Origin of the sequence: Candidatus Agathobaculum pullicola (assembly GCF_052117205.1) — a bacterium.
Taxonomy (GTDB): Bacteria; Bacillota; Clostridia; order Oscillospirales; family Butyricicoccaceae; genus Agathobaculum; species Agathobaculum pullicola.
Genome location: NZ_JBQKJP010000015.1, coordinates 1 through 56,239 on the forward strand (window position 1 = coordinate 1; position 56,239 = coordinate 56,239).

General features: G+C 57.0%; 52 protein-coding genes. 3 read left to right on the top strand and 49 right to left on the bottom strand.

The genetic code is table 11. The features are described 5' to 3' along the window. Positions 1 to 283 precede the first annotated feature (283 nt). The 12 genes from ACTQ3V_RS07075 to purB all read right to left on the bottom strand — a co-directional run bounded on the left by ACTQ3V_RS07075 (position 284) and on the right by purB (position 15,121). Entirely contained in the window at positions 284 to 955 is a 672-nt protein-coding gene (locus ACTQ3V_RS07075) for an HAD family hydrolase (RefSeq protein ID WP_441466896.1), read from the bottom strand. A gap of 26 nt (positions 956 to 981) precedes the next feature. Continuing rightward, the gene (locus ACTQ3V_RS07080; protein ID WP_441466897.1) at positions 982 to 1,668 is read right to left on the bottom strand and encodes a transaldolase family protein; all 687 of its coding nucleotides are present in this window, start codon (positions 1,666 to 1,668) and stop codon (positions 982 to 984) included. Positions 1,669 to 1,700: 32 nt separating this feature from the next. Beyond that, complete coding sequence (locus ACTQ3V_RS07085; protein WP_441466898.1) at positions 1,701 to 2,351, bottom strand: PTS sugar transporter subunit IIA; 651 nt, start codon at positions 2,349 to 2,351, stop codon at positions 1,701 to 1,703. Positions 2,352 to 3,645: 1,294 nt separating this feature from the next. Then, on the bottom strand, positions 3,646 to 4,287 hold the full coding sequence (locus tag ACTQ3V_RS07090; RefSeq protein WP_441466899.1) for a recombinase family protein: 642 nt from the start codon (positions 4,285 to 4,287) through the stop codon (positions 3,646 to 3,648). Between the two features lie 2 nt (positions 4,288 to 4,289). After that, positions 4,290 to 5,519 carry a TniQ family protein gene (locus ACTQ3V_RS07095; RefSeq protein WP_441466900.1) on the bottom strand — a complete coding sequence of 410 codons (1,230 nt, stop codon included), beginning with the start codon at positions 5,517 to 5,519 and terminating at the stop codon, positions 4,290 to 4,292. Next, a complete protein-coding gene (locus tag ACTQ3V_RS07100; RefSeq protein WP_441466901.1) occupies positions 5,516 to 6,805 on the bottom strand; it encodes an ATP-binding protein in 1,290 nt (429 codons plus the stop codon). Before ACTQ3V_RS07100 ends, ACTQ3V_RS07095 begins: the two co-directional genes overlap by 4 nt. Positions 6,806 to 6,820: 15 nt before the next feature. After that, positions 6,821 to 8,542 carry a TnsB C-terminal domain-containing protein gene (locus ACTQ3V_RS07105; RefSeq protein WP_441466902.1) on the bottom strand — a complete coding sequence of 574 codons (1,722 nt, stop codon included), beginning with the start codon at positions 8,540 to 8,542 and terminating at the stop codon, positions 6,821 to 6,823. 2 nt (positions 8,543 to 8,544) lie between these two features. Continuing rightward, positions 8,545 to 8,928, bottom strand: a complete 384-nt coding sequence (locus ACTQ3V_RS07110) for a PDDEXK family nuclease (protein WP_441466903.1) — start codon at positions 8,926 to 8,928, stop codon at positions 8,545 to 8,547. A 728-nt stretch (positions 8,929 to 9,656) separates the two neighbouring features. Beyond that, on the bottom strand, positions 9,657 to 10,112 hold the full coding sequence (nrdR, locus tag ACTQ3V_RS07115; protein WP_302665863.1) for a transcriptional regulator NrdR: 456 nt from the start codon (positions 10,110 to 10,112) through the stop codon (positions 9,657 to 9,659). A 112-nt stretch (positions 10,113 to 10,224) separates the two neighbouring features. Beyond that, on the bottom strand, positions 10,225 to 11,016 hold the full coding sequence (locus ACTQ3V_RS07120; RefSeq protein ID WP_441466904.1) for a sugar phosphate isomerase/epimerase family protein: 792 nt from the start codon (positions 11,014 to 11,016) through the stop codon (positions 10,225 to 10,227). Between the two features lie 133 nt (positions 11,017 to 11,149). Next, positions 11,150 to 13,609 (bottom strand): protein translocase subunit SecD, encoded by a 2,460-nt coding sequence (gene secD, locus ACTQ3V_RS07125; protein ID WP_441466905.1) that lies wholly within the window; start codon positions 13,607 to 13,609, stop codon positions 11,150 to 11,152. 81 nt (positions 13,610 to 13,690) lie between these two features. Next, the gene (gene purB / locus ACTQ3V_RS07130; protein ID WP_441466906.1) at positions 13,691 to 15,121 is read right to left on the bottom strand and encodes an adenylosuccinate lyase; all 1,431 of its coding nucleotides are present in this window, start codon (positions 15,119 to 15,121) and stop codon (positions 13,691 to 13,693) included. 256 nt (positions 15,122 to 15,377) lie between these two features. Here purB and ACTQ3V_RS07135 point away from each other — a divergent pair, with 256 nt between their 5' ends. Further along, positions 15,378 to 16,019 (top strand): GNAT family N-acetyltransferase, encoded by a 642-nt coding sequence (locus ACTQ3V_RS07135; protein WP_441466907.1) that lies wholly within the window; start codon positions 15,378 to 15,380, stop codon positions 16,017 to 16,019. A gap of 49 nt (positions 16,020 to 16,068) precedes the next feature. On the opposite strand, the gene ACTQ3V_RS07140 is transcribed toward ACTQ3V_RS07135, so the two are convergent. The 26 genes from ACTQ3V_RS07140 to ACTQ3V_RS07265 all read right to left on the bottom strand — a co-directional run bounded on the left by ACTQ3V_RS07140 (position 16,069) and on the right by ACTQ3V_RS07265 (position 40,899). Further along, positions 16,069 to 17,262, bottom strand: coding sequence for a pyridoxal phosphate-dependent aminotransferase (locus ACTQ3V_RS07140; RefSeq protein ID WP_441466945.1), 1,194 nt, complete (start codon positions 17,260 to 17,262; stop codon positions 16,069 to 16,071). A 143-nt stretch (positions 17,263 to 17,405) separates the two neighbouring features. Continuing rightward, positions 17,406 to 18,068, bottom strand: a complete 663-nt coding sequence (locus ACTQ3V_RS07145; RefSeq protein WP_441466908.1) for a thiamine diphosphokinase — start codon at positions 18,066 to 18,068, stop codon at positions 17,406 to 17,408. Beyond that, complete coding sequence (rsgA, locus tag ACTQ3V_RS07150; protein WP_441466909.1) at positions 18,038 to 18,937, bottom strand: ribosome small subunit-dependent GTPase A; 900 nt, start codon at positions 18,935 to 18,937, stop codon at positions 18,038 to 18,040. The genes ACTQ3V_RS07145 and rsgA overlap by 31 nt, the downstream gene beginning before the upstream one ends. A 16-nt stretch (positions 18,938 to 18,953) precedes the next feature. Then, on the bottom strand, positions 18,954 to 21,038 hold the full coding sequence (gene pknB, locus ACTQ3V_RS07155) for a Stk1 family PASTA domain-containing Ser/Thr kinase (RefSeq protein WP_441466910.1): 2,085 nt from the start codon (positions 21,036 to 21,038) through the stop codon (positions 18,954 to 18,956). Positions 21,039 to 21,044: 6 nt separating this feature from the next. Beyond that, a complete protein-coding gene (locus tag ACTQ3V_RS07160) occupies positions 21,045 to 21,797 on the bottom strand; it encodes a Stp1/IreP family PP2C-type Ser/Thr phosphatase (RefSeq protein WP_441466911.1) in 753 nt (250 codons plus the stop codon). Positions 21,798 to 21,866: 69 nt separating this feature from the next. After that, positions 21,867 to 22,901 carry a dual-specificity RNA methyltransferase RlmN gene (gene rlmN, locus ACTQ3V_RS07165; protein WP_441466912.1) on the bottom strand — a complete coding sequence of 345 codons (1,035 nt, stop codon included), beginning with the start codon at positions 22,899 to 22,901 and terminating at the stop codon, positions 21,867 to 21,869. Beyond that, a complete protein-coding gene (gene rsmB / locus ACTQ3V_RS07170; protein ID WP_441466913.1) occupies positions 22,898 to 24,250 on the bottom strand; it encodes a 16S rRNA (cytosine(967)-C(5))-methyltransferase RsmB in 1,353 nt (450 codons plus the stop codon). Before rsmB ends, rlmN begins: the two co-directional genes overlap by 4 nt. Next, complete coding sequence (locus ACTQ3V_RS07175; RefSeq protein WP_441466914.1) at positions 24,243 to 24,950, bottom strand: zinc metallopeptidase; 708 nt, start codon at positions 24,948 to 24,950, stop codon at positions 24,243 to 24,245. Before ACTQ3V_RS07175 ends, rsmB begins: the two co-directional genes overlap by 8 nt. A 3-nt stretch (positions 24,951 to 24,953) precedes the next feature. Beyond that, a complete protein-coding gene (gene fmt, locus ACTQ3V_RS07180) occupies positions 24,954 to 25,886 on the bottom strand; it encodes a methionyl-tRNA formyltransferase (protein WP_441466915.1) in 933 nt (310 codons plus the stop codon). Next, the gene (gene def / locus ACTQ3V_RS07185) at positions 25,883 to 26,383 is read right to left on the bottom strand and encodes a peptide deformylase (protein WP_441466916.1); all 501 of its coding nucleotides are present in this window, start codon (positions 26,381 to 26,383) and stop codon (positions 25,883 to 25,885) included. The genes fmt and def overlap by 4 nt, the downstream gene beginning before the upstream one ends. 1 nt (position 26,384) lies before the next feature. Further along, positions 26,385 to 26,993: a GNAT family N-acetyltransferase gene (locus ACTQ3V_RS07190; RefSeq protein WP_441466917.1), complete on the bottom strand. Its 609-nt coding sequence runs from the start codon at positions 26,991 to 26,993 to the stop codon at positions 26,385 to 26,387. A gap of 14 nt (positions 26,994 to 27,007) precedes the next feature. Continuing rightward, on the bottom strand, positions 27,008 to 29,461 hold the full coding sequence (gene priA / locus ACTQ3V_RS07195) for a replication restart helicase PriA (RefSeq protein ID WP_441466918.1): 2,454 nt from the start codon (positions 29,459 to 29,461) through the stop codon (positions 27,008 to 27,010). Between the two features lie 26 nt (positions 29,462 to 29,487). Continuing rightward, on the bottom strand, positions 29,488 to 30,687 hold the full coding sequence (gene coaBC / locus ACTQ3V_RS07200) for a bifunctional phosphopantothenoylcysteine decarboxylase/phosphopantothenate--cysteine ligase CoaBC (protein ID WP_441466919.1): 1,200 nt from the start codon (positions 30,685 to 30,687) through the stop codon (positions 29,488 to 29,490). A gap of 3 nt (positions 30,688 to 30,690) precedes the next feature. Next, the gene (gene rpoZ / locus ACTQ3V_RS07205) at positions 30,691 to 31,086 is read right to left on the bottom strand and encodes a DNA-directed RNA polymerase subunit omega (RefSeq protein ID WP_441466920.1); all 396 of its coding nucleotides are present in this window, start codon (positions 31,084 to 31,086) and stop codon (positions 30,691 to 30,693) included. A 56-nt stretch (positions 31,087 to 31,142) separates the two neighbouring features. Further along, the gene (gene gmk, locus ACTQ3V_RS07210; protein ID WP_441466921.1) at positions 31,143 to 31,703 is read right to left on the bottom strand and encodes a guanylate kinase; all 561 of its coding nucleotides are present in this window, start codon (positions 31,701 to 31,703) and stop codon (positions 31,143 to 31,145) included. Next, the gene (gene remA / locus ACTQ3V_RS07215) at positions 31,696 to 31,959 is read right to left on the bottom strand and encodes an extracellular matrix/biofilm regulator RemA (RefSeq protein WP_441466922.1); all 264 of its coding nucleotides are present in this window, start codon (positions 31,957 to 31,959) and stop codon (positions 31,696 to 31,698) included. The genes gmk and remA overlap by 8 nt, the downstream gene beginning before the upstream one ends. 99 nt (positions 31,960 to 32,058) lie before the next feature. Continuing rightward, positions 32,059 to 32,934 carry a YicC/YloC family endoribonuclease gene (locus ACTQ3V_RS07220; RefSeq protein WP_441466923.1) on the bottom strand — a complete coding sequence of 292 codons (876 nt, stop codon included), beginning with the start codon at positions 32,932 to 32,934 and terminating at the stop codon, positions 32,059 to 32,061. An 18-nt stretch (positions 32,935 to 32,952) separates the two neighbouring features. Further along, complete coding sequence (locus ACTQ3V_RS07225; RefSeq protein ID WP_441466924.1) at positions 32,953 to 33,459, bottom strand: hypothetical protein; 507 nt, start codon at positions 33,457 to 33,459, stop codon at positions 32,953 to 32,955. Between the two features lies 1 nt (position 33,460). Further along, positions 33,461 to 34,084: a J domain-containing protein gene (locus ACTQ3V_RS07230; protein WP_441466925.1), complete on the bottom strand. Its 624-nt coding sequence runs from the start codon at positions 34,082 to 34,084 to the stop codon at positions 33,461 to 33,463. Next, positions 34,071 to 34,955 carry a DUF5685 family protein gene (locus ACTQ3V_RS07235; protein WP_441466926.1) on the bottom strand — a complete coding sequence of 295 codons (885 nt, stop codon included), beginning with the start codon at positions 34,953 to 34,955 and terminating at the stop codon, positions 34,071 to 34,073. The genes ACTQ3V_RS07230 and ACTQ3V_RS07235 overlap by 14 nt, the downstream gene beginning before the upstream one ends. 118 nt (positions 34,956 to 35,073) lie before the next feature. After that, the gene (locus ACTQ3V_RS07240; RefSeq protein ID WP_441466927.1) at positions 35,074 to 35,487 is read right to left on the bottom strand and encodes a SoxR reducing system RseC family protein; all 414 of its coding nucleotides are present in this window, start codon (positions 35,485 to 35,487) and stop codon (positions 35,074 to 35,076) included. An 84-nt stretch (positions 35,488 to 35,571) separates the two neighbouring features. Continuing rightward, entirely contained in the window at positions 35,572 to 37,158 is a 1,587-nt protein-coding gene (locus ACTQ3V_RS07245) for an NAD(P)/FAD-dependent oxidoreductase (RefSeq protein WP_441466928.1), read from the bottom strand. After that, complete coding sequence (locus ACTQ3V_RS07250; RefSeq protein WP_441466929.1) at positions 37,155 to 38,540, bottom strand: CdaR family protein; 1,386 nt, start codon at positions 38,538 to 38,540, stop codon at positions 37,155 to 37,157. Before ACTQ3V_RS07250 ends, ACTQ3V_RS07245 begins: the two co-directional genes overlap by 4 nt. Beyond that, the gene (gene cdaA, locus ACTQ3V_RS07255) at positions 38,537 to 39,436 is read right to left on the bottom strand and encodes a diadenylate cyclase CdaA (protein ID WP_441466930.1); all 900 of its coding nucleotides are present in this window, start codon (positions 39,434 to 39,436) and stop codon (positions 38,537 to 38,539) included. The genes ACTQ3V_RS07250 and cdaA overlap by 4 nt, the downstream gene beginning before the upstream one ends. A 99-nt stretch (positions 39,437 to 39,535) precedes the next feature. Further along, positions 39,536 to 40,663 (bottom strand): aminotransferase class V-fold PLP-dependent enzyme, encoded by a 1,128-nt coding sequence (locus tag ACTQ3V_RS07260; protein ID WP_441466931.1) that lies wholly within the window; start codon positions 40,661 to 40,663, stop codon positions 39,536 to 39,538. Further along, positions 40,660 to 40,899, bottom strand: coding sequence for a putative Se/S carrier protein (locus tag ACTQ3V_RS07265; protein WP_441466932.1), 240 nt, complete (start codon positions 40,897 to 40,899; stop codon positions 40,660 to 40,662). Before ACTQ3V_RS07265 ends, ACTQ3V_RS07260 begins: the two co-directional genes overlap by 4 nt. A 107-nt stretch (positions 40,900 to 41,006) precedes the next feature. On the opposite strand from ACTQ3V_RS07265, the gene ACTQ3V_RS07270 reads away from it, so the two are divergent. Next, positions 41,007 to 42,212 (top strand): ATP-binding protein, encoded by a 1,206-nt coding sequence (locus ACTQ3V_RS07270; protein WP_441466933.1) that lies wholly within the window; start codon positions 41,007 to 41,009, stop codon positions 42,210 to 42,212. 278 nt (positions 42,213 to 42,490) lie between these two features. Here the strand turns inward: ACTQ3V_RS07270 and ACTQ3V_RS07275 are convergent, their stop codons facing one another. The 3 genes from ACTQ3V_RS07275 to ACTQ3V_RS07285 all read right to left on the bottom strand — a co-directional run bounded on the left by ACTQ3V_RS07275 (position 42,491) and on the right by ACTQ3V_RS07285 (position 46,348). Continuing rightward, positions 42,491 to 44,053, bottom strand: coding sequence for a S1C family serine protease (locus ACTQ3V_RS07275; protein WP_441466934.1), 1,563 nt, complete (start codon positions 44,051 to 44,053; stop codon positions 42,491 to 42,493). 147 nt (positions 44,054 to 44,200) lie between these two features. Then, the gene (locus tag ACTQ3V_RS07280; RefSeq protein WP_441466935.1) at positions 44,201 to 45,664 is read right to left on the bottom strand and encodes a sensor histidine kinase; all 1,464 of its coding nucleotides are present in this window, start codon (positions 45,662 to 45,664) and stop codon (positions 44,201 to 44,203) included. A gap of 3 nt (positions 45,665 to 45,667) precedes the next feature. After that, entirely contained in the window at positions 45,668 to 46,348 is a 681-nt protein-coding gene (locus ACTQ3V_RS07285; RefSeq protein WP_297274467.1) for a response regulator transcription factor, read from the bottom strand. A gap of 146 nt (positions 46,349 to 46,494) precedes the next feature. Here ACTQ3V_RS07285 and tsaA point away from each other — a divergent pair, with 146 nt between their 5' ends. Further along, entirely contained in the window at positions 46,495 to 47,184 is a 690-nt protein-coding gene (tsaA, locus tag ACTQ3V_RS07290) for a tRNA (N6-threonylcarbamoyladenosine(37)-N6)-methyltransferase TrmO (protein WP_441466936.1), read from the top strand. Between the two features lie 54 nt (positions 47,185 to 47,238). Here tsaA and ACTQ3V_RS07295 read toward each other — a convergent pair whose 3' ends face one another. From ACTQ3V_RS07295 to ACTQ3V_RS07330, 8 genes are all read right to left on the bottom strand, one after another. Next, positions 47,239 to 49,113, bottom strand: coding sequence for a DUF4914 family protein (locus ACTQ3V_RS07295; protein WP_441466937.1), 1,875 nt, complete (start codon positions 49,111 to 49,113; stop codon positions 47,239 to 47,241). Positions 49,114 to 49,361: 248 nt separating this feature from the next. Then, entirely contained in the window at positions 49,362 to 50,543 is a 1,182-nt protein-coding gene (locus ACTQ3V_RS07300; RefSeq protein WP_441466938.1) for a metallophosphoesterase, read from the bottom strand. 36 nt (positions 50,544 to 50,579) lie between these two features. After that, positions 50,580 to 51,365, bottom strand: coding sequence for a TIGR00282 family metallophosphoesterase (locus tag ACTQ3V_RS07305; RefSeq protein ID WP_441466939.1), 786 nt, complete (start codon positions 51,363 to 51,365; stop codon positions 50,580 to 50,582). 114 nt (positions 51,366 to 51,479) lie between these two features. After that, on the bottom strand, positions 51,480 to 52,439 hold the full coding sequence (locus ACTQ3V_RS07310) for a ribose-phosphate pyrophosphokinase (protein WP_441466940.1): 960 nt from the start codon (positions 52,437 to 52,439) through the stop codon (positions 51,480 to 51,482). Positions 52,440 to 52,486: 47 nt separating this feature from the next. Then, positions 52,487 to 53,740, bottom strand: a complete 1,254-nt coding sequence (locus ACTQ3V_RS07315; protein WP_441466941.1) for a DapH/DapD/GlmU-related protein — start codon at positions 53,738 to 53,740, stop codon at positions 52,487 to 52,489. 211 nt (positions 53,741 to 53,951) lie between these two features. Continuing rightward, entirely contained in the window at positions 53,952 to 54,671 is a 720-nt protein-coding gene (locus tag ACTQ3V_RS07320) for a YczE/YyaS/YitT family protein (RefSeq protein ID WP_441466942.1), read from the bottom strand. A gap of 97 nt (positions 54,672 to 54,768) precedes the next feature. Then, on the bottom strand, positions 54,769 to 55,212 hold the full coding sequence (locus ACTQ3V_RS07325) for a NifB/NifX family molybdenum-iron cluster-binding protein (RefSeq protein ID WP_441466943.1): 444 nt from the start codon (positions 55,210 to 55,212) through the stop codon (positions 54,769 to 54,771). Continuing rightward, complete coding sequence (locus tag ACTQ3V_RS07330) at positions 55,209 to 56,027, bottom strand: P-loop NTPase (protein ID WP_441466944.1); 819 nt, start codon at positions 56,025 to 56,027, stop codon at positions 55,209 to 55,211. Before ACTQ3V_RS07330 ends, ACTQ3V_RS07325 begins: the two co-directional genes overlap by 4 nt. Positions 56,028 to 56,239: the final 212 nt, after the last annotated feature.

Here is a 56,239-nt window from a genome sequence, read left to right on the forward strand (position 1 = left end):
GCCAAGCAGCTCGCTATCCATAATCGCCACTCCAACAACTTTCCCATGAGGCCTCTAGGTTGGTTTTCTCCCTTAGAGTTCTCTGTCCAATATGTTTGACAAACCTACAAAGGCAGCATCTCTACTGCCGTACCAATGCCAGATGTATTCGCCCGGTTTGTATTCTCCACGCGTACATATCCTGCATCAGCACAAAGCCCCTGCCATGGCGTAATGCCAACACCACAGCAGGGGCTCCGCCGGAATAAGGGGAAGTTCATTCCGGCAAACACTTTGTTGCTTTTTATGACAGGCTATTTTGTGCTTTGAGCCACGGAATAACATCTGCCAGCGTCTCGCACACCGCATCTGTTTTTGCAAGGATCTCCTGCCGTGGTATGTCCAGATCCGGAACCCAAATTGCACACATACCTGCACGATACGCAGCCTCCAGTCCTCTGCCGGAGTCCTCCAAAACCAGACATTCCGGGGCCGAAACCGTCAGACGCTCGGCAGCCAGCAGAAAACTTTCCGGAGACGGCTTGGGCTGACGGAAATCCCCTCCACCGACTATTACCGGAAAATACTCACCCAAATCCGCTATCTCAATATATTTCTGCACCACATGACGCGCCGAACCGGATGCCACGGCAGTTTTTATGCCACGGTCGGACAAAAAGTCCAGCAGTTCCCGCAGACCGGGTTTACAGGGGATTCCTTGCTCTGCAAACAGTTTTTCCATTTCTTTTCTGACACCTGACCAGCAGACATCATATGTATACGCGGGATCGATCGCACCGAAAGCGTCTGCAAATATTTGTGCACTCACGGCAAAATCAGCCCCGCACATCTGTCGCTTCATATCAATGGTAAACTGCAAGCCTCGCTTGGCACAGGCCGTTTGAAGCATTTGAAAGGCCACCCGCTCGGTTTCGAACATAAGGCCGTCCATATCGAAAATCACCGCACGAATCACACGTTTTCTCCTTTTATCCGGGAGAATTACTTCGGCAGCAGATCGCTCACCTGTTTGTCCCCGAACGTCTCGCTCCACACCTTGTCAAAGCCCTTTACCGATTCCGTCGTTGCAGGATGCGCAATCAGCGCATCAAACAGAGCCGGTGCAATAGTCACTGCCTGACAGCCGCAAACAGCCAGATTTTTGATCTGATCCACGGTGCGGAAGCTCGCTCCAATCACCTTGCACGGATATCCGCCGTTTCGGAAAGCCGTCACCATTTCCGCTACACAACTAACCCCATCAGCGCCCATATTATCGATATGGCTGACATAAGGCGCCACATAGTCCGCGCCTGCCTTTGCTGCCACCAGCGCCTGCATCATCGAGTGCACCACGGTAACCGCGACAGGGATTCCGGCCTGCTTGCACAGGCGGACTGCCTGATATCCCTCTTTTACCGCCGGAATTTTGACAACGAACTGCGCGCCGAAATAGCTTTGCAGCATTTTAGCCTGCTCAAACATTTCTGCCGCCGTGGAGCCGGTTACCTGCACAAAAACTTTCGCCCCAGTTTCATCAGCATACTTTTTGTATTCAGCCATCAGCACCGGAACAGGCTGCTTGGCCTGCGTAAATATTTTAGGATTGGTCGTAAAACCATCAATTGGGAAATATTGCGCAATCGCTTTGATTACATCAATATCTGCGATATCCACATAAAGCTCCATTTGGTTCTCCTTTCGATTTACAGTTTATCATATTACTGAAATTCTTCCAGAAGCGACAGCGCCTGCGCCTGATTTTGTGCAAGGCATAGCGCATTGCGCAGCTTTTCATTACGGCTGAGCGCCATAATATTCTCCAGAATGTGCAAGTGCTTTTTCTGATCCGGGGAGGACAGCACAAATAAAAAACGGATCCCTTTCCGTTCCATAACGGTCAACCCTTCACGATAGATGGTCAGGCGCAGTCCCAGCGTCATAACACCATCCTGCGGTCGGGCATGCGCGATTGCGATATCCTCGCTGATGACAAAATAGGGGCCGTGCGCCTCGCCCAGCGCAATCATTTTATCCACGTAGCTTTGCTGAATACAACCGCAATCGAGCAAGGGCGCCGCGGTTTTGCGAATCTCGTCTTTCCAGTCTCCCTCCGCATGGTCTGCCAATCCAATGCCGTAGGTGCACAGCATACCATGCAGACTTGCCAGAGCGGGCTTGGGCAGGTTGACCAGCGGGCCTTCCGCATTCAAATAATGATTCAGTTCCTCCCGAATCCGAATATAAGTCGAATCATCCACATTTTGGCGCACAATACGCAGCAGCATTCGCAACTGCATACTATCCGGGCTGGATTGGATATCCAGCAGTGCCATCAGGGTGGCGATATTCGCCTTAAGGTATTGCATCATGCGCTGATCACACAGTACGGAACCAATCGACAGAGCAAGATGTACGCATTGCTGCTTTGAGCTTGTGCGCGTTTTCTCTGCATCAACAGTAGCTGAGTGATCAGCTGTCTTCCTCGGAATAGAGATTCCCGATAATCAACTTTGACGCAACTCCATCAACGAGGTAGATCGTCTGCCGCTAAGACAGCACACATTAAGCGTAAGCCCGAGTTGATTGCTCAGGAGCATGATTTCAATATTCGGTTGACGTAACAGCCGTTGGAGCTTTTACCAATGTCCAGAGAGACTTTACGCTTAACCGAGTTGACTGCTTAAATAACTTCCCCATTGTGATTCGCTCCCACGTATGGTAAGAGAGTCAGTACACAATATCCTTGATCTCCTCACATAGCTGAGGATAATGAGTTTCATCTCCACTGGGAGTATCTCTATACTGAAGGACTCCTGTGATCGTGTTATTCATTCGTGATGCTTTCGCATAACCGATTCCTCTGATGCATTGTTGCCCATTGCATAAAATCTGTCGCATCTTTATTCGTTCCGCAGAATCATGAGGTAACTCCTCCCATAAAAGAGTGCTCCGTCTCCAGTACCTCGTTCAAAGCGACACCTTATGAACGAGTAATCGGTATCTAAGACTGCACCCAGTGAAGTAGGAACCGTAGCGAGTTTTTCCTTACAGGCGAGTAGCGAAGCTACGTCACCTGAATAGAGAAGAAAATAGAGTACTGAATTGATCTATAACATCCAATAGCTTAGAAGCTATTGAATGTTATTAGCGAGCGCCGGGGCCCAAAAACCACCATATATAGTGCTTTTTCGGGTGGTGTTTCCTCATTTTCATAGAGTTTCATCCGTTTTTCAAAGTATATCCCCCCATTTAATATTGGGGGCTCCCCCAAAACAATAGTTTTTTCTGCATTATTGATAGGTTTTAAATCAATTTTAATTTATACCTACTTTTCCTATGTGGTTTATATCATTTTCTTCTCCGCACAGTATTCCTTTGTATATCAAAACAGTATACTTATCGCATGAACACATGTTTTACGAACACAAAAAAAGACAGAACTACCCTACGGTAATTCTGTCTTTATTCGGAATCATATTCAATTTTGCAATCGCATTACACGATTACTGATATCTTATAGCTTGCTTTCATTATATGCCATGGGCAAGGGTACTGTCAACAAAAACCGTATCAAAAAACGCAAGTTTTTCACACACCGCTGATTTAAGAATTTCAAACTGCATTTTTCCACTGCATTTTCTCTCACAGCGTCCACAATCACGCCTATTCTTCTATATGAGACGCCTGACTTGAAGGCTTAGGCCGTTTCTCCCGTTTCTCCATCAGCTGCAAATATCGGTACGCAGTCATCCGGCTTACCCCAGCCAAACGAGCCAGTTCCGTCACAGACAATCCCTGTGCTTGGTACAGCGCATAGTACCGCAGGAACCGATCGGGGATGCGTTCAAAGGTGAGCTTCGGTCTTCCTAACTGAACCCCTTTTGCAGCGGCATTTCGCATCCCACTCTTGACCCGGGCGGAAATGATATTGCGTTCCAGCTCTGCAAACACACCTGCGATCTGGAGGAAGGCTTTGGTCATCGGGTCCATCTCCCCGCCGGTACAGTCTATCGTCAGCGAACCCTTGATGACCAACCGAAGCTTATGCTGCTCGGTAAAGGCAATCAAATCACAAAGCTGGCGGGTCGATCGGGTCAGTCGGCTGACCTCGGTCGTGGCGATCTCATCCCCTGCCTGCACCACAGAAAGCAGTCGATTCAACTGCGCACGATCGGCTTTCATGCCGGACTCATATTCCAGAAAGATGTTCTCCTCTGCGATGCCCATCTGCACCAACTCACGCACCTGTCGTCCAATATCCTGCCGCTCCTCATTGGTCGAGCATCGAACATATCCGTATTTCATACTCATCCCTTCTCTTCCATCTTTAGTCCCTGCATCATAAATTGCCGCAGTACATGACTGTAGGCAGAAAAATGATGCTGCTGCATATAACCGTCCAGTTTCGATTTCTCATTTTCACTCAAGTGGATCGTGACTGTGTACTCCTTCCGTGCATCTGCTGTCACCGGACTGCCGCTCTGCACCCAAAACGGTGCGATGCCGAAACGAGCCGCATAGGAGGAAACCTGCCCCACCTGAATGCCAAGCTGTTCTGCGATGCCCTGCTTGCTGTATTGCCGATCCTGCCGCGCGAGTGCTTGCATCTGCTCCTGTAAGTGCAGCGGGATGCTCTTGTCCGAAAACAGGCTTTCCGCATCCAGACCCAGCATGGTACAGAGCAACGCATACTCCTCGGTGTGGGCGATCTCGAGCTTGCGAAGCCGTCTCAAATGTGCCGTCGTCAAGTGCAACCCGAATACCTCCTGCACAGTCTGCTGTCCGAATGTCTCGACCAAGCGTGCATAGGTCTTTTCCTTATCCCATGCCAAGCGGTTGACGTTTCCATCCCCCAACAGGCCCGCATTCTCCGCCGCACGGTCGAGATTGTCACTATTCCGGTTTGCCTGCTCTTCCAACGGGAACTGGTACCACTGATGCAGCAGTTCGGTCAAGGCCAGTTCGGTCTCGGTTGCCTGATGGTTTTGTTTGATTTCCTCCGGCGGAATGGTCACCAGCTGACGGCTCAGCACCATGCTCGGTTTCTGCTCCGCTTCCACCAAACGACAGTGATGCTTGGGACAGAGCGGCAGCAAATGGATCTGATGCTCCGTGTGCCAGTACGCTTCTCCGTACTGTTCTCTGTCCTCCTGCGCGCAAAGCGGACAAAACCGAAGCGAATGCTCATGCAGTTTCTTTCGGACGGATAATAAAGCCGGTGCAATGTTCTGTCCTTCACAAAACCCATTCAGTAAGTCTTGTTTCCGCTCATGGGGCAAAAACAACAACCGGAACCGGAACAAAGAATGGTACAATGCCAGCTCCCGTAAATCCAGCGTCCCCTCGGGCAACACGTGCTGTAATTGCTGCATCGTTGTATTGGGCAGCAGCTCCCCCACTTTGGGATAGGTCCGGCAATCCGGGAACAACAGCTGCAACGTGTCAGACCAGTAGGCGATCCCGGCGTGCAGATGGTAGCGCATGATCACGCTGTACCATAATTCATCCGGATATAGCTGCGGAAAGAAGCCGATCATGGTAATCCCCTCTCTATCAATCCCAAGTTCTCCATACCCTGTACGATTTTCTCTGTCTCCTGCTTGCGCTTCCACAGTTCAATTAAATCCAGATTGTTTCTGCTCACGGCTTTGCGACCACGAGGATTGGCGTACAAACGAGGCACTTCCTGCGGCTCCTTCTGAACCGGCTGCTCCGGAAGTGCGGCAGGCTCGCTCACAACCTCGGACACCGTAAAATCCGAAAGCGATATCCCAGAAGGGAACTTCTTAGGCACACTCAGGTTGAGCAGCTCTATGCCCTGTTTGAGCAGCTTTTCATCCATCTGCTCCCGCCCGGCCTGAATGCTCTGTGCCTGCCCCTGCTGGAAAATCTGCATGATGTAAGACGGAATCCCGCCGGAGTGGTCATAAATCAGATTAGCCACACGGTCGGTGAGCGGCATGTATGTTTCCGTGATCTGAAACTGCCAGATCTGTTCGAGAAACTGACGATATCCTGCATCCGGACGCAACGGGAGCAACCGAAGTCCACGGGTACGGCGCTGCAAATGCTCCTGCTGGCAAAACAGCTGTTCTGCTTCCGAGGTACCGATAAAGTAAATGCTGGTGCAGGTTTCGTTGACCAGCTCCACCAGAAACTTGATGAGCGGCCTTACCTGCTTATTATGCACCGCTGTCTGAATGGCGTTCTGGATCTCATCAACCACGATCACACCAACCGCATGGTTCAGGCAGATGATTTTCACCTGCGTCACGAGCGCACTGGCAGACAACCGGCTCTGTTTGGCAGCAAACCGAAAATACTCCGAACCAATCGCACGGTCCACCGCTGCAATGATACTGTATGCCAGTGTTTTCACCGAGCAGTCGGATGGGCACTCAACAAACAGATGCAGAATCTGCTTTTTGTAGAATGGCTTACCGTTGTATTCGCTGTGGGTCACGCACTGAGGAATGAGGGACAAGCACCGCCGGACCGTCGAGCTTTTTCCGACACCGGCCACACCCAAAATCGAACCGCTTTCTGCCTCTGTTGCGAAGCTGGCAACGCTCTCCTGCCGCAGCCCCTGTATCTGGCGTATCGTGTCCAGCATGGTGATGGTCAGATAGGTGGTGCGGATTGCGCGAAGCAGCAGGTCATAAACCATATACATATAATCCATCGGCACAAACAGCTCACCCAGTTTGGCGATGCGGTTGGTCATTGGCACACCTGCAAAATCGGGTGTACTTTTGATTTGCTGTACGAAGTCCGATTTGCTCAGTTCTTCGGGTACGCTGTCCAGATAGGGATTGTCCGACATGGTGCTTTCCTCCTTTTATCGTTTTGTTGTGATGGTCTGGATGTCCCGCATCAGATCAACCCGGGCCTGCGTTTCGGCGGCACTGCACTGCTGTTTAGCGTCCTGCTCTGCGGCACGGTATTGCTGCGCTTCGGCATAGGACTGGCTGCGGTATCTGCTGCACGCTTTGGTCAGCGGCAATCTCACATACTCATCATCCTGCACCAGATACAAAAGATCGGTGCGTTCCGGGTCGTATGCCACCGTTACCTTGCTGTTCCTCAGTTTTTCCAGCAGACTACGAAATGCCGGTGCGCCATAGTGGAAGCCACGAAAACGCACGCCATGCCGATCTACAGTAGCTTCTCCCTGCGATAATGCCAGCAGTTCGTATTCCTGCGGGTCGAGTTCCAGCAAGCTGCTCCGTCCCATCTCAGCAAACCAGTGCCACAATCCGGAGGCCGTTGGTGTCACATGGTCGCGCAGCATCTCGTCCGTAAGAGGATAGTTTTTCAGCACCCTTGCGCTGTTGAGATAGACGATCGTGTGAATCAGCAGCTTGACATAATCATTCAAGGTAAGTGACGCCTGCTTGCGATAATCGGTTGCCCAGCGTTCCTGTGCGTCCGGCTCGATCATACCCTTACCACGAAGGGCTGCGGTGTAATGATTCTGAATCAAACTGAAACTCTTTTCCACCAGCCCCTTCTGATCCGGACGAAACGGGGGCAGGCTTTCGCGTTCAATGCCATACCGTTTACAGAGGGCGTCAATTCGAGACCCACAAAACTCCCGGCCACGGTCTGTAACGATCTCCCCCGGCAGTCCTGCGTTCGGCCATTGGTCTGCGGTGATCGTGATGCCGTACTTGGCACAAAACTTTACCTTGTCCTGCGCAGCGTTGGCTATACAGTACAACACCGCCTGCTCCCCGGTCTCCATGCCTGCGTAAAATCCAGCGATCAGTCCGGTAACCGTATCGACCGCCAGATACAAATTGGGTCTGCCGATCACGGTGTTTGGGTCAAGGCTGGACACCAGATAGAGGTCTCCCTGTGTGGCATCCATCTGATAACATCCGATCTGGCTTTTCCAATTCTGCGCGTTGCCAAACAGCATCCGATGATTACGCTGATAGTTGGTCAGGCCCTCCCTGCTGATCTGCTTCTGGCTGCCCTTGTGCAAGCCATGAGAGTAGTAATACTGCCGGAAGCTGCTCCATGTAGGGTGACCCTCCAACAGCTTCCCGTTATCATCCGTAAAGTGCTCAAGCAGCATACAATCGTACACCGACCGCAAGGACGGACGCTTGGCTGAGTAGTACAGCGTTTCGATGGCTTGCTGGAAAGTACGCTGGATATTGATTTGCTTACCCAAATGGCTTTCTCGCGGTTTGGGCATTAGACTGTCCTGCGCCAGATACAGCAGGTATAGCTGGTAGATCCGTCTCGGCGTGGTATGGTACTTTTCTGCAATCTGCTCAGATAATTCCTTTCGCCGTTTGAAATCTGAAACGCAGTACAGATCATCGATCATTGGTTGCAACATGGCAGTCTTTTTCGTTTCTGCTTTGCTGGGTTTTCGTTTCGCATCTGTACTTTTCAGATACCGTTTGGGAGCAGGCACACGTTGACAGACCTCCATCTGTGCAGCAGACAGAAACTGCGGTCGTTGCGGGTTCTCGAACCGGATCACCCAGCAGCCGTCTGTTTCTTGCCGCAGCACATGGTAGATCTCCTCCAGCACCTTGATAAACATGCTCATTCCTCCATTACCAGTTTCCAATCCTCGATGCCCTGTGCTTTCCAGTACCGACGAGACAGCTCCAGCTTTTCCACATAGGCGCGCTCATGTAACTTCCGTTTCAGGATCATCTCCCGGATACCGATATGTCCGTCTGTGAAAAACAGCTTGAAATCGCTTGTCCAGTCCGTAGTCAGGTACGAGCCGCGAATATCCACGCGATCGATCCGACTGAGAAAGGCAGTGTCCCAATCAATATTGGCTTCGTAGCCGCGCACATCCTCGCGTTCCTCCAACCATTTGGTGTAGTCCCGCGCACCGGCCGAGTGAACACTGCACATCGCTTGGTTCTTTTGGCTGTAAAAGCGGATTTCCCTTGTCCGTTTAGCCAGCTTTTCCATAACGCACCCTCCCTTGATCACAAAATCTTAGAATAATTCCTGAATTATGCTGAGCTTTTTGCGGTTTTTCCGTAAAATCTCAGGATAAATGCTTTATTTAAGCAAAATTATTTTTGCAACTTAACTCCCTTAAACCATGCATTATTCTTAATTATTAGTCATAATCCGAAACAAATTTTCGCAATCCATCTTAGCACCGCGAAAATCTGGTCTTCAAAATCTCATGCTAATTGCAATTACCCTTAAACTCCCTGTTATTATCCCTGCAAAAACAAACAATTTTTCCGTAAAAAACGCACTATTTTGGCCGTTTGCGCCGGATTTGCCACACAAACTCCGTCCATTATCTGTAAGGAACTGTAAACTCCGAATAATTATGTGATGCAGGATTCAGAACTTTTCTATGCTAAATGCGCCTCATTTGTCCCATTCTCTTCCATTCTCTATCCATTCTCATCCCATTCCGTTCGATCTGCTCCAATTCCTCCCTTTTCCATTCCGTCTCACCTGAAACAGGCCGAAAATCTCTCTAAAATCGACATTTTTTCTTTTTGCCCGTTTTTCATTTTCCCTCTTTTTGCAACTTTTCTTCCCCTTCCATCCCCCTTTTACCCAATAAAAAAAGACCCAAAGCACTTTCCATGCCTTGAGTCCTCGCTCTTATTTTCCCGGTTTATGCGCTTTTTTCCCGGACATTATGCCGGTTTTGTGAGGGATGTTAACAAAAATCATTTATCCTTCAGCAGGGTGTTCAGTTCCTCCATAAAGGTGTTGATATCCTTGAACTGTCGGTAAACAGATGCAAAGCGCACATAAGCCACTTCATCGACCTTGCGCAGCTGCTCCATCACCAATTCCCCAATCACTTTACTGGATACCTCGGTTTCCAGCGAGCCGAACACCCGCTGCTCGACATTATCCACGATTTGCTCGAGCTGAATGAGCGACACCGGTCGTTTTTCACACGCCTTCATCAGTCCACCCAACAGCTTCTGCCGGTCATAGGCCTGCCGCGTGCCGTCACGCTTGACCAGCATCAGCGGCATCCGCTCCACAGTTTCATAGGTGGTGAAACGCTTGAGACATTTGAGACATTCCCTACGACGGCGAATACTTGTTCCCTCATCAGTCGGACGGGAATCAACTACCTTACTGTCATCAAACCCGCAAAACGGACACTTCATTGCGTTTCCCCCTTACAAACCGGTATACAATCCTGTATTTTCCCTTATTATACCACCGCTTGTGGTATAAAGTCAATCAACACACCTTAATCTGCGGCTCTCTTTTGCTGCTTCACACCGACGCAAATCTGCTCAGCGTGTGCACTGCTCGTCCCAACTCCTCCGGCGCGTCGAAGTTGGTCCGGTAAACCTCAATGATGGTATGACCCTGATACCCTTTTGTACGCAGCCGTGAGAAAAAATCGGCATAATCCATCGTGCCTTCTCCGGGCATCAGACAGCTCTGCTCAGCGGCAAAGTCGTTGATATGCACATTGACCAGCCGTTCCCCCATCACGTCCATGAACGTCTTCCAGCTCTGTCCGGCGCGATACGCCTGTTTGATATCCAGCGTATAGCGCAGCGCGGGCACATCGCGATACAGCGCATGGATAAACGCTGGGTCGCTCGACCGACACCATGCAACATTCTCCTGCGCAAGCGTCACACCGCAGGCCGCACCGATTTCACACAGCCGCTGGTAAACCGCGCACTTGCGCTCCCATCGCGCCGGGCTATCCTGCTGTCCCATATGGCGCTCCCCGTGAAAGGTCAAAAACCGCGCACCCAGCGCCGCCGCACACTCAAAATACCGCTGATACTGCACCAGACCGTCCTCTGTGCGGCGCGTATAATCCGAAAACAGCAACATTCCTTCCATCAATGAGGTGTACGGATGCACGGATATGACATCCAGTCCCAAACTGCGCGTCTGCGCACCCAGCGCCTCATAAAAGCGCGGCTGAAATTCACTTTCCGTATTAAAGAATATTTCAATTGCGCGCACGCCCAGCTCCGCGATAATCGGCAGGGCCTCTTCCAGCGGCTGCGGATAAAAACACGCGGTTGACATGCCGATCCGCATGACTTTCCTCCCTTCTTCTGCTTTGATAGACAAACAAGCCTTGATACTGCCTCGCCTGTCTGTTTCATTTTCCCTATATCGAGCAAGTAAATCGCGAAAGGCCGGGCGCTTTGCCCGGCCTTTTTTCATCCTATTAGACGCGCTTTTTGCGGAACTTCTTGCGGAAAAAGCTCCACAAGCCAGAGGACAGCATGATGGACGACCAAGCGCCCGCCAGAATACCGACAATCAGCGGCAGCGTAAACTGCTTGAGCGACGGCACACCCAGAATATAAATCATGCCAACTGTGAACAGCGTGGTCAGCGAAGTATTGATCGTACGGCCCATGGTCTGCCATACGCTGCGCTCCGCCACCTCCTCAAACGGCTCCTTGCGCGCGGTGCGCAAATTCTCACGCACGCGGTCGAATACGATGATGGACGCGTTGATCGAATAACCAAAGATGGTCAGCGCCGCGGCGATAAAGTTGGTGTCCAGCGGAATTTGCAGCCAGACATAGACCGACAGCATGATCAGCAAGTCATGCACCAGACAAACAATCGCCGCCAGACCGCTGGTCAGTTCAAAGCGGATAGTAATGTAAATCAGCATCAGTACAATCGCCACAATCGCACACAGGAATGCGGCGCGCTGCAAATCGGAACCAACCGACGCGGAAACGTCGTTATTGTTGTAGATATCGCCCTCGGTCAGACCGTAGGTCTCAGTCATCTTTGCAATGACCGCTTCGCGCTTCTGCGAGTCAATCGAGGTCGAGCGAATCAGCACGTTCTCATTGTTGTCACCCGAAGAGGTAACGGAAGATGCCTCTATACCGGTCACTTCCGCAAACAGGCCGCCAATCTCACTCTGGAGATTCTGGTCGACCGTCTGGTGCATTGCGAACTCCATCTCCGTGCCGCCCGCAAAGTCAATGCTCAGATTGAAGAAGTTCTGGCCGAACGGCAGCAGAATGAGCGAAACCAGACCGGTCAAAACCAGCAGAATCGAAATGCCGCCAAAGATCTTGAAGTTCTTCAGAACCGCAAAACGCGGACGCAGGGCGTGGTCGTTCAGGCCGTACGCCTTGGGGCTGCGAATATGGAAGTTCACCATGCAGCGCAGCAGGAAGTGGGTCACGGTCAGCGCCGTGAACATGGAAACGATAACGCCGATGCCCAGCGTGGTCGCAAAGCCGACAATCGTACCGGTGCCGAGGAAGAACAGAACCGCCGCTGCAATGAGCGTGGTAACGTTGGAGTCCAGAATTGCGGTAAACGCACGCTTGAAGCCCGACTCAATCGCGCTCTTGACCGTCTTGCCCGCGCGCAGTTCTTCCTTTATGCGCTCAAAGATAACGACGTTGGCGTCCACCGCCATACCGATGGACAAAATGATACCCGCGATGCCCGGCAGGGAGAGGTTGACGCGAATGAGGCTGAAAATCAGCGCTTCAATTACGATGTAGAAGCCCAGCGCCAGGCAGGCAACCAGACCGGGAACGCGGTAAACGATCAGCATGAACAGGCATACCAGCAGCACACCGATTGCGCCCGCGATCAGCGAGGTGCGCATCGCGTCCGCGCCCAGCTGCGGGCCGACCGAACGCAGCTCGACCTGCGTCAGCGAGAACGGAATCTGACCGGCGTTAATCAAGTCAGCCAGCTCCTGCGCACCCTCGCGCGTAAAGGCGCCGGAGATAACACAGGAATCGTTGTCGATCTTTTCGCTGACCGAGGGGTAGGAAATGATCTGATCGTCCATGACGATATACAACTGATTCATACCGTCGCCGCCGTTTTCCGTCGAACGGGCTGCCACCGACTCGGTTGCCTCAGCAAACTTCTGACGGCCCTCATTGGTAAACTGCACCTGAACATAATGGATATCGGCGACTTCGCTGCCGGTTGGACGGCCATAGCCGTAAGAAGCCTTGGCGATGTCCTCGCCGGTCAGCCATTCCTTGCCGTCCGCATCCGCAAAGATGAGCTGTGCGGTCGTGCCGAGCGTCTGCACCGCCTCTTCCGGATTGGTGATCTGCGGAATCTCAACCGTCACGCGGTTGTCGTCCGTCAGCGTAACGGTCGCTTCGGTAAAGCCCTTATCGGTCAGACGCTGACGGATAACCTTCTGCACCGAGTTCATGTCGTTGGCCAGATTGGACATATCATAGCCTTCCGGAATCTGCGCTTCATACACAATGCGCGAGCCACCGACCAGATCCAGGCCCAGACGGATACCGTTCTCGGTATCCAGCACGCTCGGAATGATCGCCTTGAGAGCCGTCGCGGTGTTCTCATTTAACGTATCTGCAGCCGTATCATCCACGGTATCCACTGCAGCATCATCCGCGGCAGTATCCGTAGCTGCGGTGTCGTCCGCAGTCTGGTCTTCTGTTGTATCCGCGGCTTGGTTTGCCGTATCGTCCGCGGTGTTGTCTGCCGCCGCATCCGTATCCCCGGTGGTATCTGCGGTGTCAACGGTATCCGACGCTGCCGTATTCCGGAACGGCATGGTCCATCCCCCCGGAATATACACACCTGTCACTGCGGTCACGCCCAGGAAAATAATCACAAGCATGACTGCAATGAAGGAAATCACACTTTTCTTCAATGTTTCTGCCTCCTTCGTTTTCTTACACAGCTAAAGTAGTATACTGCGAAACCACTTAAAAGTCAACCACGGCGCCGACGCTTACAGGTTGATCTCCACTGTAACCTCTTCTCCCTCCAGATAGGGTGCAATCGCCGGACGGACGCACTCGCTTAAAAACTCATCGACCTGCGACTGGCAGCGGCCGGTGTAGGCTGCCGGATCGAGGTGCTCGAGAATCTGCTCGCGCGTCATACCGAACATCGGATCGGCCGCAATGCGGTCAATCAGATCGTTGTCCAGCCCCTCTTCCTTAATGCGCTTGCCTGCCGCCATGGAATGTTCACGGATGCGCTCATGCAGTTCCTGTCGATTGCCGCCGCGCTTGACCGCATCCATCATGATGTTCTCGGTCGCCATGAAGGGCAGCTCGTTCATCACGTGTGTATGGATGACCTTGGGATAAACCACCAGACCGGAAACCACGTTAATCATAATGTTGAGAATCGCATCCACTGCAAGGAACGCCTCCGGAACGGAAATACGCTTGTTCGCCGAATCGTCAAGCGTGCGCTCAAACCACTGGGTCGCGGAGGTGAACGCCGGGTTTAAGCTGTCGCAGATGACATAGCGTGCCAGCGCGCAGATGCGCTCGGAACGCATCGGATTCCGCTTATACGGCATCGCGGATGAGCCAATCTGATGCTTTTCAAACGGCTCCTCAATCTCCTTGAGGTGCTGGAGCAGCCGCAGATCGGTGGCGAACTTGGACGCGGACTCGGCAATGCCGGCAAGCGTCGCAAGCGTCTGCGCGTCAATTTTGCGCGAATAGGTCTGACCGGACACCGGAACCACGCCCGCAAACCCGAAATCGTCCGCGATGCGCTTTTCCAGCTCCTTGACCTTGGCCTCATCCCCGTCAAATAATTCCATGAAGGATGCCTGTGTGCCGGTTGTGCCCTTCGAGCCAAGCATACGCAGATTTTCGATACGGTACTCGACCTCGTTCAAATCCATCAGCAGCTCGTTCATCCAGAGCGTCGCACGCTTACCGACGGTTGTCAACTGGGCGGGCTGGAAATGCGTAAAGCCAAGCGTCGGCTGCGCCTTGTGCGCATCGGCAAAGCGCGCGAGCTTGTCCAGCACGACCGCAAGCTTTTTGCGCACCAGCAGCAGGCCCTCTCGGATCTGAATAATATCGGTGTTGTCGCCGACATAGGCGCTCGTCGCACCCAGATGGATGATACCGGCCGCCCCCGGCGCGGCCTTGCCGAAGGTGTACACATGCGCCATCACGTCATGGCGCACCTCCTTCTCGCGTGCACGCGCGGTATCGTAATCGATGTCGGTCAGATGCGCTTCCATCTCGTCGACCTGCTCCTGCGTGATGGGCAGACCAAGCGCCATCTCCGCCTTCGCCAGCGACACCCACAGGCGGCGCCAGGTGGAGAACTTCATATCCGCAGAGAATGCGTACAGCATCTCCTCGGAGGCGTAGCGCGAGGACAGCGGGCTTTCATACACGTTATTCATGTCAGTCGTCCTTTCAACTCTGTCTTTTTCTGATTGCAACAGCAAATGGGCAGACAATTATACAGCCTATTTATTTTAACACCGCACACGGCGTATTTCAAGCCAAATCGCCCTGTTTCGCGCATATATTGTAACAATAAACAAAGAATTTTTCACCTTGCCCCATGTATTTGACACGCCTACACGCCCTGTCGCTTGACGGACGCAGACACACATGCTATCATCAGGGCAGCAAGGAATACAGGAGGTGCGCAGCATGCGAAAAGCCCGGCAGGAGGACCGCGCGGCACTGGCCGCGCTGATGTTTGACCAGTTTTACGAAAAGCAGGAATTGCAGCAGCAGTTTTCCGGCATCGATCCGGAAACCGCGCGCGCAATCGGCCCGACCGTGCTCGGTCTCGGGCAAGGCTACATTTTCTCGCGCGGCGATGTTTTTGTGTGCGATGCGCCGGACGGCGTACTGGCGGGCGCACTGGTGGGCGCTGATCCGCGCCGCCTGTCCCACTTCGGCCCGATTGGGCAGTTTTTCTACGCCCTGCGTCACAGCCGCGCGCTGCGTGACATCCCCAATTCTCTGCTTGCGCAAATCATGCGCAACAGCCGTCCGGTTTTGGCGGTGCACAGCGCGAACTGGTACAAACGCTATTGCGGTCGGCCGTATTACATCGCACAGTTCGCAGTGGCAAAGCCCTACCGCGGTACAGGCGTTGCGCGCGAGCTGCTCGAAGGTACCATTGAGCACGCTGCCGCACAGGGCTATCCCGCAGTTGCACTCGAAACACTCTCCCGCGAAAACGTGCCGATGTACCTACACTTTGGCTTCAAGCTCAAGCAGGTACACACTTGCGGAGACTTCACCGAATACCGTCTGCTGCTGCCGCTGCTCTCCCCACTTTGATACAATAAAAAGGACGTGCAAGAGCACGTCCTTTTTTGTCTGGTTCATTCTATGCGTTCTTGATGAACTCTTCCAGCCGGTCAAGACCCTTGTCAATTTCTGCCAGCGAAGTCGCGTAGCTCCAGCGAATAAAGCCCGGCGCAGCAAACGCGGTGCATGGCACCGTCGCAACCAAACCCTTTTCGAGGAAGAGCTGTGCAAAATCCTCTGCGCTCTCGATTTTCCTGCCATACATCGTTTTGCCGAGGAAGTGCTTCATGTTCATCATAACATAGAACGCACCCTGCGGCTTAATGCAGGAGACACCCTCGATGCGGTTCATACGCTCGACCAAATGGTCGCGGCGCGCCTCAAAGGCCTTTTTCATGACCTGCATATCCTCCTGCGGCCCCTTGAGCGCCACAATTGCCGCATACTGCGAAATCGTGGAGGGGGCGGAAGTCGAGTGGCTCAAATAGTTGCTCATCACGCGCGCCAATTCCGGATTGGACGCACTGTAACCGATGCGCCAGCCGGTCATGGCATAGCTCTTGGACACACCGTTGACAATGATGGTACGGTTCTTGACATCCTCACCCAGCGATGCGAAGGAAACAAATTCAATATCATCATATACCAGATTGCAATAAATCTCGTCCGCAATGACATAGATGTTGTGGCGGCAACAGACCTCCGCAATTTTTTCCAGTTCTTCATGGGTGTAGACCATACCGGTCGGGTTGCAGGGCGAGTTGAGCATAAACACCTTGGTTTTTTCCGTAATGGCCGCTTCCAACTGTGCCGCGGTAATCTTGAAGTCCTGCTCCTCTTCCGCAGCCACGATTACCGGCACCGCGCCCGCCTGCTGCACCATTTCCGAATAGCTGACCCAATAGGGCGCGGCGATGATGACCTCATCGCCCGGGTTGCACAGCGTCATCAGCGCAATATAAACCGAGTGCTTCGCGCCCGAGGCCACAACGATCTGCTTGGCCTCATAGTCCAGACCAAAATCCGCTTTCAGCCGATAGCATGCCGCCTCGCGCAGCTCCATCAGACCGGCTGCCGGCGTATAGCGGGTCTGGTTGTTCTCAATCGCTTCGATACCTGCCTGCTTGATGTGTTCCGGAGTCGGAAAATCCGGCTCGCCCGCGCCAAAGCCGACCACATCCTTGCCTTCGGCCTTCATCTGCTTGAACAGCGAGTCAATGACAAGCGTCGTCGATGCCTGTACCCCCGCCGCGATTCTGGAAATCGGTTTCAATGCCACTGCTCAGCACTCCCTTTTCGTCTCTCTATGATTTTATTATATGCCTGCCGATTTATTTTTGCAAGTCTGCGCCTGCAAAACTGCAAAACAGAGGAATAGAAAAAACCGCCGGTTTGGGCGGTTTTGGTGTGGATATTTCACAAAGCGCGGTCAAAATCGCGCGAAAAGATGACGAGCGCACGCCCGTCTCGGATTTCGACCGTAACAATCTCGTTTGCCTCCGCCTCGTTGGAAATGGTAATCATGCCCGCGCGCGTGACTGTAGCATCGCGAAGCGGATATTTTGCATTTTCAATCGTCACGCCATGCAGCACAGCGTCCAGCGGCACAAGGGAAAAATAGCGGTACGCCGCCGGCATTTTGAATTTCCGGCAGCCACCCTCATGCAAAACGATACGGTTTTGCCGGTCGAGTACGGTCAGATGCCCGCCCATCGCATACGCTTCTTCGAGCAGCGACAGGTTGGCCAGCATATGGTCGATGCGCCCGCCGGTCGCGCAGACCAGCGTCGCCTCGGTGCAGCCGCGGCGAAACACCTCACGCAGACAGCCCTGCGTGTCCGTGTCGTCCTTTTCCGGCTTGAGTCGGATGACCTCCGCACCCTCCACTTCAGGCATGGAGTCGCAATCCGAAATCATAAAATCCGGATGCAGCCCAAGCGCGCGCGCATGGCGCAGACCGCCGTCCGCACAGGCGATGAGCGCTTCCCGGTGCTCGTCCAGAAACGCACGGATGTACTCATATTCGGTTTCGGGTGCAGCCGCGAAAATCAGCGCGTGCCGCCCTTGGAAATCTCCCATTGCTTCAAATCCTTTACGCTGTCGTACAACTTGACATAGCTTTCATGGCGGCTTGTGGCAATCTCTCCTGCTTCGACCGCCGCCAGCACCGCGCAGCCCTTTTCTTTCACATGGGCGCAGCCAGTAAACCGACACTGACCGAGATAAGGCGCAAATTCAGGAAACGCATATTGCAGGTCCTCCGCCAGCACCAAATCCATCTGCTCGGTCTCAAACGAGGAAAAGCCGGGGGTATCCGCAATATAACCGCCGCCCGCAATCGGGTGCAGTTCGACATGTCGTGTCGTGTGTTTGCCTCTGCCAATGCGGTCGGAAATGGCGCCGACCGCCGCGCCGAACTGCGGATCGATGCGATTGAGTACGCTCGACTTACCCACGCCGGAATTGCCCGCAAACGCCGCCACGCGTCCGCGCAAACGCTCTTTGAGCGCGTCAATGCCGTCGCCGGTCCGCGTGCTGACACGCAGCACGTCGATACCGCTTTTCTGATAGGTTTCAAACAGCGCGTCGCCCGGATTTTCGTCCGTTTTATTGATAACCACCAGTGCGCCGATCTCCTTGTGTACCGCAATCGCCGTCACCTTGTCGATCAAAAACGGGTCGGTCACGGGCGGCGCGGCCGACGCGACTGCCACCAGTAGGTCAAGATTGGCCACCGCAGGCCGCACCAAGCTGTTTTTGCGCGGCGCAATGTCCAGCAGATAACCGGTGCCATCCTCCGGCTGAATTTCCAGCGTCACCCGATCGCCTACAATGGGCTTGCCTACCGTTTTCCGAAATCGTCCGCGCGCCTTGCACGCAATCAGGCCATCGGCGGTGTCCACATAGTAGAACCCGCCGATGCCCTTGAGAATGATCCCTTCGATCAAACCTTCGCCCCTCCCGTCAGCTGAACGTATAGGTCTGCGAGCTGGATACGCCGTCCACGCTGACCGTAACCTCATGCTGTCCGGGCGTACTGGTCAGCGGCACCGAGATGCTGCCCAGACTGGTCTCATGCGTCTCGTCATACTGCACCACGCCGTCTATCGAAATGACCACATGCGCCATATCCGTATTATCCGGCAGCGTCACCGGAACGGTTGCGGAACCGATGGTCGGTGTGGTCGGCTCCTGCGTACTGCCTCCATTGCTGCCATTGCCAGTATCGCCGCCATTGCCGCCGCTGTTCTCACCGTTGGTATCCGGCTTTTCTTCCGTATCCGAATCGTCCGGTGTGGTGGGCTGCTCGCTCTTGCCCTTGGAAATCTGAATGTTGACCGCGGTTCCCTGACTGACCTGTGTATCCTTGTTGACAGACTGCCAAACAACCGTGCCGACCGACGCGGAGCTTTCCACCTGATTGACCGAACCGAGCACCAGCCCCTTATCCGTCAGCGCCTTTTCCGCAGCGCTCTGCGACAGGCCATACAGATCGGGCACGGTGGTCTTCTTCTCTTCCTTGCCCTTGCTCAGATAAATGGTCAGCGTCGCGCCCTTTTCCAACTCCTCACCAGCAGCAGGATCGGTGCGGGTAATTTTCCCCGCTTCAACCTCTTCGCTGTATTCTTCCTTGGTCTGGTAGCTGACATCATGCTCGTCCAGCATAGCCTGCGCATATTCGAGCGTACGGCCCTTGAAGTCGATGATCTTATAGGTGTCACTGACATTGTCGCCGCCTGCGGAGACAGTCAGTGTGATAATTGCACCCTTTGTCACCTTCGTGCCCGGTTCGGGGTCCTGCTCGAGTATTTCACCGACCGGTCGGTTGGATTCCTGCCGATTCGCGGCCTCCTGAATGGTAAACTGGCCGGTATAGGTCGAATCGGCCATTACGTCGTCGATCGTCTGCCCAACCAGCGGCGGTACTGTCAGCTTTTCCTCGCCGTTTCCGCCCGTGGCAATCAGCAGACCGACCACAACCAGCGCAATCACCGCCACAACCGCCACCGCGATACCCGCGGCCAGTCCCGGCCGCCCGGATAGGCGTTCAAAGAATCCTTCCGGCTCACGCACCGCTGTTGCGGTCTCACGCCGCTGCGCCGCCGCATAAGCCGCCTGCTCCTGCGCGGCGGTACGGCGCGCCGCACGCTGCACGTCGCGGCCGATGATCTGCGTTTCACCCGTTTCAGCTTCCGTAAGGGCGTAGCCAAAGCGCGTTTGCACATTGTTTTTGAGCTGCTCCAAATCCGCGTATAACGCTTCCGCCGAAGCATAGCGCTTGCCGATGTTGGCGCACATGGCGTGCATCACGATCTCATCGAGCCCCTTGGGGATGCCGGGCATGAGCTCGCTCGGCGTAAGCGGTACAGCGTTCAGGTGCTGCATAACGACCTGTAGGGCCGTCTCACCCTCAAACGGCAGCTTTCCGGTGAGCATTTCGTACATCACAACACCCAGCGAATAAATATCCGTCCGGTAGTCAATCTTGGAGCCCTTCGCCTGCTCGGGGGAAATATAGTGCACCGATCCGATTGCCTCCTGCACCACGCGGGTTTCCTGCGTGGTCGCAAAGGACGCAATGCCGAAGTCCGTCAGCTTGGCGGTGCCGTCGCGCAGGATAATGACGTTCTGCGGCTTGATATCCTGATGGATGATGCCGCGGGAATGTGCATGAATGAGCGCACGGCAAATCTGTTCCGCAAAGAATACGGTCTCCTGCCAGCTCAAGTGACCTTTTTTCTGCAAATATTCCTTGAGAGTGATGCCCTCGATCAGCTCCATGACGATATAGTCCGTGCCGTTTTCGCTGCCGACATCATATACAGATACGATATTATGATGGCTGAGCTTGGCAACCGCCTGCGACTCAATCGAGAACCGCTTGCGGATATCCGGGTCCTTGGCATATTCGTCCTTGAGAATCTTGACGGCAACATAGCGATTGAGCACATGGCAGCGCGCACGATAAACGACTGCCATGCCGCCCACGCCGACCACATCAATGATCTCATACCGGCCGCCGAGCAGTTTGCCGATATATTTATCCATAGGGGGTTACGCCTCCTCTTCCGCGCCGCGGGTGAACAGCGCAACCGTGATATTATCGCGGCCGCCGCCCTCCATCGCGAGGGTCAGCAGCGCATCGCCCGCCAGCGCGAGCGTCTTGGCATCTTTCAGTGTCTGCGCGATTTTCTCGTCCTCGACCATACCGGTCAATCCATCCGAGCAAAGCAGCAGGATTTCGCCCCGCGCGAGCCGTGCTTCAAACAGATCGCCCTCCACATCCGGCTCCACGCCGACCGCACGGGTAATCAGATTTTTCTGCGGGTGCGTGCGGGCATCCGCTTCGGTGATGCGGCCCTGACGGCGCATCTCCTCGACATAGGAATGATCCTCGGTCAGCTGATGCAGGCGCGTGCCGTCGAATAAGTAGGCGCGGCTGTCCCCGACATTCAAGATGGTTGCCTCTTCGCCCTGTACCAGCGCCGCAACCAGCGTGGTGCCCATGCCGCGAAATTCGGGCTGCCGTCCGGCAAGCGCAAACACCGTATCGTTTGCCTGCACCAGCGCATGCGTCAGCAGCGTCTGCCGTTTTGCAGCGTCGAGCGTATCGCCCAGTGCGCCGCATGCGGACTCCACAAACGACTGTGCGGCAAAGCGGCTGGCCACATTGCCCGCGTTCGCGCCGCCCATACCGTCACACACGACAAGCAGCACGGTCTGGTTATCCTCCCGTGCTTCGATTTGATAGATATCCTGATTGGTCGGGCGCACACGGCCTCTGTCGGTCAAGCCAAACCATTCCATAGGAACACCTCCAGTGTCTTGTAAGGATGATATCTCCCGTTCGGGTATCCGGTTTTGATGAAACCGGCCTTAACTCTGCTGTTTTTGCAGCTCTCTGCGGCGCAGCTGGCCGCAGGCGGCGTCAATGTCCGGGCCGAGCCGCCGTCGCACGGTCGCGGTTACGCCGCGCTTTTCCAGCGCTTGCTGAAAGCGGCGCACCCCCTCGGGCCGCGAAGGCCGCAGCGGGCTTTCCGCCACCTCATTGAGCGGGATGAGATTGACATGCGCGGGTCTGCCGCGCAGAAGCGCGGCCAGCTTTTCCGCCTGCCACGGGCGGTCGGTCTTGCCCTGCGCCATCATGTACTCATAGGAAATACGCCGCCCGGTCGTGTCAAAATAGTATCGGCACGCGCGCATCAGCCGCTCGACCGGATACGCGTCGTTTACCGGCATAATGGACGAGCGCGTCTCGTTATCCGGCGCATGCAGGGAAACCGATAGGGTTATCTGTAATTTTTCTCCTGCCAGCTTTTCTATTTTATCAGCAATTCCGCTTGTTGACAAGGAAATATGGCGTTGACCGATGTTAACACCCTCCGAGCAGCTGACCAGATGCAGAAATTTCAGCACGTTATCGTAATTATCGAGCGGTTCCCCCGTTCCCATCAGCACGATGTTGGACACCGCCTTGCCGCTGTCCTTCTGCATGAACAGCACTTCGTCGAGGATTTCGCCCGCGGACAGATGGCGTTTCAGGCCGGCAAGGCCCGATGCGCAGAACTTGCACCCCATCCGGCAGCCCACCTGCGTCGATACGCAGACCGACACGCCGTGCTCGTAGTGCATCAAAACGGACTCGACGCAGTCGCCGTCCCGCAGCCGCCATAAATATTTCACTGTGCCGTCAATCTGACTGACCTGCTTGCGCGCCACCTGCGGTACGGTCAGGATAAACCGCTCAGCGAGTCTCGCGCGCAGGTCTTTGGACAGGTTGGACATCTCTTCAAAGGACTCTACCGGTTGGTGGAGCCATTTGAAGATTTGTCCCGCACGGAAGGGCTTTTCGCCCATCTGGGCCAGTTCGGCTTTCAGTTCTTCGATTGTCAGGGACTTGATTTCTGTCATGCGTTCTTCTTCCTCATTTTGGCGATAAAAAAGCCGTCGGTCTGATGTACGGGCGGCAGCAGCGTCACCATGCCGTCCTCGCGCATGCCGCATACCTTATGCTCCCACGGGACAGCCTCGAATGACGGATTGGCCGCGAGAAACGCGTGGACAACATCCTCATTCTCGCGCTGCAAAATCGTGCAGGTCGAATAAACCAGTGTGCCGCCGGGCTTTACATACTGCGCGCAGTTTTGCAGGATGCTCGCCTGCAAGGCGGGCAGGTTTTCCAATTCCGCAGGGTCTTTATAGCGGATTTCGGGCTTTTTCCGGATGATGCCGAGTCCCGAGCACGGCACATCGCACAGCACCACGTCCGCTATACTCTTCCAGTCCTTCCGCGACACAGAAGCGTCCTGCAAGGCAGTGCGGATGTTGGATAATCCCAGCCGCGCCGCACCCTCGCGGATGCGGGCCAGCTTATGTTCGTAGATATCGCACGAAGTCACGCTGCCGTGCCCCTGCATGCGTCCGGCCATGGCAAAGCTTTTTCCACCCGGCGCGGCGCAGCAGTCCAGCACGGTGTCGCCCGGTTTGGGGTCTGCCACCGCAGCCGCAAGCGCGCTTGCCGCGTCCTGCACGGTGATTTCGCCCGCCTCAAACGCGGCGGTCGCCGCTACATCCCCGCCGGTGCAGAGCACAATGTCGTCAAACGCCGGATGCACCTGCACGGTCATTCCCGCGCTTTCGAGCGCCGCGCGCGCGGCCTCCGGCGTGGTTTTCAAAAGATTCACCCGCACGGACACCGGCGTATCCGCGTTGTCCGCCTGACACAGCTTTTCGGCCATTTTCTGACCGAACTGCGCCGACCACAGCCGCACCAGCCATTCAGGATGGCTGTATCGGAGCGCATAGTAGCTTTCCTTGTCCGGACAGTCAAGCACAGGCAGGCTGCCGTTCTGCACCGCGTCTGCCGCATGCCGCAGCACGGCGTTGGCAAACGAAACCGTGCGCCCGTCCGCGCGGCAGTACCGCCGCACCAACTCCACCGTCTCTGCCACCGCGGCATGCGGCGGGATTTTATCCATCAAAATCAGCTGATACAGCCCCATGCGCAGGCAGATGCGCACGCGCGGCGCGATTTTCTTGAGCCGCACGCTGGAAAAATGCCGCAAATACCAGTCCAGCAGCATCTCATTCTGCACCGTGCCGTATACCAGCCGGGAGGCCAGCGCCGCGTCGCGGTTTGCAAGCGCGGCACGGGCAAGGCACTGGTGCAGCGCACCGTCCGACCACGCGCCGTCCTCGTCCATTGCGAGCAGCGCCAAGGCCGCAGCTTCGCGCGCCGTGCGCGGGCGTTTGTCAGTCATCGCGTCTCCGTCCTCCAAAAATCAGCAGCAGTCGCAAAAGCTGCGCGAGCGACACCGCAAGCGCCGCAACATAGGTCATCGCAGCGGCGGTGAGCGTCTTTTTCGCCATCGGGTATTCGTCTTCATACAGCAGATTGCGCTCACGGATGGCCGCCAGCGCGCGGCTCGACGCGTTCAGCTCCACCGGCAGCGTCACAAGCTGGAACAGGGTCGCCAGTCCAAACGCAAGAATACCGATGTTGATAAACGTCTCGGAATTGAGAAAAATACCCAGCAGAATGAGCGGAAACGCCGCCATCGAGCCGAACTGCGTCAGCGGGATGATAGCCGCGCGCAGACGGATGGGAAAATAGCCAACCGCGTGCTGCACCGCGTGGCCCGCCTCGTGCGCCGCCACACCCACCGATGCGACCGAGGTCGAATCATACACCGCGTCCGACAAACGGATGACGTTCGAGCGCGGGTCGAAATGGTCGGTCAGACGACCGGAAACCCGCTCAATGCGCACGCCGGTCACACCGTTTGCCCGCAGCACCGCATCCGCTGCCTGTGCGCCGCTCAACCCACGCCGATTGAGTACCTGAGAATATTTACCAAATGTGCTTTTGACCTTGCTCTGTGCCCAGAACGCCAGAATGATGCAGGGAACCACCAGCACGATATAATACATATCAATGCCGTAATAACCAAAATAAGGCATAGCTTACTCCTTTGATCCACCTAAAACGGTTGCTTTCTCCACCGCATGACCGCGCAGAAAATCCGCGCTCTTCATACGTTTTCCGCCGACCAGTTGAATCTCTTCCAGTGCCAGCGCCCCCACGCCGCACGCGACCACAAGCCCCTTTTTCGCATCGCTCACCAGTACTTCGCCCGGCTTGCCTTCGCCGGAAACCGGCTGCGCCGCATAAACCTTGAGCCGCGCGCCGTCCAGCGTCGTCAAGGCCACCGGCCACGGGTTCAGTCCGCGAATCAGACAATCGATCTCGCGCGCCGACTTGGACCAGTCGATCACCGCCATCTGCTTATCCAGCATATGCGCGTAGCAGCTTTGACTGTCCTCCTGCGGGGTTGGGGTGATGGTGTCGAGCCGGTCGAGCGTTTCCACCAGCAGCTGCGCGCCCGCCTGCGCCAGTCGGTCGAACAGCTCGCCCGCGGTCTCCCGCGCGCCGACCTCGGTTTCGTACTTGAGCAGCATGTCGCCCGTATCCAGCCCCTCTGCCATCCGCATGGTCGTCACGCCTGCCTTTTCGTCGCCCGCGATGACCGACCACTGAATGGGCGCGGCCCCGCGCCAGCGTGGCAGCAGCGAACCATGCACATTGATGCACCCGCGCAGCGGGATGTCCAGCACGGCTTTCGGCAGCAACTTACCATAGGCCACCACGACGATAACCTCGGGCGCGAGCGCACGCAGCTGCGTCTGTTCGTCCACGTTTTTAAGCGTCTGCGGCTGATACACCGGAATGTTATGCTCCTGCGCCAGCGTTTTCACCGGCGGCGGGGTCAGAATCTGCTTGCGGCCCTGCGGCTTGTCTGGCTGAGTGTATACGGCGCACACCTCATGTCCCGCTTCGATGAGCGCCCGCAAACTCGGCACGGCGAAATCGGGCGTGCCCATAAATACGATTCTCATTCCGCGTCACCCTTGCCATCCTGCTGGAGGTCTTCCAGATCGACATACTCCTCGACCTTCTCGGTGAACAGGTGGCCGTCGAGGTGCTCGGTCTCGTGGCAGAAGCACTGCGCGACAATGCCTTCTCCCTCGCGCTCGAACCAGTTACCGTCGCGGTCCTGCGCACGGATCTTGGCCCAGGTCGGGCGGGTGACATAGCCGTACACGCCCGGCACGGACAGGCAGCCCTCAACCACGCGTTCTGCACCGCGCGTCTCGATCACCTCGGGATTGACCAGCTCAATCAGCTCCTCCGGCTCGGTGTTCACGTCCAGCAGCACCACCACGCGCCGCAGCACGCCGACCTGCGGCGCAGCAAGACCAACGCCGCCCGAGTTTTCCAACGTCTCACGCATATCATCCAGCAGCATATGCAGACGATTATCAAACTTTTCTACCTTGCGGCTGTGCTTCAAAAGCTGTTCATCGCCCTCTGTCAGAATTTTACGAAGTGCCATGTCAGTTCAGTCCTCCATTATTCAGCATTGCCGTATACCGGCGCAAACATTCCTGTATTTTTTCTTCTTTCAGTTTGTCAAACAGCACAATCGGCTGCGCCGGTCCGTCGCCGCCCATGCGCTTTTCAAACCAGCCCACGTCGTGCCACCGTCCGAACTTCCAGCCCGAACCATGCCACACGCCCGTCAGCGCAAAGCCCAGTTTTTCGTGCAGACGACGGCTTTTTTCATTCGGCAATGTAACGCAGCCGTATAAAATACGTACATTCTGCATTTCCAGCAGATCAATAAGGCAGCGATACAGCACTGTGCCTACGCCGTATCCCTGCGCCGCGGGCGCTAAGTAAATGGACAGCTCCACCGCCCAGTCGTAGGCCGCACGCTCTCGGATGGGATGCGCGTAAGCATAACCGACCGGTTTTCCATCCCGCTGGCACACAAGATACGGAAACCGCGCGAGCGTGTCCGTGATGCGCGCGGCAAATTCCTCCGCCGCGGGCACCTCATATTCAAATGTGATAACCGTATCCGTAATGTACGGCTGATAGATTTCCAGCAGAGCCGCCGCGTCTCCCGCCGCTGCCCGCCGAATCACAAATTGTTCTTCCATCGTTCCTCCACGCCTCACAGATCGGGATTTTCGTCCGCAAACACGGTCACACCGCGGTTTTTGCTGTCCTGCAAAAACTCGCGCATCACACCCGCAATCAGCATCCGCCAGCGTGCCGTATTTTGCGCACGCATGGTCAGGTGATAGCGGTATCGACCCATCACCTTGACTACCTGCGCCGCCGCCGGGCCGAGCACGGGTGCTTTCACGTCCGCATACTGCCCTTCCATCAGGCTTTGCAGGCGGGTTTTGAGTGCAATCAGACTTGCCAGCACCTGCTGCTCCACCTCTCCTATCGCGGTCAACACGGTCAAATCGCAGACCGGCGGGCATTGCAGCGCCTGCCGCGTTTCCATCTCGCGCTCGTAAAACGCTTCGTAATCCTGCCGCGCGGCGGTCAGAATGACCGGATGCGTCGGGCTGTACGTCTGGATGACGGCCTTGCCCGTATCAAACCGCCGTCCCGCTCGCCCGACCACCTGCGTGATGAGCGAAAACGTGCGCTCCCGCGCGCGGTAATCCTGCGCATACAGGCTCTGGTCCGCATCCAGCACACCAACGAGCGTGACATTCTCAAAGTCCAGCCCCTTGGTCACCATCTGCGTGCCGAGCAGGATATCCGCGCCGCCTTTGGCAAACTTCGCCAGCAGTTTTTCGTGCGCACCCTTGGTAGTCATCGTGTCTGCGTCCATGCGCAGCACACGCGCGGACGGGAATTTTTCGTGCAATTCCTGCTCGACCTTCTGCGTACCCGGCGTTTCGGTAAACAGACTCGTGCCGCCGCAGACCGGGCAGGTACCCGTGATTTTAACCGATGCACCGCAATAGTGGCACATCGCGCGACCGGAAGCCGAGTGGTAAGTCATACTCGTCGAACACGACGGGCACGCCGGCACCCAGCCGCACAGTGCGCAGCCTATCACACGGCTGTTACCGCGTCGGTTGAGAAACAAAATCGCCTGTTTCGCTGTGCCGAGTGTGTCAATCAGCTCGCTTTCCAGCTGCTGGCCAATGACGCCGCTGCGCCCTTCGCGGGCCTGTCCGCGCAGATCCGCAATCTGCACCTCGGGCAGGCTGGCGCCCATAAACCGCTCGGTGAGCGAAAACACCGGATATTTCCCCTGTTTCGCCCCATAATACGTCTCGACCGAGGGGGTCGCGGAGCCGAGTACCAGCAGCGCGCCCTCGTGTGCGGCACGGTACTTGGCCACATCGCGCGCGTGGTAGCGCGGGGACTGCTCGGATTTGTACGCACCGTCCTGTTCCTCATCGAGAATAACCACCCCGAGACGCTCGACCGGCGCAAAAACCGCTGAGCGCGTACCGATAACAACGTGCGCGCGGCCAGATTTGATTTTCTTAAAGCTGTCATACCGCTCTCCGGCAGACAATGCGGAGTGCAGAACAGCAACCGTGTCGCCGAACTGCGCGGCAAACTGCCGCATGACCTGCGGCGTCAACCCGATTTCTGGCACGAGAACCACTGCGCTTTTGCCTTGCTCAAGCGCGTGCGCAATCAGCTTCAGGTACACCTGCGTCTTACCGCTGCCGGTCACGCCGAACAGCAACGCCGCGCGCGGCGCGTCCTCATCCATCAAAGCGGCAAGGCCGTCATATGCCTGCTGCTGCGCCTCGCTCAGCACCGGCGACGGTGCGGGCGGCACCTGGGAAAAATCCGGTGTGCGCAGACGTTCCTCCTGCCGTGCGCACAGCATACCCTTTTTCACCATGTCGCGCAGTGCCGCGTCGGTCACGCCGGTCATATACACCAGCTCTTTCTGGCTCATCCAACCGCCGTCCGCCAGCACGGAAACCACATCCAGCCGCGCGGGACTGCGGCGACCGATGCGTGCCATTGCCTCGCCCGCTTCCATATCGAGCGCGAGCATTTTCTCGGTCTTGTCGCCCGATTTCTGCACGGTGTTGCTGTGGTAAGTCAGCACACCCTCGCCCGTCAGCGCATCCAGCACGCGGGTGACGCTTTTTCCGCCCAGCCGCTGCCGGATATCGGACACGGCAAGCGTCTGTCCCGGCTGATCAAACAGGGAAAGCACTCGACCCGCATCCCCATCCCGCTGCCGCAGCGCGGCAAGGTCGGCATCGGGCGCGAGGGTGTACGTCTCGTTGCGCTTGAACCACAGTCCTGCGGGCAGCATGACCCGTACACAATCGAAAAACGTGCAATACAGTCGCTCGCGCATCCACGCGGCAAGCTTGAGCTGCTGCGCGGTCAAAATAGGCGTGTCATCCAGCACTTCGATGACCGGCTTGAGCTTGTGGCCGCCCGCGTCCCCTCGGAACGCAAGCACGACCGCTTCCGCCCGTTTATTGCCAAAGCCGAACGGCACGAGAACACGGGTGCCGATTTGCACCTGTTCCCGCAGCTCGTCCGGCACACGGTAGGAGTACAGCTTGTCGATGGCGTAGGTCGCCGCATCCACGGCAACCGCGCAAATCTGTTCCGTCAACCGCTATACTCCTTTCTCTTTCCAGTTTAGTTTGCCCGCATTGCCAGCAGGCGGTCAAAAATCACGTCCGCCACGTCCTCTTTGGGCATGAGCGGCGGCGTTTCGCGCGTGCCATCTGCAAACAACAGCGTGACGGCGTTGGTATCCGTGCCGAAGCCCGCGCCCTTGTCGCGCAAAGAGTTTGCCACCAGCATGTCGCAGTTTTTGCGGCGCAGTTTACCGGCAGCATTCTCCAGCAGATTCTGGGTCTCCATCGCAAAGCCGCAAAGCTGCTGTCCCGGACGTTTATTCCGGCCAAGCTCGGCCAGAATATCCGGATTGCGCACCAGCGCGACGGTCAAATCGTCGTCGCTCTTTTTCATCTTTTCGTCCGCCGTCTGCGCAGGTCGGTAATCGCCCACCGCGGCGGCCTTGATAATGATATCCTGCGTGTCCGCACGGGATATCACCGCATCATACATATCGCGCGCCGAGACAATGTCTACGCGCTCGACGCCCAGCGGCGTTTCCAGCGCGGTCGGGCCGGAAACCAGCGTCACCTCGGCCCCGCGCATCGCTGCACGCGCTGCGATGGCGTACCCCATTTTTCCCGTTGAGTGGTTGGACAGAAAGCGCACCGGGTCAAGCGACTCCTGCGTCGGTCCGGCAGTCACCAACACGCGCAAACCTTTCAGGTCCTGCGGGGTCAGCGCCTGCTCGATGCCATGCAGCAGCGTCGGCGTATCGGGCAGCTTGCCGCGTCCCGTATCCCCGCAGGCGAGGTGTCCTGCCGCCGGGTCGACAATGTGAAAGCCCCGCGCGCGCAAAGTATGCAGGTTTTGCTGCGTCACCGGATTGTCGTACATGCCGGTGTTCATCGCGGGCGCGATGACAACCGGCGCCTTGGTTGCCAGCAGCGTGGTCGAAACCATGTCATCCGCGATGCCGTGCGCCGCTTTTGCGATGATGTTGGCGGTCGCAGGCGCAATCACAAACACATCCGCGGCTTTCGCCAGCGAGATATGCTCTACCTCCCACGCGAAATTACGGTCGAAGGTGTCCACCACCGTGCGATATCCGGATAGGGTTTCAAACGTGATGGGAGAAATAAACTGCGCAGCCGATTCCGTCATCAGCACACGCACCGTCGCCCCCGCCTGCCGCAGCTTGCTGGTCAGGTCGGCGGCTTTATAGGCCGCGATGCCGCCCGTCACGCACAGCACCACGGTTTTCCCAGCCAGAAGCATGGCTCAGCGGTCCTCCTCCGGCACATCGCCGTCGTCCAGTTCATGGTCGTCAAACTCGTCCAGACGGCGGGTTTCTTCCTCCTCCAGCACTTCGGCGTTGTCCTCGTCGGAAGACACGCCCTCTTCATCATCTAAATCAATGGCGTCATCCACATCGACCATCGCCGCTGCAATTGCATTGTTCTGCACAACCACGGGCGTAGTACGCGGACCCGGACGATAGACGATTGTACCGGCTGCAATTTCGTCAAGCGCCAGCTTTACCGCCTTATCCGGCAGCTGCTCACCTGTCTCCTCGGCCTGATCGGCGATGTCACGGGCACGCTGCGCAGCCAGATTGACCAGCAGATAACGGTTGCCCACACGTTTCATCAGTTCCTGCATCGAAGGTTTCAGCATAGTAATCCAATCTCCTTATATTACCCTTTGTATTATTTATGAAAAGAACCACGCCGTTATGTACGGCGCTTTGCCAGAATATTCTGCAATTCCTCCACAGCCCGATCAAGCTCATCATTGACGACCACATAATCGAACTCATTTTGGTGCTTCAGTTCCTCTTTGGCGGTTTCCAGCCGTTTGAGCACCTTTTCTTCGTCCTCGGTGCCGCGTCCGCGCAGCCGCGCGGCAAGCTCTTCAAACGACGGCGGCGCGATGAACACCATCACCGCATCCGGCCGCTTTTCGTGCACCTGCATCGCGCCCTGCACTTCGATCTCTAAAACCACGTCAAAGCCTTGCTCCAGCTTTTCGTTGACCGGCGCTTCGAGCGTGCCATAATAGTTATCCACATAGCGCGCGTGCTCCAAAAAAGCATTTTGCGCAATTTTTTCCTCAAATTCCGCCTTTGAGAGAAAGTAATACTGCACGCCGTCCGTCTCACCCGGGCGCGGCGTGCGCGTGGTAGCGGAAATTGAATAGAACAGGCGGTCGTCCTGTTCCTGCAGGCGCGAGAGCAGCGTCCCCTTGCCTGCGCCCGACGGCCCGGTAAATACATATAAGGTTCCTTTACGCATCTTCGCTCGTTCCTTCCTCCGCATCGCCCGCAAAACGGGCCGCCACTGTTTCCGGCTGCAAAGCACTCAGCACCACATGATCGCTGTCCATAATCAAAACAGCACGTGTGCGGCGGCCATAGGTTCCGTCGATTACCATGCCGCGGTCACGTGCCTCCTGCACGGTGCGCTTGACCGGCGCGGATTCCGGACTGACAATGGCAATCAGCCGCGATGAGGCCACCATATTACCAAACCCGATATTGATGAGTTTCACCTGTGCCGCCTCCTTTCCATTCCGTCTCGTTCGGAAGCGAGTTTCCGAACAAATGAGTCATATCCAACAGTCGGGCAAGGCCCGACTTCAAGGTTTATATTACTCGATGTTTTGGATCTGTTCGCGGATTTTCTCAATTTCGCTCTTGATATCCACCACGATGCGCGCCATTGTCACATCGTTGGCCTTAGAGCCAATGGTGTTGGCCTCGCGGTTCATCTCCTGCACGAGAAAATCCAGCTTGCGGCCGACCGACTGCGTTTCCTTGAGCATGCCGTCCATCTGATGCAGATGGCTGCGCAAGCGCACAGTTTCCTCATCGACCGCGGTCTTATCCGCATAGATGGCCGCTTCGGTCAAAATGCGCGTCTCGTCGATGCTGGTATCCGCCAGCACCTCCTGCATACGGGCCAGCAGCTTTTCGCGATATTCCTTGACCCGCTCAGGCGAGCGCGTCTCCACTTCGCCGACCATACGCTCGATTGCCGCACAGCGGCTGCGCACGTCCTCGGCCAGTTTTTCGCCCTCGCGCAGACGCATCTGGTCGAAGCCGTCGCACGCCTTTTCAAACACCGCAAGCACGTCACGGGTCATGGCTTCGGCATCCTGCTCGATACGCTCGGAACCGAGCACGTCCGGCAGCTTGGACAGTGTGGTCACGGTCACGTCATCGCGCAGACCGTAAGTCTCGCTCAAATCGTGCAGCGCATCCAAGTAGCGCTTTGCCAGCTGGTGGTTGACCGTGATGGCCACATCACCGCCCTCATCGACCTCCACGCCGACGAAAACCTCCACCTTACCGCGCGCAATGCGGGCAGCCGCGGCCTTTTTGACCGCGTCATCCAGAAAACCGTACTGCCGCGGCGCTTTCACCGTGCAGTCCAGATAACGGTGATTGACCGCGCGCAGCTCGACCGTAATGGTCTTGCCGTCCCGCTCCTCTTTCGCACGGCCGTAGCCGGTCATACTTTTCATATTGTTTTTTCCCCTTCTTTAATCGGGCGGCAGGCTTCTGCGCAGCAGTGCGATCAGCCGTGACAGCGCCACGTCATAGATAATAAATGTGATATCGGCAGCCACCCATACGGCTGCTACCCGGACAAAGCCGGTAATGGAGAACTGCGGCAGGAAAACGAACACAGCAAGCCCGGCCGCTATCACCAGCGCGATATTGAAATATGCCAGTTTCGCACTCATTTGCGTCCGGCGCGGTGCATAGCACTCTATGCAGAATTTCACAATGGGATACAGGCCGCAAAACAGCACATAGGCCGCAACCATAATCTTGCGCGGCACGAACAGCGCGGACAGAATCGATACCGCCAGATACAGCGTGACCGCGGTTTTCAGCCGCGCGCGCCGCAAAAGCGGTACGACCGTGGCTACACCCGCCATCAGGCAGGCGGCCGGACCGATATAGGTCACTGTCCCGCCCACATATAAAAGCGCCACGGCTGCTGCGGCCAGCAAGCCGCCGCGCGCGATTTCCTTCGTTTTCATATCAACATCCCGCATTGCAGCAGGCATTCAGGCAGCAGTTGCAGACCGCCAGCTGCACGCAGAAATCACACAGATTGGCCTCCTGCATGGGGCGATAGCCGCCATAACCGCCTGACATGTTCAGATTGTTCAGCGCGGTCCGGTATTCCATGTTGGACGGATCCATCTGACAGGCTTGCGTATAGGCCCGCGCGGCCTCGTCATACCAGCCCTTGCGGTAATATACCGTACCCATCAGGTAGAACCACTCGGCGTCGCGGCCATTTGCACGCTGCAAAAGTGCCTCGGCCATGCCCAGATTGCCCTGATTGATCGCCTGCCGCACCTGACTGTACAGCGAAGCGTTCGCGCCCGAATAGGCGCGCTGCTGCTGGCTGCCGTTATACTGCTGGCCGCCGCTGTACTGTTGGCCACCGGATGCGCCGGACGAGCTTTTGCCCGCGCGCTCGTTCATAATCATGTCGTAGGCCTCGTTGATTTCCTTCATACGGGCCTCGGCCAGATCAGCCAGCGGGTTATTGATATAGTTGTCGGGATGATATTTGCGCGCCAGTTCGCGGTAAGCGCGTTTGACGTCGTCGTCGCTTGTCTGCGGCGTAACGCCGAGCACCTTATAGGGATCCATGTTTGCCCCATCCTCCGTTCGTTTGGTACGTCCCGTCCAGCACCTGTTTCGTCACCAGCGGCATACCCAGAAAAATAATATTGCGGATCAGGTCCGCATCCCGCCCCATATCCAGCAGGTCATACGCCATACAGATATCGGCGAGCGACCGCTCCAGCGTGCGCTCAAGCGGCTGTCGTATCTCTGTCAGATCCGGCGTGCGCAGGCCGTAGCGCAGCGCCACCGGATTATAATTGTCCTGTTCCATATCCTCCGCCACATCCTGCGCGGCGTCAAGCAGATAAATCCACCGCCCGATATGATAAAACATTTGCCGCAGCACGCGCTCACGCGCGTCTCCGGTATGCGGCACGGCCGCCGCTGTCAGCCGCGCGGAAGCGTCCGCCGCACGGTCCATCGAATCGCATTTTTCGCGTTCGAGCTGCTGCAAATCGTCCAGCGCCTGTATCATTTCGCGGTCTGTCTCGGGCAGACGCGCCCGCGCGCGTTCGTAGCCGCGCCGTCCCAAACGGCACAACAGCCATGCCAAAGCGCGCTTCGGCCCTTTTTCATCGGCCAGACTATCGCGGAATTTGTGATAGGTGAGCAGTACGCTCACATCGGCCGCCAGTTCCAGTGCCCCGTCGGGCGCGGCACATGCACGGCGCGTCAGCGGATGCGCGTCGCACCGTTTGCGGCACGGCGGCGCGGTTTGTTCCTCACCGCAGCCGACCACCAGCGCGAAGAATGTCATGTCATAGCTCAGGAACAGGGTATAAAATCGGCCATACCGCGCACGGATTGCATGACACAGCCCGCAATAGATCTGCTGGAACCGGTCAGCCTCTTTTACCCGCAGCTCGGGCTTCACCGGACGGATAAAGCCAAACATTTCATAACCCTTTCCCGCCGTGTTTACGCACGGCCTTGCGTATTCAATCTATTTTACCGAACTTTCTCGGATAGCACAAGGGCAAACAGCACAAAATCAGTAAAAATTCACAAAAAATTCAGAGCTTTTTTGTAATTTCAAACGGCACGCTATTTTTCCGCTTCATCTCACGGCTGAAAAGAATCGCCGCCACGATGCCTGCGGCAAACAAAATGCCGCCGCATAAAGCGGACACCCCCGCGCCCTTTTGCAGCGCGCTGCCCGCACCGTAACCGACAAAAAACAGAACCACAGGCAGTAAATACACCAGTCCTGCATAGCCGAGCACCTGTCCGGTTTCACCCTCAATCAATACGCGCTCGCCCACCTGCGCCTCCGCACGGTTGCGCGCGGTGACATACAGCGTCTGTGTCTCCAGTCCGCCGCAACCGCCGCACTTGGCGCAGTCATGCCCGCAAGCCGAACGGCGGGTCACTTCAATTTCCGCCATGCCGCCGGGCAGTATCTTTTTAATCGTTCCCTGTTGGGTCAATGGTATCGCCTCATTTTTTATTGCTTTTCATAGGGTTTCACGCCGCAGCGCGGCGTATTTTTCCTTCACTTGAAACAGTACGCTTCAATCGAAGGGCCGAAATTCTTCCATAATCCGGTGTGCAGCCCGTATGCCGTCCACCGCCGCGGACATAATGCCGCCCGCGTAACCCGCGCCCTCGCCGCAGGGAATCATTCCCGCGCAGCCAAGGCCGAACAAATCATCTCCGCGCTTCATGCGCACTGGAGAGGATGTGCGTGTCTCTGGCCCCGTCAGCAGCGCGTCGGCTGCATCAAAGCCGTGAATCTTGCGGCCAAAATACGGCAGACTGTCCCGCAGCATATTCTGCGCAAAGGATGGCAGACACGCCGCCGCCTCGCCAAACTGCACGCCCAGCGGATAGCTTGGCTGCACCGCGCCCGCACATGTGCTCGGCCGTCCCACCAGAAAATCGCCCACACGCTGACAGGGCGCGCGGTACGATCCAGTCTGTGCAAAGGCCGCACGCTCGATGCGCCGCTGTAAGGCGACGCCGCCGAACGGTGTGCCGTCATCAAAATCCGCCGGGTCAACCGACACCGCAAGCGCGGAATTGGCGTTTTTGCCGTCGCGCGCATGGTAACTCATGCCGTTGGTAACGACCGTATGCTCCTCGCTCTGCGCCGCGACGACCACGCCGCCCGGACACATGCAGAAGGAATAGCAGGCTCGTCCGCCCTCGCGACGGGACAGGTTGTATTCCGCAGGCGGCAAAAGCGGGTGTCCCGCATACTTGCCGTATAGCGCGCGGTCGATTTCACTTTGCAGATGCTCAATGCGCACGCCAACCGAAAATGCCTTCGGCTCAAAGTATACCCCGTTTTGATGCAGCGCATCAAAGGTATCGCGCGCCGAGTGGCCGATGGCCAGTACCGCCCGCTCGCAGGCGATGGCTTCACCGCCCGCCTGTACGCCGCGCAGCGCTCCATTTTTGACCGAAACGCCAGTCAGATGTGTGCCAAACCGCACTTCACCGCCGTTTTGAATGATTTCGCACCGCATGGCGCGCACTACCTTTTTCAAAATATCCGTGCCCACATGGGGCTTGGCCTTTTTGACGATATCCGCCGGCGCGCCATGCGCGGCCAGCGTTTCCAACACGGTATCGCACAGCGGGTCGCCGATGCGCGTGGTCAGTTTGCCGTCCGAATACGCGCCCGCGCCGCCTTCTCCGAACTGGATATTGCTTTCAGCGTCCAGCGCGCCGCCGCTCCAGAAAGCCTCTACCGCGTGGTCGCGCGCATCCAAGTCGCCGCCGCGCTCCAGAACGAGCGGCGTGTAGCCGTGTTTTGCCAACGTATAGGCCGCAAACAGGCCTGCAGGCCCCAGTCCGACCACCACCGGCCGATGCTCCAATCGCTTGCTGCCGCAGGGAACCGCCGGTTTTTCATCCGGTTTATAACGCACGAAGGGCATTTGCAGTTTTTCCGCAAATGCCTTTTCGTCCATCGGTGCATCCAGCCGCACCGAATATACGCGAAAGATTTTGCCGCGCCGCGCGTCAATGCTGACGCGGTACACCGCAGCCTGCGTATCATTTGAATGAAGACCGGTCAGCCGTCTTGCCTCAGCCAGCGCCTGCTCCTCCGGCACATCAAACGGCAGGCGGATATTGCTCACCATCAAACTCATGCGCCGTCTCCGCCTTCCTCCGGCGGCGCCGCGTCGGTATCCGTCCCGTCGTCCTGCGCCGTCTCCGTTCTGCCATCCTGTGCGGTATCCGTATCCTCCGGCGGCGCCACTGTTTCCTCGCCGTCCGGGCCGGTAATCTCAATCTCGACCTCGACGTCGCCGCCGACCATCGTTACGCCGGCAGGCAGTCCGGTGGCCGCCACGACGCCCTTGACCTTGTGCGTGCCCAGGCCAAGTGACACGGAATCAAAGGTCAGTCCGATGGACAGGCTGTTGATATCCACCTGTCCCAGCGCGCTTTCGCTGCCGCGCAGCTCAATCTCGACCGATTCGGTCAGCACACGAACCGAATACGGCGTCTCCTCCTGCGCAGTATCCGTCGGCACGAATTTTGTCAACTGTATTTTGCGAGTGGACACATCCTCCTGCGCTTTGACGCTGATGGTCACCTCTGCGGTCGAGGGCTGGCCGCTGTCCAGCCGCACACCCTCGGGCAGCGGAATCTCCATCTCCACCGGAACACCAGTGCGCGCATCATCCAACGCAATCGTTCCGAGGTTGATCTCCGTAATACCGGCAAGCGTTTTCTGGTCGCCGATGAGCGTGATGGAAGGCGGATTGATGCTCACATCCACTTGTTCTTCCTTAAGCGTTTCGCCGTCGGTCAGCGAAACGGTCAGCGGCACACTCTCCACCGGATAGATCGGCACACGCACGGTAATCGTATTGGTCTGGCATGTCACATGCGTACCTGTAATGGGCTCGCCCGCGTCGTTATACAGGGCAATGCTGCACTCTCCGGTGAAGGTGGAGGACTTGCCCGTTACATCAATGGTACCGTACGCGTAGGCCACCTCGCGCAGTTCGGCTTCCGGTCCGGAAATCGTGACCTCTTTGGTCGTAGTCGGCTCCGGCGTACCCGGACGAATACCATCCGCCGCCGTGCCCGTTGTTTCCACGCGGACAGGAACGGTTGCAGTCGTTACCTTATCCACCAGCACACGCACCGTTGCCGGTTCTGTGCCCGTGGAATCGACATTATAGCTCCCTGTACTGATCTGCGGCGTCAGTGCATACTCTCCGGCGCCGTCCGTAATATCCGCAACATCTATGGTAGCGGTAACTTTTTTACGGAACGTGCTGTCTGTGATCTCGTTGTTCGGTCCTTCCACCCTGACATCGATTGTCGTCGTGTATTCAATTACGGAAAGATTGTAGCTGCTCATCAGCTGCTCCGTGCCGGTCAGCTTGACCGGTACATCACGGATGGTGGTTGGCTTAGTCGGGTTTTCAATATCGCGGACGACAAGCCACAGCACGAATGCAAGCAAAAGAGACAGCAGACGCAGCCAGATGTCATGCGTTTTTATAAACTGCTTCATTTGCCCGCACCTCCCTTCCAGATATTCCGAAGGGATGAGATGCCGCGCTTATCCGGCTTTTCCGGCTCAAGCAATTCGGATTCAAGCACTTTTTTCAGCACTTCGGGCGACAGATGCCGTTTGAGCATACCGCCGATGGCGACCGAGATAGCGCCCGTTTCCTCGGAAACGACCACCAGCACGCTGTCGGACGACTCACTCATGCCGACCGCGGCGCGGTGGCGCGTGCCCAAATCGCGCGACAGGGTCTGGCTGCCCGAAAGCGGCAGCACACAGCCGGCCGCATAAATTTTTCCCGCACGCATAATCAGCGCGCCGTCATGCAGCGGACTGTTCTTGAAAAAGATGTTTTTGAGCAGTTCGGGCGACGGGTCGGCATCCAGCAAGGTGCCGGTCGCGGCGATCTCCCCCAAACGCTCCTTGCGTTCAAACACAATCAGCACGCCGGTCTTGGTCTTGGACATATCCGCGCAAGCCGAAACCGTGGCACCGATGGCCGCCTCAATCTCGTCCGGGTCGTTTGCCGGAACGAGCAGACGGCTCAGATTGCCCTTGCCGAGCTGCTCGAGCAGACGGCGCAGCTCCGGCTGAAAGATAATCACCAGCACAAACGGCGCATAGTATACCGCCGTACGCAGGATATAGGAAATCGATGTCAGTCCGAACCAGCTTGCCAGCAGCATCACGAGCGCCAGTACAAGGATGCCCTTGGCCAATCGTGCCGCGCTGGTATCCTTGAGCAGCTTCATCATGCGGTAGATGATGTAGGCTACAATCAGAATATCGACCACGTCCGTCGGCCCTGCGGTCTGCAAGGATGCAACCCCGCTCTTGAGCGACGAAAGCAGGTCGAAATTCTGAAGGGGCGGAATGAAAATGTTTTGAAAAGCCTCCATAAAGCCACCTGTCCTGTAAATTCACAGCCTTTCTCCGTGCGAAAGGCGAATTTTTTCCTTATTTATACTACCACAAATCCCGTCCCCTGTATAGCGTATTCACAGATTTTTTACGGTTTGACACAGCAGTTCGGCGGCGTGCTCCAGCTGGTGCGGGGTCGAATAAAAGGAGAGCGAAAAGCGGATTGTACCGCTCTCCTCTGTGCCTGCGGTGCGGTGTGCAAGCGGCGCACAGTGCAGTCCCGCACGCACGGCAACATTCTGCCGCGCCAGCGTCTCCGCCACGCCCTCGCAGGTCGCTCCGCGCACGCGCACGGACAAAACGCCCGTTTGCGCGGGATGGGCAAAGCACTCAATGCGTTTTTCTTTTTCCAGCGCACGGATAAATTCGCGCAGCAGCCGTCGCTCATGCGCCAGAATATTCGCCGGACCGACCGACCGGACAAACGCCAATCCCGCTGCCAGTCCCGCGATACCCGGCACATTCGGCGTGCCGCTTTCCAGTGCGTCCGGCAGGAAGTCCGGCTGCTGCATCTCCTCCGACCGGCTTCCCGTGCCGCCCGCAAGCAGCGGATGCGCCGCAATCCGGTCATCGAGCGCCAGCAGAATACCCGTGCCCTGCGGACCGTACAGTCCCTTATGGCCCGGCATGCAAACCGCCGCAAGGCACGGATACCGCCGCACGTCAATATCGATGACGCCTGCGGACTGCGACGCATCTAAAATCAGCGGCACACCCGCCTCATCCAGCAGCGCGGCAATCGCCTCCACCGGCGCGGCAAAGCCGAACACGTTGGACACATGATTGAGGATAAACAGCTCCGCGCCATCCGCCAGCGCCTGCTTTGCCCGCTGCACCATCGCCGCCCCGTCCCACAGCGGCGTATCCAGCACCATCGGCTGTACTCCGCGCAGCATCAGCGGCCGCATGACCGCGTTGTGCTCGTAACCGCCGACCGCGACGCGCGTATCCGGCTGCACCAGCGCATGGATCGCCAGATTGAGCGCGTGCGTGGCGTTCATCGTGAACACCACACGTGCCGGGTCCTGCACGCCGAACAACGCGGCCGCCTGCTCCCGGCAAGCATATACGGTTTCTCCCGCACGCATCGCAGCCGCATAGCCGCCGCGTGCATAACCAGCCGCCGCGTGCATGGCGCGTCGCATTGCTTCGTCCACCGCGCGCGGCTTATGCAGCGTAGTCGCTGCGTTGTCCAGATAGATCATACGCTCACCCCCTCGTCCGGTATGACACGGCAAGGCGAAATGCCGAGCTGCCGCAGTCGGCGCAATGCCTCCTCGGATTGCTGCGCGCCTACGCGCACCGCCCACCCGCAGGAATCTGTACGCGCATGCCGCGGCGGACGCACCACCTCACCCGGCACTCCCATCTGTCCCAAATGACGCCGCAGACCGACCGCTTCGGTCTGGCTGCGGCATATTAAAAAAGCATATTGGCTCATTGCTGACTCTCCCTCCAACATAGACTATTTTCATGCTATGTTGAAAAGGCACGCAAAGTGTGTTATGCTGGTTTGGAAACAAAATCTTCCTCGAAGGAGATGTAGATATGGAACTTACCGCTCTTTCCCTGCGTCTGCACGCGCTTTCCGCGCTGCGCGGCCTGCAACAGCACCCGCTCGTGCGCGCATACGTGGAGACACTGGACTACCTGGACGGCGCAAACGCGGAATGCTTTGCCGATGCCTACGGCGCGCTGTGCGCCGCGCACTACGCCTATCAGGACGCATCACAGGCGCTGCTTGACGCCGTCCACTACGATGTCAACACCCTGACCGACACACTCGCCGCGCCCGCGTCCGCGCTGCTGAGCGCGGCGACGCTTGATATTGAGGCTCTGAACGCGCTGCTCGCCCTTGACGGTACTGCGCTCAAAACCGCCACGGCGGGACGATATAACGCGCCCGCGCTGCTGACCCTGCCGGACTTCCCCGCCTCGTGTCCGCTGCCCTTTCGGGACGGCGCAGCGCTTGCCAGCTATTACCGCGCACAGGGCTATGGCTTTTTTGCGCAGTCCTCTGCTTTTGCCGTACAGGATGATGGCACTGTTGCGCCGATCGTGCATCCGGATACCATTCGCTTGCACGACCTGCCCGGCTACGACCGCCAAAAGCAGCAAATTCTCAAAAATACCCGTGCCTTCCTTGACGGGCGCGAGGCAAACAACATCCTGCTGTACGGCGACAAGGGCACGGGCAAATCTTCGACCGTCAAGGCCGTGGTCAACGAATATGCCGAGCGCGGCCTGAAAATCATCGAAATGTCGCCGCGGCACATCACCTGCTTCCCCAAAATCTTCGCGGAAACGCTGCGCTCGCCGTTCCGCTTTATCGTCTTTCTGGACGACCTCACCTTCAGCCGCGAGGACGATAACTTCGCCGCGCTCAAGGCGTTCATCGAGGGAGGGCTCGCAGGGAAACCTGCCAATCTGGTCATTTACGCCACCAGCAACCGACGCCATCTCATCCGTGAGAGCTTTGCCGACCGCGAAGGCGACGAGGTGCGTGTGCGCGACAGTCTGGAGACTGTCACCTCCTTGTCCGACCGCTTCGGTCTGGAAATCACCTTCTCCGTACCGGATAAGGACGAATACCTGTACATCGTCGATCAGCTTGCCGCGGAAAGCGGTCTTGCGCTGCCTGAGGATCAGCTGCATCTGCTTGCCGAGCGGTTCGCGCTGCGCCGCAACGGGCGTTCTCCTCGTACCGCCCGCCAGTTCATCAGCCAGCAGATGGCGGAAAAATACGAAAAGTAAGCAAATACAGGAAAGACAGGCTCCCGACCGGGAGTCTGTCTTTCTGTTTCCGTGCGCTGCATATCCCCGCGCCATCAGGTGCGCATATAACAGAAAAGAACCGCCTTCTTAGGCGGTTCTTTTCATCAAAACGCCCAGCTCCGCCGGGCGTTTTGATACAAGTGCGCAGCAAAGTTTCGCGCGCTGCGCGCGTCGGAACTTTGCGCCGCCCGGGCGATGTCCGCGTGCACCGCGGCATCGCCCTTTCGTTTGCAAGCGTGGTTGCAAACGAGTGTTTTTTACCATCCAAAGTACGAGAACGGATTCTGATACTGTGAGCCACCATAGCCGTACTGGCTGTTTTGACTGTTCTGGCTGCTTTGTGCCGCCGGGTCATCGCCCTCCAAGTCATGCGCATCGGTCAGCGTCACCGTCAGGTTGACCATCTTGTCGGTCGACATACGGTAAACCGTCAAGGTCAGCTTGTCGCCCGCTTTCATGTTCTCCTTGATCGCGTTGATGTCATCCATGGTGGGGGTCGGCGTGCCGTTGACTGCGGTGATGATATCGCCCACCTGCAGGCCCTCATTGGCCGCCTTGGCACGCGAATCAATCGAGTAAACCTGAACGCCTGCAACACTGCCGTCTGCGGATTCTACATTTTGACCTGTGATACCGATGGACGGACGGCCCGTGACATAGCCGTTGGCAATCAGTTCGTCAACGACCTCCTTGGCCGTGTTGATCGGGATGGCAAAGCCCATGCCCTCGACCGAAGCCTCGCCAAAGCCGCTGCTCGACAGCTTTGCGGAAGTAATGCCGACCACCTGACCGTACTTGTTGATCAGCGCGCCGCCCGAGTTGCCGGGATTGATGGACGCGTCAGTCTGAATCAGGGTCATCACGCGGTCGTTGATGGTCACATCGCGGTTGATGGCGGAAATGCGGCCACCGGTAATCGTGTTTGCAAACTGTACGCCGCCGGGCGAGCCGATGGCATAAGCATATTCACCGGGCTGCAATTCATCCGAATCACCGAATTCCGCAGCGGTCAGCGCGCCATTCGGCTCCACCTTGAGCACCGCAAGGTCGGTCTGCTCGTCTGTGCCGATGATCGAAGCATCGTACTGCGTGCCGTCGCTCAGCTGCACGGTCACGCTTTGCGCGCCCTCCACCACATGGTTGTTGGTGATGATGTAGCCATCCTCACTCATGATAACGCCCGAACCGGAACCCGTTCCGTTCACCGCGGTCGAGATGACCGAAACAATCGACGGGCTGACCTTTTTGTAGATTTCCTCGCCCGCCAGACCATTTACCACATCGTAATTATCCGGGTCGAGGTCGGGTGTCTGATTGAGCTGCACCGTGGGCAGATTGCCCGCCTGTATGCTTGCCGCCACCGCACTGCCGTCGCCCGAGTAGACCATATGCCCAATCAGCGCACCGCCCGCAAACAGCAGGCATGCCGCTGCAACGCCGCCCAGGCCAATTGCGAGCGCTTTACCATGCTTTTTCTTCTTTGGCGGCTGCGGCGCCGCACCCATCGGGTCCTGCGCATACGGCGCATCGCCATATAACTGCTGCTGCGGCGCCTCACGATAGGCGGGATGCTGTACCGGTGTCTGGTACGGCGTGCGCGGTTCGGTATACTGTGTTTCTGCCGACGGCTGCTCCATGGTGGGCTGCTGCGGTTCGGTCGACTGCGTTTCTGCCGACGGCTGCTCCATGGTGGGCTGCTGCGGTTCGGTCGACTGCGTTTCTGCCGACGGCTGCTCCATGGTGGGCTGCTGCGGCTCGGTATGCGCATCACCGTGCGATTCCGGCGTTATGTTATTGTTGTTATGATTAAAGTCATCCATTGTTCTGACCTCCCTATCGATTTTGTGATTTCATTCTACCCCCTCATTGTGGCGGTTTGTTGAAAACAATATGAATATTTTTTGAACAAGCGCGGACAGACCGCCCGTTTTTCGCACACGATGCGCGGCAAACGGACGGTCTGCTGTTTATTTCTGCTGATTTTTTGCGCCGCCCGGCAGCTGCTGGGGCGCCAGCGGCAGCGTAAAGGAAAATTCGGTTTCGCCGCCGTCCGACCGCACAGAGATTTCGCCGCCGTGCAGATTGATGATATTTTTAACAATATACAGGCCCAGTCCCGCGCCGGTTTTGTCCATGGAACGCGAGCGATCCGCCTTGTAGAAACGTCCAAACACATGCGGCAGATCTTCCGGCGAAATGCCCATACCGGTGTTGGTGATGGCAAATGCGCAGAATCCGTTTTCTGGTCGCGCCCGCAGACACAGCCGTCCGCCGTCGTTGATGAATTTCACCGCGTTATCCACCAGATTATACACTGCGCGGTACAGATGATCGCGGTCGCCCATGACCATCAGGCGGTCATCCAGATCACACTCGACCTCCAGATGTTTTTTCTCAATTTTCTGCTCAAAGGACAGAATGATCTGGCTGGTCATCTCAGAGAAATCAAACGGAGCCGGGTTGAGAATCAGCTCGCCCGACTGGATTTTAGCGGCGTCCAGCATACGGTTGACCATGCGGGACAGGCGGCGCGTCTCCTCCGCGATGATGCGCAGGTATTTATCGCGCTGCTCGACCGGAATCGTGCCGTCTATCATGCCGTCGACAAAACCGCCTATCGTGGTCATGGGGGTCTTGAATTCGTGGCTGACATTGGAGATAAAGCCGCGCGTCAGCTCCTCGAGCTGGTCGAGATCGCGCGCCATATTGTTAAAGGATACCGCCAGCTCATCAATTTCGTAGCAGTGGTTATCCTCCGGTACGCGCACGTCAAAATTGCCCGCGGCAAACTCTTTTGCCGCCGCCGCAATCACCTTGAGCGGCCGCGTCATATGCTGCGACAGGATGAAGGACAGCACCAGCGCCACCGCCAGCGTGATAAGCAAAATCAGCACCAGTGTCTGCGTGGAATGGCGCACCACCCCCGCCGCGGTCGCGTCCTGTGTATAGACAAAAATCATCGCGCTCATTTCGCCGTCGTCACCCGACACGCGCATGCCGACTGTATAGCTCGACCGGTCACCCAGCACGCCCAACTGACCGACCTCTGCGTAACCGCCTGTCTTACGGATCTGCTCGGTCACTTCCCGCGGGATCATCCAGCCCGTTACCTTGGCCGCGTCACCGTCCGGCCCGGCAATCATCTGGATAACGCCGTCCTGATCGGTCACATAAACCGTGATAGCGTCCTCCTTGGCCACTGTGCTGATGGACAGCATGTAGATTTCGCGAATCACATCGGAATCCGTGCCGAGCATCAGCCGGGTCTGCTCCGCCAAACTCTGCACGGTCGTGCGCAATTCGGTTTGCTTGGTTTGCAGCGCATAATTGCCCATCTGATAATAGAACACGCTGCCCGCTATGGCAAATGCACACACAATCAATAGCAGGTGCGTGACATAGTTTTTGAAGAAAAAGCTGCGTCTGCCCATAGTTTACTCCTTGGTCTCAAACTTATAGCCGACGCCCCAAACGGTTTTGACCTCCCATTTGTCCGAAACGCCCTCCAGCTTTTCGCGCAGGCGTTTGACATGTACATCCACCGTGCGGGTGTCGCCGAAATAATCAAACCCCCACACATCGTCCAGCAGCTGCGCGCGCGTGAACACGCGGTTCGGGCTGGAGGCAAGGTAATACAACAGCTCGATTTCCTTGGGTGGCGCGTCCACCCGCTTGCCCTTGATAATCAGGTCGTATGCCTGCTTGTCAATCACCAGATTGTCAAACGTCAGCTTCTCAGGCGCATCATCCGGCGCCATACGGCGGAACACCGCGCGTACGCGCGCAATGACCTCCGGCATCTCGAGCGGCTTGACGATATAGTCGTCCGCGCCCATCTCCAGGCCGGAAACACGGTCGGCCGTCTCGCCTTTGGCCGTCAACATAATGATCGGCACATCGCTTTCCGCACGAATCTCTTTACAGACCGCCCAGCCGTCCATCACCGGCATCATCACATCCAGCAGCAGCATATCCGGCTTTTCGGACTTCCACATTTTGATGCCTTCTACACCGTTTGCCGCTTCGATGACCGCGTAGCCTTCGCGCTCCAGATACAGGCGCAGCAACTCGCGGATATTTGCTTCGTCTTCGACGATGAGTATCTTTTTCGCCACAATTTACCCCTGCTTTCTCATCAGTATGTTTTCATTATACCGCTTTTGCTTGGCCAATACATTAACAATCTGTAAAAGCGGGAAGAATTGCGCACCCGGCACAGACATGCTATACTGAAAACATCAACAGCAAAGGAAGGTCGTTTATGTCCCAAACCGTCCCCCTGCATATCATCGCGCACATTCGCAGCGATTTTCCGACCAAATTCGGTATCCCACGGCAAAGCGGGCTGGCCGACGCGCCCGCACACATCATATTCGAGCCGGAGTACCGCAATGCGGACGCGCTGCGCGGTATGGATGGCTTTTCCCATCTCTGGCTCATCTGGCAGTTTTCCGAGGCCGTGCGCGACGGCTGGTCGCCCACCGTGCGCCCGCCCAAGCTGGGCGGCAATCGGCGCATGGGTGTGTTCGCCACGCGCTCTCCTTTTCGGCCCAACGCGATTGGGCTGTCCTCCGTGCGGCTTGATCGGGTGGAACTGCACACACCGGACGGGCCGGTGCTGCACATTTCAGGCGCCGACCTGATGGACGGCACGCCGATTTTCGACATCAAGCCCTATCTGGCCTACACCGACGCGCATCCGGACGCCACCGGCGGCTTTGCCCTGCAAAACCGCGATGGTGTGCTGGAGGTGTGCTGCACCGAAGAGCTGCTCATCCGTCTGCCCGCCGGACGGCGCGACGCGCTGCTCGCCATCCTTGCGCAGGACCCGCGACCGGGCTACCAACACGAGCCGGGCCGCGTCTACGGATTTCCGTTTGCAGGCTGCGAGGTGCGTTTTTCGGTCGAGGGCGGCACCCTGACCGTGCAGGATATCATCCCTGCTCCATAACACAGAAAACCGCTCCTGAAGGAGCGGTTTTTTTGTGTTATCTCAGCCGACGAGTTACAGATTGGTCGGCGTAATCGCTTCAAAATCTTCGAGCGTACCGTGATTCATGAAGCAGTCAATGATCTGCTTGCCGCGCGGGTCAAGCTCAGGCGTATTGAACTTTTCCAGCTCCTTGCAGAAGAAGTCGGTCAGAATCTTCGCGCCTGCGTCATACCCTTCCTCACCAACACGGTCCTGCGTCTCGACGCGCAGATACTTGGAACGGATGCGCTGACCGTCAATAGTCATATCCTTCATCGCGTAACCAAGCAGCGGACAGCGGGCAGGCTCCAGATGCTCGCGGCGAATCTTTGCGCCACCGTGACGTGCCAGATACTCGCGGGAGATCCATTCGGCCGCAAAGCCGACCTTGTACACACCAATATGCTGGTTGGGAATGAGCACATAGCGGGTGTTGGGGCTGTTCATGATCTGCTCGAGCAGCAGATTGGCCTGCTTGACGCGCTGGCCGGTCGCAAACGGCCAGTAGGAACCGACGCCCTCACTCTTAAGTTCGTTGCCGGTGACAATCGAGGGATTGTTAAAGCCGCGCGGCGCCACCAGACGCCACAGCCATGCCAGTGCGGGCGGGATAATGTGCATCATGCCCATAATACCGTAGTTCGGGTTCTCGCGGGTGGAAGGAGGCATACGAACGCCGAACGAGCGCACATCAATCTCCACCGGCTCCTTAACAATATGCGGCACATCCCAACGCGGCACAATCGCACGCGGGTTGGAGCAGGGCTTGCCGGTGGAATCGAGCGTATGCTCCCAGATCAGCAGCGTTGCGCCCGCATGACCTTCCATATTGAAGAAGCAGAGCGGCTCCTTCGGCTCGGTGCAGATGCGCTCGTACACCGGGTCGCAGCCGTAGTGCGTTACGCCGTCCATGCGCAGGAACCAGCCATCCTCACCGTCGACCAGCACCAGCTTGCCGGAATTGTTTTGCAGCTGCGGATAGCAGGTTGCCATATCGTCGCAAACCGGCTCGATCGCGCAGGTTGCACCCATGTTGAGGTAGGTTTCCTCACCCGTAACCGTATTCTTCGAGAGCAGCACACGGCCGTCCGGCTCGCGCGCAATGTCCTGCAGCATTTCGCTCTTGCCGCCGCCGGACGCACCCTCGTGCATGATGACCATTTCATTCTCATACGGGGTTACCAGACGGCCGCAGGACGTATGGCAGGTGGTCCAGCCTTCCTGCTCGCCGATATCCAGCAGCACCGAGTAAACGCCCTTCTTTGCGGACGGACCGGGATAGAGGTTGTAGGAGAATACCTCATGGCAGTCATCCAGACGGTTGTGCACAACCACCTGCTTGCCTTCAAAATGGGTGTGCCGGAACGGAGGCGCAACATAAACGATGGCGCGCGGCTTATAGCCCTCGCTCTCCTCGGCATTGACAAAGCCCTGCAAATGTGCCAGCGCAAACGCAAAGAACGCGCACTGCTTGGGGCAAACCAGCATAGAACCGTAGCCATAGATGTTGCCGCCCGAATTAAAGGGCATGAGAATCAGCTCCTGCGTCTTGAACCATTCCATGGTCTCGCGGCGCAGGTCTGCAAAGGGATAGCCGTATACATCAGCAAAGCGCTTTTTATCGGTCGGCTTGTCGTCCGCGATACGCATGCAGTCCGGCTCGCGGCGGCGCATATAATCCTCCACGAAATTGACCGACGCACCGTTCTTACAGTGTGTGACGTCCGCTTCCTTGACCGGCCCCTTCCCCGGCACGTCAAAGACAACGTCGTACACATCCGCATGCTCCGGTCCGAATACCATGTCGTACAGCTCCGCCTTGCTGGTTGGAACCGACACGCCTTTACAGTTTTCGAGCACGTCTTTCAGCTCGTCCGTGAAAGTGAATTTGTTGAGCAACGAGTTCATCTGTTTGTTTCCTCCTTCCACACCGCCGGCGCCCTTCCCAAGCATCCATCGGTGTGCCTGATGCAAGGCCTCATCACCATATATGCAATCAGGCCAATTGTTCTTCATTTATAGCATACTGCAAAACCGGGGGTCCCGTCAACAAATTTTCGCATTTTTGCAAGTTATTATACAACTTCTTGCAAAATGTACAAAAGACCCCCTTGCTTTTCTCTGTTTTTCCCACGCGGACGCTTGTCCTCCGTGCATTATTCTGAAAAATGCACAGAGAGACGGACCACCTCGCTGCGTGTGCCGACGCGCATATCCGGTCCCCACACCCCAAGGCCGCTGGTCACGACCGAGGTCATCCCCCTAATCTGCTCGCAGCCGCAGGCGTTGCCCCACAGCAGACGCATCATCAGGTTGCCCGGAAACAGCTGTCCGTCATGCGTGTGTCCGGACAGCGCAAGGTCCGCACCCGCCTGTGCGAGCGCCTCCAACTCTTTCGGCTGGTGGTCGATGACAAAAATGGGCTGCGCCGAATCAAGCGGCTCGATCAGCTGTGCTGGGCTCAGCCGCTGGACCGCCAGCTTTTTGCTGCGCGCCGGGTCGCGCCGACCGACCAGCTGCACACCGTTTGGCAGCGTCACGGCCCGGTCGTCCAGCAGCGTTATGCCGGCTTTCTCCAGAAATTCCGTCATGCGTGGGTCGTCCTTATCCGCATCCGCGGTATCCCAGGTAAAGCCCGCGAGAATCGGCTCGGACAGATCATGGTTGCCCCAGCAGGCGTAGACGCCGTATGTACTGTCAAGCGACGCCAGTGCCGTCGCGATACGCTCGGGTTCCGGAACTGCCTCATATTCGTTATCAAAAATATCTCCCGCAACCACCACCAAATCGGGCTGCATGTTGTTTATCTTCTCGACCGCCTGCTCGATATACGCCGGATCGGTACTATACCCCAGATGAAGATCAGCCAGCAGCGCTACCGTCATATCCTCGCCTGCGCCTTGCAGCGTCACGTCATAATCGGTCACATAGAGCCGCTTCGCATGCGCCATGCCGTAAAAACTGACCGTACATACGAGCAGCAGCGCCACGCCGCCCTGCACACGCCGCACCTGCTGCATTTGTTCAAAATCTTTACCGCGCGCGCGACGTATCACAGCCAGCGCCAGTTCGACCGCCAAAACGGCCAGCACCAGATACAGCATCCAGCCAAGCCAGTAGTTGCCGACCTGTAGCAGAAATTGCCGCAGAGGGTACGGCGACCCCACCAGAAAGCCGGTCAGCGGCGCGGACACAACCAGCGCATAAAGCACGATAAACGCCGCGCGGAACGCCTTTGTGCCGCACAGATGATGGCATGCGCCCGTCCATCGCAGCACCCAGCGCGCCAGATACACATTCAACAGGATATAGACTGGGGCCAGAAAAATCGCAATCATACGCCGCCCTCCTTTCCGGCTAACCGTTTGCCGTTTTTACGGCTGCGCGCAGCGCTCCCACACGCGGGTGACCGAGGTGCATTTGCCGTCCCGCCCAAGGTCGAACACCGCACCCGACAGCGCGCAGTCACCCGGCGCGGTCTTAAAATACTCAGTCAGATCCCCGCGAAACATCGCAATCGACTGCTCCACCCGCACGCCCAGCACGGAAACAATCGGACCGGTCATGCCCAAGTCGGTGATATAGCCCGAGCCTTTCGGGTTGATGCGCTCGTCCGCGGTTTGCACATGGGTGTGCGTACCCCAAACAGCGGCGCAGCGACCGTCAAGATAATATCCCATCGCGAGCTTTTCGCTGGTCGCGTTCGCGTGGATCTCCGCGAGCGCAATATCGTACCGCCCTTCCGCCTCGCGTAAAATCTTGTCCGCGCACAAAAACGGATTGTCCGGCCCGTAAGGCATGTCACATCGGCCAATCAGATTCATCACCAGCAGGCGCAGCCCCTGCGGGCCGCCGTAAATCCCCCAGCCCTGCCCTGGGCTTTGCGGCGCCAGATTGGCCGGGCGCAAAATATCCTGCCGCTCATCCAAATAGGGCGCGATCTGCTGCTTGCCAAACACATGGTTGCCAAGCGTAATCACATCCGCTCCCGCGGCAAAAATATCGTCCGCCTGTTTGGGGGTAATGCCGCGTCCGGCGGCATTTTCTCCGTTGACAATCACAAAATCCACGCCGTGCGCGCGTTTGACCCGGCGCAGCAGCGCGTGCAGAGTATCGATACCGGCCTCACCGACCACATCGCCTACCGTCAGAAGCTTCATGCCTGTTCCTCGCTTTTCCGTATTTTTCCGACCGCCATTTGCTGCCGGATAGAGAAAAAGGGCGGACGAGCCTCCGTCGTCCGCCCCTCAAAATTGTCAAATCATCCGTCCGTCTCAGTCGAACAGCGTCGATACCGAAACCTCTTCGTAGATGCGCGCGATGGCTTCCGTGAGCACCGGCGCCACCGACAGCAGCTTAATCTTGTCCAGCTTCTTTTCGCTCGACAGCGGGATGGTATCCAGAATCGCCAGCTCTTTAATCGGGCTGTTCGCAATCCGCTCGATTGCCGGGCCGGACAGCACGCCGTGGGTCGCGCAGGCGTAAACCTCTGTCGCGCCGCCCTTTTCCACCAATGCGTCCGCCGCATGCACGAGCGTGCCCGCCGTGTCGATCAGGTCGTCCACAAGAATACACTTCTTGCCCTCAACATTGCCGATGATATTCATAACCTCGGATACATTCGCCTTCGGACGGCGCTTATCAATGATGGCAAGCGGCATGTCCAGCTTTTCGGTAAACTTGCGCGCGCGGGTGACCGAGCCAAGGTCGGGAGAGACGATAACCGTATCGTCCGTACCGACACCGAACTTGCCCGCAATATACGGAATCAGCACGGAAGAGCCGAGCATATTGTCCACCGGGATATCGAAAAAGCCCTGAATCTGCGCAGCATGCAGATCCATGGTGAGCACACGGTCCGCGCCCGCCGCGGTGATGAGGTTGGCAACCAGCTTGGCCGAAATCGGATCGCGCGCCTTGCTCTTGCGATCCTGCCGCGCATAGCCGAAATAAGGGATAACCGCCGTGATACGGCCGGCAGACGCACGCTTGCAGGAGTCGATCATGATGAGCAGTTCCATCAGGTTGTTGTTGACCGGGCCGCAGGTGGACTGTACCAGGAACACGTCCGAACCGCGCACGGACTCGGAAATGGAAACCGAGATTTCGCCGTCCGCGAAGGTGGAAATCGCCGCCTTGCCGATCGGCAAACCGAGTGCGGATGCAATCTGCATTGCCAGTGCGGGGTGAGAGTTGCCGGAGAAAATTTTAATATTTTTTCCGTGAGAAATCATTGGTAAGCCTCCGTCATAATGATAGAATTTATCCCGTTTTTCTATTTTTACTTTTTATTTTGCTCTTTTTCATGTGCCGCGCGACGGCGGTCGTTCCAGCCCTCGAGCGTGGTCTGCCGCGCACGGGCCACTGCCAGCGCACCTGCCGGCACATCCTTGGTCACGGTAGCGCCGGCCGCGGTGAACGCGCGGTCGCCCAGCCTAACAGGCGAAACCAGATTGGTATTGCAGCCGATGAAGCAATCGTCTCCGATGACGGTCTGATACTTATGATACCCATCGTAGTTGACTACAACCGTACCGCAGCCGAAATTGACCCGCTCGCCAACGGTTGCGTCGCCGATATAGGTCAGGTGAGACACCTTAGTGCCGTTGCCGATGGTGGACTTCTTCAGCTCGACAAAGTCGCCGACACGACAGCCGTCACCCACAACGCACTGCGGACGAACATAAGCAAACGGCCCAACCGTAGTGTGTGCGCCAATCTTGGACTCATACACCTGAGAATTGTTCACCGTCGTACCCGCGCCGATCTCCGCCTTTTCCAGAACGGAGTTCGGGCCGATGACCGCGCCTGCGCCGACCTTGCAGCCCGCACGGATATGGCAGCCGGGCAGGATGGTCGCACCCGCCTCGATCTCGGCGTCCGGCGCAATATAGGTGTTTGCCGGGTCAAAGATCTGCACACCCTTGTCGATCAGCGTGAAGTTGACGCGGTTCGCCATCGCGCGAAACGCGATATAGGCCGATCCGCCGTCGCAAATCTCGACAATCTCGTTGGTGACGGCAACGCCCTTTTGTGCGCCTGCGGCCACTGCCGCCTCCACCAGTGCGTCGAGCGTATCACCGCCCGCCGCCAGCGCCTTTTGCAGCATCTCATAGGTGAACATCGCGGCAAGGCAATGCGTGTCGCGCGGGATAGGCTGACCTTCTGCGTCGAAGCCCTGCTGCTCCGCCACCAGCACGCTCACGCCGTAGCCGGTCGTCACGTGCGTCTCGACCAGATGGGTCAGCGCGTCATCCTCGGCCAGCACAAACGGCGCGGCAACCACCAGTACCTGCTCGCTCTCCGGCAGATTGCCGAGCGCCGCGAAACGGCTTCCCTCGGTCAGCGCGATGCTCTCCGCACCCGCCAGCGCAGGCTCCCGCTCGTCATGCACAAAGTAGCACGCATCCACGGCATCGGGCAGCTCGTCCCGCACCGTATCGCCCGCCGTACCGAACAGCACCGGACGCGCATAGGCGGAAAAACCGCCCTCGTCAAACAGGCCGCCAACCAAGGCGGCGGTAATCTTGTCCATCTCAGAAAATCCTTCCGTTTTCATTGGGGTCGCGACGCCCCGTTTTCAGTTATAGGTTTATTATACAACACCACAGTATAAAAAGCATCAGCATTTTTCGATAAATTTCCTTGTATCGCAAGATTATTTTCGCCGTTTGCTGACAAAAAGGCTGCCCGCTTAGCGTGGCAGCCTTGCTTTTCTCCTCCCGCATGCAGGACGGAACGGCTTCTCAGCCCTCCGCTTCTGCCTCGGTCTGTTTTTCTTCCATGTCCGTACTTATTTCCTGTTCCACCTGCGGCACCATCACCGCACGCAGCATGCGGATGCGCGGAATGAGCGGCAGATGCGCATTATACAGGTTGACAAACCGCCCCACAATCAACGCGGAAACCACCGTGCCGATGCCCAGCCCGTTGACACCGCGGAAAAAGCAAAATGATAGGATGAGTGCAATCACGACCAGCGTCACGTCAAACAGAATTTTCACCGAACCAAACCGCATGCCCGTCCGCTCGGTAATTGCATCCACAACGCCCTCGCCCGGCACGAGCAGCGCGTCCGGCGCAACCTCAACACTGATGCCAAAGCCTAAAACCGCGCAGCCGATCACCAGCGCCATGAGCTTGACCGGCAGCGAGGAAGGCTCAAACCACCACAACGCCTTCATGCCAACATCAATAAACGCGCTGAACACCAGATTGACCACAATCTGCAAAAACTGAATCGGCGGAAACTTTCGCCCGCGCAACACCACCTGCGCCGCAATAAACAGCAGGTTGAACACAAACGTAAACTGCCCAAGCGATGGCGCAAACTTCAGGCTGAGCACGTATGGCACGCTCGAAATAGGCGAAGTGCCGAGCGCCGCCTTGGTGATAATCGCTACGCCGAACGCATTGATGATGACGCCGATGGTGAACCACAAATACCGATAAGCTAACTTCCTCATTTTTCCTCCCAATGCTCCAAAGGGTTATGACCGTCCGCCCCCTTTCGGACGATCCCGCAAAAACGAGGCGTCCCGCATCGGACGCCCCGTTTGTTTTTCAGTTCTCTTCCTGCCCTTCCGGGATCTGCCGCAGAATCTCTATGGGTCCGCAGCCCGCGCATTTGGCACAGTCATGGATACATGCCATCGGGTCGTCCGGGTCCTCCTCGCGCCCGATTTCGAGCAGCGTCGAATCGCCTTGCTTCTCACCCACCAGAAATTTTGCGACCGCTTCCTCGGCCGAACCTTCGCAGCCCGGCACAAGCAGTACGCCGATCATCTCCAGCGCGTTGCGCATGGCAAGCCCCAACGCACCGCAAATGAGCACATCCACTTTTTCCATGCTCACCAGCTTGAGCAAATCCGTCGTGCCGGCGCCCTGCACGGAGGCCAACCGTTTGCCCGTCGGATTTTGTCCCTGCGCGCTGACGATCAGAAACGAGCGGCACTCGCCCAGATTTTGAGCGATCTGACCGCTGTCATATGCCACGCCGATATTCATCGGAGATCCTCTACCTTTTTAAGGGCATCCCCCAGCGCATCCGGGAGCTTGGCATCCTCGATTTTACCGGCGTCCACTGCCGCCGCCAGCTTGGGATCGATCGGCAACTTGGCCAGCACGGGCAGACCGTACTCGGCCGCTACCTCGTCCACATGGCTTTCGCCAAAGACCGTAATATGCTTACCGCAGTCCGGGCACTCCAGATAGCTGTAATTCTCCACCACGCCAATGAGCGGGATGTCCATCATTTTCGCCATTTTGACCGCCTTACCCACGATCATGCTGACCAGGTCCTGCGGCGAGGTGACAACCACAATGCCGTCCACCGGCAGGGACTGGAACACAGTCAGCGGCACGTCGCCCGTGCCGGGCGGCATGTCGACAAACAGAAAATCCACGTCGTCCCATATTACATCCGACCAAAACTGCTTGACTGTCTCCGCGATGATAGGTCCGCGATAGATAACCGGATCATCCTCGTTCGGCAGCACCAGATTAATCGAAATCATCTGCACGCCGCCCTCGCTGCGCGCGGGCAGGATACCCTCCTCGCAGCCCTCAAGCTTATCGTGTACACCGAAGGTCTTGGGGATGGACGGGCCGGTGATATCCGCATCCAGAATACCGCAGGTATAGCCCTTGCGCGTCATGCCGACCGCCAGCATCGAGGTCAGCAGGCTTTTGCCCACGCCGCCCTTGCCGGAGACGATACCAATGACCTTTTTAACCGAAGCTGCGGGATTTGCCGCGACCTTCAGGCTCTTTTCGCCGCCGCAGCCCGCAGAGCAGGATTCGCAGTTATGCGAGCAACCCATACTACAACAACTCCTAACATATCTTTTCTTGTCTATTTTTTAGTATACCGCATTGTTTTGGCTTGTGCAAGGGGCAATCCGGCTGGCGCACAATAGGAAAGTGTAGGTTTGTCAAACATATTGGACAGAGAACTCTAAAGGAGAAAGCCAACCCAGAGGCCTCATGGGAAAGTTATTGGAGCAGCGGTTATGGACAGCAAGCTGCTTTGTGA

Coding starts and splice junctions, on each gene's coding strand:
- ACTQ3V_RS07080 (WP_441466897.1), bottom strand. CDS start 1,668: ATGGAGCTTTATGTGGATATCGCAGATATTGATGTAATCAAAGCGATT.
- ACTQ3V_RS07085 (WP_441466898.1), bottom strand. CDS start 2,351: ATGATGCAATACCTTAAGGCGAATATCGCCACCCTGATGGCACTGCTG.
- ACTQ3V_RS07090 (WP_441466899.1), bottom strand. CDS start 4,287: ATGAAATACGGATATGTTCGATGCTCGACCAATGAGGAGCGGCAGGAT.
- ACTQ3V_RS07095 (WP_441466900.1), bottom strand. CDS start 5,519: ATGATCGGCTTCTTTCCGCAGCTATATCCGGATGAATTATGGTACAGC.
- ACTQ3V_RS07100 (WP_441466901.1), bottom strand. CDS start 6,805: ATGTCGGACAATCCCTATCTGGACAGCGTACCCGAAGAACTGAGCAAA.
- ACTQ3V_RS07105 (WP_441466902.1), bottom strand. CDS start 8,542: ATGTTTATCAAGGTGCTGGAGGAGATCTACCATGTGCTGCGGCAAGAA.
- ACTQ3V_RS07110 (WP_441466903.1), bottom strand. CDS start 8,928: ATGGAAAAGCTGGCTAAACGGACAAGGGAAATCCGCTTTTACAGCCAA.
- nrdR (WP_302665863.1), bottom strand. CDS start 10,112: ATGAAGTGTCCGTTTTGCGGGTTTGATGACAGTAAGGTAGTTGATTCC.
- ACTQ3V_RS07120 (WP_441466904.1), bottom strand. CDS start 11,016: ATGCGGATCGGCATGTCAACCGCGTGTTTTTATCCGCAGCCGCTGGAA.
- purB (WP_441466906.1), bottom strand. CDS start 15,121: ATGAATAACGTGTATGAAAGCCCGCTGTCCTCGCGCTACGCCTCCGAG.
- ACTQ3V_RS07135 (WP_441466907.1), top strand. CDS start 15,378: ATGCGAAAAGCCCGGCAGGAGGACCGCGCGGCACTGGCCGCGCTGATG.
- ACTQ3V_RS07145 (WP_441466908.1), bottom strand. CDS start 18,068: ATGGGAGATTTCCAAGGGCGGCACGCGCTGATTTTCGCGGCTGCACCC.
- pknB (WP_441466910.1), bottom strand. CDS start 21,038: ATGGATAAATATATCGGCAAACTGCTCGGCGGCCGGTATGAGATCATT.
- ACTQ3V_RS07160 (WP_441466911.1), bottom strand. CDS start 21,797: ATGGAATGGTTTGGCTTGACCGACAGAGGCCGTGTGCGCCCGACCAAT.
- rlmN (WP_441466912.1), bottom strand. CDS start 22,901: ATGACAGAAATCAAGTCCCTGACAATCGAAGAACTGAAAGCCGAACTG.
- rsmB (WP_441466913.1), bottom strand. CDS start 24,250: ATGACTGACAAACGCCCGCGCACGGCGCGCGAAGCTGCGGCCTTGGCG.
- ACTQ3V_RS07175 (WP_441466914.1), bottom strand. CDS start 24,950: ATGCCTTATTTTGGTTATTACGGCATTGATATGTATTATATCGTGCTG.
- fmt (WP_441466915.1), bottom strand. CDS start 25,886: ATGAGAATCGTATTTATGGGCACGCCCGATTTCGCCGTGCCGAGTTTG.
- def (WP_441466916.1), bottom strand. CDS start 26,383: ATGGCACTTCGTAAAATTCTGACAGAGGGCGATGAACAGCTTTTGAAG.
- ACTQ3V_RS07190 (WP_441466917.1), bottom strand. CDS start 26,993: ATGGAAGAACAATTTGTGATTCGGCGGGCAGCGGCGGGAGACGCGGCG.
- coaBC (WP_441466919.1), bottom strand. CDS start 30,687: ATGCTTCTGGCTGGGAAAACCGTGGTGCTGTGCGTGACGGGCGGCATC.
- rpoZ (WP_441466920.1), bottom strand. CDS start 31,086: ATGCTGAAACCTTCGATGCAGGAACTGATGAAACGTGTGGGCAACCGT.
- gmk (WP_441466921.1), bottom strand. CDS start 31,703: ATGCGTAAAGGAACCTTATATGTATTTACCGGGCCGTCGGGCGCAGGC.
- ACTQ3V_RS07220 (WP_441466923.1), bottom strand. CDS start 32,934: ATGAAAAGTATGACCGGCTACGGCCGTGCGAAAGAGGAGCGGGACGGC.
- ACTQ3V_RS07225 (WP_441466924.1), bottom strand. CDS start 33,459: ATGAAAACGAAGGAAATCGCGCGCGGCGGCTTGCTGGCCGCAGCAGCC.
- ACTQ3V_RS07230 (WP_441466925.1), bottom strand. CDS start 34,084: ATGGATCCCTATAAGGTGCTCGGCGTTACGCCGCAGACAAGCGACGAC.
- ACTQ3V_RS07235 (WP_441466926.1), bottom strand. CDS start 34,955: ATGTTTGGCTTTATCCGTCCGGTGAAGCCCGAGCTGCGGGTAAAAGAG.
- ACTQ3V_RS07245 (WP_441466928.1), bottom strand. CDS start 37,158: ATGAGTTTGATGGTGAGCAATATCCGCCTGCCGTTTGATGTGCCGGAG.
- ACTQ3V_RS07250 (WP_441466929.1), bottom strand. CDS start 38,540: ATGAAGCAGTTTATAAAAACGCATGACATCTGGCTGCGTCTGCTGTCT.
- cdaA (WP_441466930.1), bottom strand. CDS start 39,436: ATGGAGGCTTTTCAAAACATTTTCATTCCGCCCCTTCAGAATTTCGAC.
- ACTQ3V_RS07260 (WP_441466931.1), bottom strand. CDS start 40,663: ATGATCTATCTGGACAACGCAGCGACTACGCTGCATAAGCCGCGCGCG.
- ACTQ3V_RS07265 (WP_441466932.1), bottom strand. CDS start 40,899: ATGAGCCAATATGCTTTTTTAATATGCCGCAGCCAGACCGAAGCGGTC.
- ACTQ3V_RS07270 (WP_441466933.1), top strand. CDS start 41,007: ATGGAACTTACCGCTCTTTCCCTGCGTCTGCACGCGCTTTCCGCGCTG.
- ACTQ3V_RS07275 (WP_441466934.1), bottom strand. CDS start 44,053: ATGGATGACTTTAATCATAACAACAATAACATAACGCCGGAATCGCAC.
- ACTQ3V_RS07280 (WP_441466935.1), bottom strand. CDS start 45,664: ATGGGCAGACGCAGCTTTTTCTTCAAAAACTATGTCACGCACCTGCTA.
- tsaA (WP_441466936.1), top strand. CDS start 46,495: ATGTCCCAAACCGTCCCCCTGCATATCATCGCGCACATTCGCAGCGAT.
- ACTQ3V_RS07295 (WP_441466937.1), bottom strand. CDS start 49,113: ATGAACTCGTTGCTCAACAAATTCACTTTCACGGACGAGCTGAAAGAC.
- ACTQ3V_RS07300 (WP_441466938.1), bottom strand. CDS start 50,543: ATGATTGCGATTTTTCTGGCCCCAGTCTATATCCTGTTGAATGTGTAT.
- ACTQ3V_RS07305 (WP_441466939.1), bottom strand. CDS start 51,365: ATGAAGCTTCTGACGGTAGGCGATGTGGTCGGTGAGGCCGGTATCGAT.
- ACTQ3V_RS07310 (WP_441466940.1), bottom strand. CDS start 52,439: ATGATTTCTCACGGAAAAAATATTAAAATTTTCTCCGGCAACTCTCAC.
- ACTQ3V_RS07315 (WP_441466941.1), bottom strand. CDS start 53,740: ATGGACAAGATTACCGCCGCCTTGGTTGGCGGCCTGTTTGACGAGGGC.
- ACTQ3V_RS07320 (WP_441466942.1), bottom strand. CDS start 54,671: ATGAGGAAGTTAGCTTATCGGTATTTGTGGTTCACCATCGGCGTCATC.
- ACTQ3V_RS07325 (WP_441466943.1), bottom strand. CDS start 55,212: ATGAATATCGGCGTGGCATATGACAGCGGTCAGATCGCTCAAAATCTG.
- ACTQ3V_RS07330 (WP_441466944.1), bottom strand. CDS start 56,027: ATGGGTTGCTCGCATAACTGCGAATCCTGCTCTGCGGGCTGCGGCGGC.